The sequence below is a fragment of the Albidovulum inexpectatum genome (assembly GCF_002927635.1).
GTDB classification, from domain to species: domain Bacteria; phylum Pseudomonadota; class Alphaproteobacteria; order Rhodobacterales; family Rhodobacteraceae; genus Albidovulum; species Albidovulum inexpectatum.
On the sequence record NZ_PRDS01000001.1, the window covers coordinates 614,652 to 661,678 of the forward strand.

Annotated in this window: 47 protein-coding genes and 1 tRNA gene (1 of these 48 only partly in view); 30 read left to right on the forward strand and 18 right to left on the reverse strand. The window is 65.7% G+C overall.

The window, feature by feature from the left end; translation table 11 throughout:
* A protein-coding gene (locus tag LV82_RS03105) for a Tim44/TimA family putative adaptor protein (protein WP_104069200.1) crosses the window boundary here: on the forward strand, positions 1 to 165 show its final stretch. It extends 492 nt beyond the left edge of the window; only the last 165 of its 657 coding nucleotides appear in the window; the start codon falls outside the window, past its left edge; its stop codon occupies positions 163 to 165.
* Positions 166 to 226: 61 nt separating this feature from the next.
* Complete coding sequence (locus tag LV82_RS03110) at positions 227 to 850, forward strand: Smr/MutS family protein (protein WP_104069201.1); 624 nt, start codon at positions 227 to 229, stop codon at positions 848 to 850.
* Here LV82_RS03110 and LV82_RS03115 read toward each other — a convergent pair.
* From LV82_RS03115 to hslV, 4 genes are all read right to left on the reverse strand, one after another.
* Entirely contained in the window at positions 835 to 1,950 is a 1,116-nt protein-coding gene (locus tag LV82_RS03115) for an alpha/beta hydrolase (protein ID WP_104069202.1), read from the reverse strand. The genes LV82_RS03110 and LV82_RS03115 overlap by 16 nt on opposite strands.
* Positions 1,951 to 2,013: 63 nt before the next feature.
* Positions 2,014 to 3,312, reverse strand: a complete 1,299-nt coding sequence (gene hslU, locus LV82_RS03120; protein ID WP_104069203.1) for an ATP-dependent protease ATPase subunit HslU — start codon at positions 3,310 to 3,312, stop codon at positions 2,014 to 2,016.
* Positions 3,309 to 4,391, reverse strand: a complete 1,083-nt coding sequence (locus tag LV82_RS03125) for a hypothetical protein (RefSeq protein ID WP_104069204.1) — start codon at positions 4,389 to 4,391, stop codon at positions 3,309 to 3,311. The genes hslU and LV82_RS03125 overlap by 4 nt, the downstream gene beginning before the upstream one ends.
* A complete protein-coding gene (hslV, locus tag LV82_RS03130; RefSeq protein ID WP_104069205.1) occupies positions 4,384 to 4,941 on the reverse strand; it encodes an ATP-dependent protease subunit HslV in 558 nt (185 codons plus the stop codon). Before hslV ends, LV82_RS03125 begins: the two co-directional genes overlap by 8 nt.
* A 144-nt stretch (positions 4,942 to 5,085) precedes the next feature.
* Here hslV and mtnA point away from each other — a divergent pair, with 144 nt between their 5' ends.
* Entirely contained in the window at positions 5,086 to 6,165 is a 1,080-nt protein-coding gene (gene mtnA, locus LV82_RS03135; RefSeq protein ID WP_104069206.1) for an S-methyl-5-thioribose-1-phosphate isomerase, read from the forward strand.
* A 138-nt stretch (positions 6,166 to 6,303) separates the two neighbouring features.
* On the opposite strand, the gene trxA is transcribed toward mtnA, so the two are convergent.
* The 8 genes from trxA to regB form a co-directional block, all read right to left on the reverse strand.
* Positions 6,304 to 6,624, reverse strand: a complete 321-nt coding sequence (gene trxA / locus LV82_RS03140; protein ID WP_104069207.1) for a thioredoxin — start codon at positions 6,622 to 6,624, stop codon at positions 6,304 to 6,306.
* A gap of 57 nt (positions 6,625 to 6,681) precedes the next feature.
* Positions 6,682 to 10,089, reverse strand: a complete 3,408-nt coding sequence (gene addA, locus LV82_RS03145; RefSeq protein ID WP_104069208.1) for a double-strand break repair helicase AddA — start codon at positions 10,087 to 10,089, stop codon at positions 6,682 to 6,684.
* Positions 10,086 to 13,052 (reverse strand): double-strand break repair protein AddB, encoded by a 2,967-nt coding sequence (addB, locus tag LV82_RS03150; protein ID WP_104069209.1) that lies wholly within the window; start codon positions 13,050 to 13,052, stop codon positions 10,086 to 10,088. Before addB ends, addA begins: the two co-directional genes overlap by 4 nt.
* Positions 13,036 to 13,743 carry a nucleotidyltransferase family protein gene (locus LV82_RS03155; protein WP_104069210.1) on the reverse strand — a complete coding sequence of 236 codons (708 nt, stop codon included), beginning with the start codon at positions 13,741 to 13,743 and terminating at the stop codon, positions 13,036 to 13,038. Before LV82_RS03155 ends, addB begins: the two co-directional genes overlap by 17 nt.
* On the reverse strand, positions 13,719 to 14,735 hold the full coding sequence (locus tag LV82_RS03160; protein ID WP_104069211.1) for an aminoglycoside phosphotransferase family protein: 1,017 nt from the start codon (positions 14,733 to 14,735) through the stop codon (positions 13,719 to 13,721). The genes LV82_RS03155 and LV82_RS03160 overlap by 25 nt, the downstream gene beginning before the upstream one ends.
* Positions 14,732 to 15,274 (reverse strand): tRNA (adenosine(37)-N6)-threonylcarbamoyltransferase complex ATPase subunit type 1 TsaE, encoded by a 543-nt coding sequence (tsaE, locus tag LV82_RS15040; RefSeq protein WP_245873050.1) that lies wholly within the window; start codon positions 15,272 to 15,274, stop codon positions 14,732 to 14,734. Before tsaE ends, LV82_RS03160 begins: the two co-directional genes overlap by 4 nt.
* A gap of 45 nt (positions 15,275 to 15,319) precedes the next feature.
* Complete coding sequence (locus LV82_RS03170) at positions 15,320 to 16,894, reverse strand: PAS domain-containing protein (RefSeq protein WP_104069212.1); 1,575 nt, start codon at positions 16,892 to 16,894, stop codon at positions 15,320 to 15,322.
* Between the two features lie 126 nt (positions 16,895 to 17,020).
* Complete coding sequence (regB, locus tag LV82_RS03175; RefSeq protein ID WP_104069213.1) at positions 17,021 to 18,376, reverse strand: sensor histidine kinase RegB; 1,356 nt, start codon at positions 18,374 to 18,376, stop codon at positions 17,021 to 17,023.
* A gap of 133 nt (positions 18,377 to 18,509) precedes the next feature.
* Here regB and LV82_RS03180 point away from each other — a divergent pair, with 133 nt between their 5' ends.
* The 3 genes from LV82_RS03180 (at position 18,510) to LV82_RS03190 (ending at position 20,694) form a co-directional block, all read left to right on the forward strand.
* Positions 18,510 to 19,133, forward strand: coding sequence for an SCO family protein (locus LV82_RS03180; RefSeq protein WP_104069214.1), 624 nt, complete (start codon positions 18,510 to 18,512; stop codon positions 19,131 to 19,133).
* A gap of 65 nt (positions 19,134 to 19,198) precedes the next feature.
* Positions 19,199 to 19,274: transfer RNA gene (locus tag LV82_RS03185), tRNA-Arg, on the forward strand.
* A 319-nt stretch (positions 19,275 to 19,593) separates the two neighbouring features.
* Positions 19,594 to 20,694, forward strand: a complete 1,101-nt coding sequence (locus LV82_RS03190) for an AAA family ATPase (RefSeq protein ID WP_104069215.1) — start codon at positions 19,594 to 19,596, stop codon at positions 20,692 to 20,694.
* Between the two features lie 19 nt (positions 20,695 to 20,713).
* Here LV82_RS03190 and LV82_RS03195 read toward each other — a convergent pair whose 3' ends face one another.
* Both LV82_RS03195 and LV82_RS03200 read right to left on the reverse strand, forming a co-directional pair.
* Positions 20,714 to 22,561 carry a TniQ family protein gene (locus tag LV82_RS03195; RefSeq protein ID WP_104069216.1) on the reverse strand — a complete coding sequence of 616 codons (1,848 nt, stop codon included), beginning with the start codon at positions 22,559 to 22,561 and terminating at the stop codon, positions 20,714 to 20,716.
* A gap of 839 nt (positions 22,562 to 23,400) precedes the next feature.
* Positions 23,401 to 24,048, reverse strand: coding sequence for a TetR/AcrR family transcriptional regulator (locus tag LV82_RS03200; RefSeq protein WP_170063335.1), 648 nt, complete (start codon positions 24,046 to 24,048; stop codon positions 23,401 to 23,403).
* A gap of 113 nt (positions 24,049 to 24,161) precedes the next feature.
* On the opposite strand from LV82_RS03200, the gene LV82_RS03205 reads away from it, so the two are divergent.
* From LV82_RS03205 to LV82_RS03215, 3 genes are read left to right on the forward strand one after another with little or no spacing between them, the layout of a single operon-like run.
* The gene (locus LV82_RS03205; protein WP_104069218.1) at positions 24,162 to 24,677 is read left to right on the forward strand and encodes a hypothetical protein; all 516 of its coding nucleotides are present in this window, start codon (positions 24,162 to 24,164) and stop codon (positions 24,675 to 24,677) included.
* 23 nt (positions 24,678 to 24,700) lie between these two features.
* The gene (locus LV82_RS03210) at positions 24,701 to 25,168 is read left to right on the forward strand and encodes a DUF2798 domain-containing protein (protein ID WP_104069219.1); all 468 of its coding nucleotides are present in this window, start codon (positions 24,701 to 24,703) and stop codon (positions 25,166 to 25,168) included.
* 59 nt (positions 25,169 to 25,227) lie between these two features.
* Entirely contained in the window at positions 25,228 to 26,466 is a 1,239-nt protein-coding gene (locus LV82_RS03215; protein ID WP_104069220.1) for a YbfB/YjiJ family MFS transporter, read from the forward strand.
* Positions 26,467 to 26,496: 30 nt separating this feature from the next.
* Here the strand turns inward: LV82_RS03215 and LV82_RS03220 are convergent, their stop codons facing one another.
* Entirely contained in the window at positions 26,497 to 27,498 is a 1,002-nt protein-coding gene (locus LV82_RS03220; protein WP_104069221.1) for a LysR family transcriptional regulator, read from the reverse strand.
* 15 nt (positions 27,499 to 27,513) lie between these two features.
* Here LV82_RS03220 and LV82_RS03225 point away from each other — a divergent pair, with 15 nt between their 5' ends.
* Together LV82_RS03225 and LV82_RS03230 are read left to right on the forward strand one after the other, a co-directional pair.
* The gene (locus tag LV82_RS03225) at positions 27,514 to 28,263 is read left to right on the forward strand and encodes a glucose 1-dehydrogenase (RefSeq protein WP_104069222.1); all 750 of its coding nucleotides are present in this window, start codon (positions 27,514 to 27,516) and stop codon (positions 28,261 to 28,263) included.
* Positions 28,264 to 28,362: 99 nt separating this feature from the next.
* Positions 28,363 to 28,917 (forward strand): carboxymuconolactone decarboxylase family protein, encoded by a 555-nt coding sequence (locus LV82_RS03230; protein WP_104069323.1) that lies wholly within the window; start codon positions 28,363 to 28,365, stop codon positions 28,915 to 28,917.
* Between the two features lie 430 nt (positions 28,918 to 29,347).
* On the opposite strand, the gene LV82_RS03235 is transcribed toward LV82_RS03230, so the two are convergent.
* The 3 genes from LV82_RS03235 to LV82_RS03245 are packed head-to-tail and all read right to left on the reverse strand — an operon-like array spanning position 29,348 to position 31,481.
* Positions 29,348 to 29,731 carry a hypothetical protein gene (locus LV82_RS03235; RefSeq protein WP_104069223.1) on the reverse strand — a complete coding sequence of 128 codons (384 nt, stop codon included), beginning with the start codon at positions 29,729 to 29,731 and terminating at the stop codon, positions 29,348 to 29,350.
* The gene (locus tag LV82_RS03240; RefSeq protein ID WP_104069224.1) at positions 29,728 to 31,035 is read right to left on the reverse strand and encodes a recombinase family protein; all 1,308 of its coding nucleotides are present in this window, start codon (positions 31,033 to 31,035) and stop codon (positions 29,728 to 29,730) included. The genes LV82_RS03235 and LV82_RS03240 overlap by 4 nt, the downstream gene beginning before the upstream one ends.
* Positions 31,032 to 31,481 carry a DUF2924 domain-containing protein gene (locus LV82_RS03245; RefSeq protein ID WP_104069225.1) on the reverse strand — a complete coding sequence of 150 codons (450 nt, stop codon included), beginning with the start codon at positions 31,479 to 31,481 and terminating at the stop codon, positions 31,032 to 31,034. The genes LV82_RS03240 and LV82_RS03245 overlap by 4 nt, the downstream gene beginning before the upstream one ends.
* Before the next feature lie 381 nt (positions 31,482 to 31,862).
* On the opposite strand from LV82_RS03245, the gene LV82_RS03255 reads away from it, so the two are divergent.
* The 19 genes from LV82_RS03255 to LV82_RS03345 form a co-directional block, all read left to right on the forward strand.
* The gene (locus tag LV82_RS03255) at positions 31,863 to 34,115 is read left to right on the forward strand and encodes a hypothetical protein (RefSeq protein ID WP_104069227.1); all 2,253 of its coding nucleotides are present in this window, start codon (positions 31,863 to 31,865) and stop codon (positions 34,113 to 34,115) included.
* 79 nt (positions 34,116 to 34,194) lie between these two features.
* Positions 34,195 to 34,443: a hypothetical protein gene (locus LV82_RS03260; protein ID WP_104069228.1), complete on the forward strand. Its 249-nt coding sequence runs from the start codon at positions 34,195 to 34,197 to the stop codon at positions 34,441 to 34,443.
* A 98-nt stretch (positions 34,444 to 34,541) separates the two neighbouring features.
* Positions 34,542 to 35,249, forward strand: a complete 708-nt coding sequence (locus tag LV82_RS03265; protein ID WP_104069229.1) for an RNA polymerase sigma factor — start codon at positions 34,542 to 34,544, stop codon at positions 35,247 to 35,249.
* An 85-nt stretch (positions 35,250 to 35,334) separates the two neighbouring features.
* Complete coding sequence (locus tag LV82_RS03270) at positions 35,335 to 35,538, forward strand: hypothetical protein (RefSeq protein WP_104069230.1); 204 nt, start codon at positions 35,335 to 35,337, stop codon at positions 35,536 to 35,538.
* A 9-nt stretch (positions 35,539 to 35,547) separates the two neighbouring features.
* The gene (locus LV82_RS03275; RefSeq protein ID WP_104069231.1) at positions 35,548 to 35,910 is read left to right on the forward strand and encodes a hypothetical protein; all 363 of its coding nucleotides are present in this window, start codon (positions 35,548 to 35,550) and stop codon (positions 35,908 to 35,910) included.
* On the forward strand, positions 35,910 to 36,443 hold the full coding sequence (locus LV82_RS03280) for a hypothetical protein (RefSeq protein ID WP_245873051.1): 534 nt from the start codon (positions 35,910 to 35,912) through the stop codon (positions 36,441 to 36,443). The genes LV82_RS03275 and LV82_RS03280 overlap by 1 nt, the downstream gene beginning before the upstream one ends.
* Positions 36,443 to 36,718, forward strand: a complete 276-nt coding sequence (locus LV82_RS03285; RefSeq protein WP_104069233.1) for a hypothetical protein — start codon at positions 36,443 to 36,445, stop codon at positions 36,716 to 36,718. The genes LV82_RS03280 and LV82_RS03285 overlap by 1 nt, the downstream gene beginning before the upstream one ends.
* Positions 36,715 to 37,563 (forward strand): ATP-binding protein, encoded by an 849-nt coding sequence (locus tag LV82_RS03290; RefSeq protein WP_104069234.1) that lies wholly within the window; start codon positions 36,715 to 36,717, stop codon positions 37,561 to 37,563. Before LV82_RS03285 ends, LV82_RS03290 begins: the two co-directional genes overlap by 4 nt.
* 5 nt (positions 37,564 to 37,568) lie before the next feature.
* A complete protein-coding gene (locus LV82_RS03295) occupies positions 37,569 to 38,297 on the forward strand; it encodes a hypothetical protein (protein ID WP_104069324.1) in 729 nt (242 codons plus the stop codon).
* Positions 38,298 to 38,344: 47 nt separating this feature from the next.
* Positions 38,345 to 38,527: a hypothetical protein gene (locus tag LV82_RS03300; RefSeq protein ID WP_245873052.1), complete on the forward strand. Its 183-nt coding sequence runs from the start codon at positions 38,345 to 38,347 to the stop codon at positions 38,525 to 38,527.
* A gap of 164 nt (positions 38,528 to 38,691) precedes the next feature.
* On the forward strand, positions 38,692 to 38,892 hold the full coding sequence (locus LV82_RS15045; RefSeq protein WP_211289159.1) for a DUF6511 domain-containing protein: 201 nt from the start codon (positions 38,692 to 38,694) through the stop codon (positions 38,890 to 38,892).
* 10 nt (positions 38,893 to 38,902) lie between these two features.
* On the forward strand, positions 38,903 to 39,676 hold the full coding sequence (locus tag LV82_RS03310; protein ID WP_104069235.1) for a hypothetical protein: 774 nt from the start codon (positions 38,903 to 38,905) through the stop codon (positions 39,674 to 39,676).
* The gene (locus LV82_RS03315) at positions 39,673 to 40,956 is read left to right on the forward strand and encodes an ATP-dependent DNA helicase (RefSeq protein WP_104069236.1); all 1,284 of its coding nucleotides are present in this window, start codon (positions 39,673 to 39,675) and stop codon (positions 40,954 to 40,956) included. The genes LV82_RS03310 and LV82_RS03315 overlap by 4 nt, the downstream gene beginning before the upstream one ends.
* Positions 40,953 to 41,705, forward strand: coding sequence for a MerR family transcriptional regulator (locus tag LV82_RS03320; RefSeq protein WP_104069237.1), 753 nt, complete (start codon positions 40,953 to 40,955; stop codon positions 41,703 to 41,705). The genes LV82_RS03315 and LV82_RS03320 overlap by 4 nt, the downstream gene beginning before the upstream one ends.
* Complete coding sequence (locus LV82_RS03325; RefSeq protein WP_104069238.1) at positions 41,698 to 44,628, forward strand: DUF7146 domain-containing protein; 2,931 nt, start codon at positions 41,698 to 41,700, stop codon at positions 44,626 to 44,628. Before LV82_RS03320 ends, LV82_RS03325 begins: the two co-directional genes overlap by 8 nt.
* 108 nt (positions 44,629 to 44,736) lie before the next feature.
* Positions 44,737 to 45,258: a hypothetical protein gene (locus LV82_RS03330; protein ID WP_211289160.1), complete on the forward strand. Its 522-nt coding sequence runs from the start codon at positions 44,737 to 44,739 to the stop codon at positions 45,256 to 45,258.
* On the forward strand, positions 45,255 to 45,455 hold the full coding sequence (locus tag LV82_RS03335; RefSeq protein WP_071796301.1) for a hypothetical protein: 201 nt from the start codon (positions 45,255 to 45,257) through the stop codon (positions 45,453 to 45,455). The genes LV82_RS03330 and LV82_RS03335 overlap by 4 nt, the downstream gene beginning before the upstream one ends.
* A complete protein-coding gene (locus tag LV82_RS03340; RefSeq protein WP_104069239.1) occupies positions 45,448 to 45,828 on the forward strand; it encodes a DUF6362 family protein in 381 nt (126 codons plus the stop codon). Before LV82_RS03335 ends, LV82_RS03340 begins: the two co-directional genes overlap by 8 nt.
* A 414-nt stretch (positions 45,829 to 46,242) precedes the next feature.
* On the forward strand, positions 46,243 to 47,027 hold a 785-nt coding region (locus LV82_RS03345; protein WP_146065116.1), incomplete at its 3' end, for a ParB/Srx family N-terminal domain-containing protein.

Consider the following 47,027-nt stretch of genomic DNA (forward strand, 5'->3'; position numbering starts at 1 on the left):
ACCGTGCGCTTTACCGCCGAGCTGATCTCGGCCGCCCGCAATGCGGCGGGCGAAGTGATCGAGGGCGACCCGAAGAAGCCGCGCCGCCAGCGCGATGTCTGGACCTTCGCGCGCAAGATGGGATCGCCCGATCCCAACTGGCTGCTGGTCGCCACCGGCGAGTGATGCGGCGGCGGGCGGTTCCTGCATTCCGCGCGCTGGCCGCTTCGGTCCAGGGAGGCAGGGTATGAGCCGCCGCCGCGGATTGACGCCAGAGGAACGTGAATTGTGGTCGCGCGTGGCCGCAAGCACGCGTCCGATGCCGCGCAAGCCCGGCTCGAAACCGGCCCCCGAAGTCAAGCCGAAGCGTCCCGCCGCGCGGTTCGACACGCCGGATGCGACCCGTCCGGCAGTCGAATTGCCGCCCGACTTCCGCATCGGCGGGCGCGCAGCGGAAAAGGGATGGAACGCCGATCCCGCGCCGGCCCTGACAGATCACCTGGCCGCCCAGCCCGTGCGCATGGATCGCCGTCTGCATCGCCAGATGACGCGCGGCAAGTTGCGCCCCGAGGCACGCATCGACCTGCACGGCATGACGGTGGCCGAGGCCCAGGCGGAACTGACCCGCTTTGTGCTGAATGCCCACGGGGCGGGCCGGCGCATGGTCCTGGTGATCACCGGCAAGGGCAAGATGCGCGACGAAGGCGGCCCGATTCCGCAACGCCTGGGCATTCTGCGCCATCACCTGCCGATGTGGTTGCACCGCCCGCCGCTGGCTTCGGTCGTGTTGCAGGTCAGCACCGCCCATGCCCGTCATGGCGGGACCGGGGCGTTCTATGTCTATCTGCGCAGACCTCAGGGTGGCGACTGAGCCGCGATCGGCGTCAGGATCACCGCGGTGGCGTTCTGGACCGTCAGGACCACGCCCGGCAGAAGTCCCGTGCGGCCGGACCTTTCCCGCGCAAGGGCCGCATTTATGTCGCCGATCCGCGACAGGATGCCGATCAGCGCGGGCGATTCCCCCAGCGCGAAGTGGCCGAGGCCTCTGGAAAAGGCCGTGATGTCCAGGATGGTGACCTTCAGGTCGGCAAGCGCATCGACATCGGTCAGGTTGCCCAGACGCATCGACTCGCCCGTCAGGCGGGCCGACAGGGCCAGTGCCCGGTCGCGTTGCGATGTGAAGATCAGGAATGGCTGCGGCAGTTCTCCGATCCGCCGGGCCTGGGCGCGGAACAGATCGACATCCAGGTCGGGCGAGATCAGTACCACCCCGCCGATCCGGGCCATGAGTGCCCGCTTGTCCTGCAGCGCAATCTGGCGCAGCGTTTCCATGGTCAGCAGCGAACCCATGGAATGCGCAACGATCAGGATGCGGCCCGCGCCCGCCGCGGCGACCTGTTCGATCAGCTCTTCCAGCCCGTCGCGGGCGTAAAGCGCGCTGTCGCGGTCATAGGCATAGGCCAGCGGATAGCCGCGCGATGGCCATGCGTAATGCACCAGGACGCCGGGCGAGCCAAGATCATGCGCAAGCTGGGCCAGCCGATAGGCGCCCTCGGCAAAGGTCGTGTTGAAGCCGTGAACGAAGATGACCGCTTCGCGCTGTCCGCGCGGCCGCCTGGCCAGCCGCGCGGACAGATCGCGGCGAAAGGATGCGGCGGAGGCATAGGGGATTTCGGCGGTCGTGACGAATTCGCGCCGCGGATCGGGTCTGGCGCCGACCGGGGTCCAGCGGATTTCGCCCGGCTGACGTTCGGGCGGAACCGAGATGTCCAGCCGGACATACCGCGTCCTGGGGCTGCGCAGGCGCGAATAGGGTTCATTCGATTGTGGGTCCGGCGCGCGCGTCGTGCCGACGAGCACGGTTTCGACCTTGCCGATGCTGGCGGCCTGGGGGTCGATGACGATTCGCCCGCGCTGGGCGCAGCCCGACGCCACCAGCATCATCAGGATCAGGATCGTGATGCGCGCCATGGGCCCCGCCCCGGACAGGTTTCGCGACAGGATTACACCGCGAACCGTCCCTGCGCCAAGCCGTTACAGGACATAGCGGCTGAGATCGGCCGAACGCGACAGATCGCCGATGTTGCGTTCCACGAATTCGGCATCCACCGTCACGGAATCGCCCGACCGGTCCGGCGCGGAGTAGGAAAGTTCCTCGAAGACCCGTTCCATGATCGTGTAAAGCCGCCGCGCGCCGATATTCTCGATGCTGCGGTTGACCTCGGCGGCGATCCGGGCGATCGCGGCGATGCCGTCCGGGGCAAAGGTGACATTCACCTGCTCGGTCGCCATCAGCGCGGCATATTGCCGTGTCAGCGCATTGTCCGTTTCGGTCAGGATGCGCACGAAATCCTCTTCGGTCAGGGCGCGCAGTTCCACCCGGATCGGCAGACGGCCCTGCAGCTCGGGCAGAAGGTCCGAGGGCTTGGCGATGTGGAAGGCGCCCGAGGCGATGAACAGGATATGGTCGGTCCTGACCGGCCCGTATTTCGTCGAGACGGTCGTGCCCTCGATCAGCGGCAGCAGGTCGCGCTGCACACCCTCGCGGCTGACATCGGCGCCGCGCGTCTCTGCCCGGGCACAGACCTTGTCGATCTCGTCGATGAAGACGATCCCGTTTTCCTGCACGGCCTCCAGCGCGGCCTGCCGGACCTGTTCGTCGTCCAGCAGCTTGTCGGCCTCTTCCTCGATCAAGAGATCGTGGCTCTGGGCCACGGTCATCTTCTTGCGTACGCGGCGGCCGCCGAAGGCGCGGCCCAGGATGTCGCCCAGGTTCAGGACGCCCATTCCCGGCTGGCCGGGCAGTTCCAGCGGCATGGCGGGCGCGCTGTCGGCGACCTCGATCTCGATCACCGTGTCGTCCAGTTCGCCATTGCGCAGCCGCGATCTGAACATCTCGCGCGTCTGTTCGCGGGCGTCGGTTCCGGCCAGCGCCTCGATCACGCGATCCTCGGCGGCGCGATGGGCGCGGGCCTTGACCTGTTCGCGCATCCGCGCGCGCGTCTCGATCATCGCGGTTTCCATCAGGTCGCGGATGATCTGTTCGACATCGCGGCCGACATAGCCGACCTCGGTGAACTTGGTCGCCTCGACCTTGATGAAGGGCGCGCGGGCCAGCTTTGCCAGCCGCCGCGAGATCTCGGTCTTGCCGACGCCGGTCGGCCCGATCATCAGGATGTTCTTGGGATAGACCTCTTCGCGCAGTTCCGGCGGCAATTGCTTGCGCCGCCAGCGGTTGCGCAGCGCGACCGCCACGGCGCGCTTGGCATCCTTCTGGCCGATGATGAAACGGTCCAGCTCGCTGACGATTTCACGGGGGGTAAGGTCGGTCATGGGGTCTCCGCAAAGGGGGGCAGGCGGTCCTTGCCCGGAAAGTCGGGCAGCGCGCGCATCAGCGCGGCGCGCAGCTGCACCCACCACGTTCCAAGGACGGTAAAGAACAGGCCAAGCATGATCAGGACGACGGCGAATTCGGAGGCACTGCCCGTGCCATCGCCGGCCACCGTCCACCAAATCAATGCGCCGATATACACGATTCCCGCGGTCAGGATCGATCGGCGATCGACGATCAGCGCCACCATCGCGAAGAAGGCCAAGGCCAGCGCGGTGGCCAGCAGGCTGCCCGCGCCGCCGTCATAAAGCCCGCCCGCGATCGCATTGACCAGCGTGGTGCCGGCCAGAAGGTGCAGCCAGAAGGCGGTCGCCGAATGCCTGCCCTGGCGATAGGGGTCCTTCATGTCGAACCACATCGCGGCGGCAAAGGCGATGACACCGAAGATCACGGCCGCCAGCGTCATGTCGGCGCGCGGCAGCAATGCCCGGGCCCAGTCCGTGATCGAGGACGGATCGTTCACCGGTCCCGTCCCGATGGTCAGCGCACTGATCGCGCCAAAGCCCGCAAGGCCAAGAATGAACATCGCGAATGGCAGGCGGAATTGCGCGAACCACAGCCCCACGGCCCCGGCGGTCAGCGCCGAAGACAGGAAGGCCACCGCGCGCCAGCTCAGCCCCAGATCGGCCAGCACCATGAGAGACGAGACATGCACACCCGCGGCATAAGCCGTGACCAGCACCATCGAGGGCAGGTTCATGCGGCGCCGAAGCGTGAAATACCGTGCCATCCACCACGAGGCGGCGGCCAGAATCGCCGGGATCACGATCAGCATGATCCCGCCGCCGATCGCGATCAGCAATATCGCAATACCCGCCAGCAGGATCGTCAGGCCCAGCGCCACGAAGATCTCGGCAAAGCCGCGGAAGAATTCAAAGGGTTCGTCCTCGGCGGGCATGGCGGCGCGCTGGCCGTGACGGCGCGCCGCCAGTGCGGTCAGATGCGCGGCCTGCGCCTCGGTCAGGATGCCGGCGGCCACGGCGGCGCGCAGGTCTTCGGGGGCGATGTTCGGCTCAGCCATGGATGGTTTCCACCGTCAGGTTGCCGTTCGTGTAGACACAGATATCGGCCGCGATCGCCATTGCCTTGCGGGCGATCTCTTCGGCGTCCATGTCGGTTTCCATCAATCCGCGCGCCGCGGCCAGGGCGAAATTCCCGCCCGATCCGATCGCGGCCACGTCATGTTCGGGCTCCAGCACGTCGCCCGCCCCGGTCACGACCAGGAGCTCGCGCCCATCGGTCACGATCAGCATCGCCTCGAGCTTTTGAAGATACTTGTCGGTGCGCCAGTCCTTGGCCAGTTCCACGCAGGCCCGCGTCAACTGGCCGGGCGCGGCTTCCAGCTTCTTTTCCAGCCGCTCCAGCAGTGTGAAGGCATCGGCCGTCGATCCGGCAAATCCCACGACGACCTCGCGCCCGCCGGGGGTCAGGCGCCGCACCTTGCGCGCCGTGCCCTTGATGACGGTCTGGCCCAGGCTGACCTGCCCGTCGCCCGCGACGACGACCTTGCCGCCGCGCCTGACTGCCAGGATCGTCGTTCCGTGCCAGCCGGGAAAGCTGTCTTGCGCCATGCTCGTCCTCCGCGCCGATGTTCCGTCCCAGATATGGGGCCAAGCCTGCCGTTGCAAGAAGCGGGCCGCAAGACGGGGTGTCGGTTTCTCTTGTCCCGTGCCGCTGGGACGGTATCGTTTCGGGGGCAGAGCCGGGGGAACGCGATGAAGGTCAATGGCCGCCATTACCGCACGATCTGGACCGAGGACGACGCCGTCGTGATCCTGGACCAGACCCTGTTTCCCCATCGGTTCGAGACACGCCGGCTGACCACGGCCGAGGATGCCGCCGAGGCGATCCGCGTCATGCGCGTGCGCGGCGCGCCGCTGATCGGCGCGACGGCGGCCTATGGGCTGGCCCTTGCGCTGCGGGCCGATCCGTCGGACATGGGTCTTTTGGCCGCGCGCGAGATGCTGGCCGCGACGCGGCCGACGGCGATCAACCTTGTCTGGGCGCTCGACCGCGTGATCGCGCGCATCTCTCCGCTGCCCCTGGCCCGGCGCGCCAGCGCCGCGTGGGACGAGGCCGGGCGCATCTGCGACGAGGATGTCGCGATCAATGCCACGATCGGCGATCACGGTCTGGGCCTGATCCGGGCGGTCGCGGCCCGCAAGCGCGGTGCCCCGGTCAACATCCTGACCCATTGCAACGCGGGATGGCTGGCAACGGTCGACTGGGGCACGGCGACCGCGCCGATCTACAAGGCGCATGATGCCGGAATCCCGGTCCATGTCTGGGTCGACGAGACGCGACCGCGCAATCAGGGCGCCTTTCTGACCGCGTGGGAACTGGGCCAGCATGGCGTGCCGCATACGGTGATCGTGGACAATGCCGGCGGGCATCTGATGCAGCGCGGGCAGGTGGACATGGTCATCGTCGGGACCGACCGGACCACCGCGCAGGGGGATGTGTGCAACAAGATCGGAACCTATCTGAAGGCGCTGGCCGCAGCCGACAATGGCGTGCCCTTTTATGTAGCCCTGCCCACGCCGACGATCGACCATTCGGTGCGCGACGGGCTGGCAGAGATACCGATCGAGGAACGCTCGCCGGACGAGGTGCGGCGCATCGCCGGCCGCGCGGGCGATGACGTGATCGAGATCGAGCTGACCCCGCCCGGCACGCCCGCCGCCAACCCGGCCTTCGATGTGACGCCCGCGCGTCTCGTCTCGGCGCTGATCACCGAACGGGGGATCATGGCGCCTACGGCCGAGGCCATCGCGGCCCTGCGTATGGCCCCCTGAGAAGAAAGGCGCCCGCAACGGGCGCCCCTTGGAAGACTTGCCGAAAACTCCGGCATTGGAACGTGTCACGCGGGAATGGTTCCCAATTCGTGCAAACAGCCGTGCGGGTCGCGTGAACGCAGAAGAATGCGACGCGCTTCAAAGCGCCGAGTCGATCCAGCTTTTCAGCGCGGCCTTGGGCGCGGCGCCGACCTTGTTGGACACGACCTCGCCGTTCTTGAACAGGAACAGCGCCGGAATGCCGCGCACGCCCATCTGGGCCGGGGAGTTCGGGTTTTCGTCCACGTTGACCTTCACGATCTTGACGCGGCCGGCATATTCCTCGGACAGCTCTTCCAGGGCCGGGCCGATCTGCTTGCAGGGGCCGCACCATTCGGCCCAGAAATCCACCACGACGGGGATGTCGGACTTGCGGACTTCGGCGTCGAAAGTGGCGTCGGTGACGGGAACGGTAGCCATGTCAGCTCTCCTTGGGTCTTGGGTTGCGGGCGAAGGTAGGCGCGCGCCCGTGCGGCGTCAAGGGATGGGGGTGCCGGCCAGAGCCTGCCTCACGATATCGGGGTCAAGCGGCATCAGCTGCCCGGTTCGGGTCCACAGGATCGCGGTTTCGACCTGCCGGCCGGGCCAGATCCGTTCCAGCATTGCGGCATAGGCGCCCATCTGGCGCAGGATTCCCTGGGGGACCGTATCGGGCCGGTCGGGCACGACGGCGTTGGACTTGAAGTCCACGGCCAGGACCCGCTCGGGCATGACCAGCAGCCGGTCGATCGTTCCATGGAACAGGCGATTGCCGAATTGCGGAAGCCGCGCGCACAGTTCGACCTCGGCCAGTGCGTCGGACGACAACAGCGGCGCCATCTCGGGCAGGTCCAGGACGCGGCGCGCTTCGGCGAGGATCTCGGCCGTCTCTTCTTCGGTCAGATCCGGGCCAATCAGGGCCGCGGCGACATCGGGCCAGTCCGCCTCGGGCCAGTCGGGCAGATGCTCGAGCAGGCGATGCAGAGCGGTGCCGCGCCGCTTCGCCGTCTCCTCGTCCCGTCCGTCCTCGCCCGACAGCGCCTTGGCGCCTTCCAGCGCTGACGGTGATACCGGCTCCTCTGGCTGAACGGGCGCGGGGGCGGGAGTGCCGGCCCAGTCCGGCAGGGGCGCGCGGGTCGGGCCGTCGGCGGCTGATGCCGCGGGCATCGCGGGCACCGGCCAGCTGCCGTGTTCGTGACGCAGGACCGGGTCGGGCTCGCCCGCGCCGGGGCTTGCATCGGGGTCGGGCGGCGGCAGATCGGTTTCGGCCCGGGCGGCGCCGGCGCGTTCGACCCCATCTGCCACCAGCGAATACCAGCTGTCCGCGCCCTGCCCCACCTCGCCCGCGCCGCAGACGATCAGCCAGACCCGCGCGCGGGTCATGGCGACATAGAGCAGCCGCATCCTCTCTTCGCGCTGACGACGCAGGACCTCTTCGCGCGCGTCGATCAACGGTTGCGGGCTGTCCTGCGACCGAAGCTTCCACATCGGCAGGCCGTCCAGATCGAGGATCTGGTCCCTGACATCCTCGCGCGGTTTGGCGGTATCGGGCAGGATGACGATCGGGGCCTCCAGCCCCTTGGCGCCATGGACGGTCATCACCCGCAGCGCGCGCGATGCGGAATCGAGCTGGCGCTTGATCTCGACCTCGCCCGTCTGCATCCAGACCAGGAAACCCGTCAGGCTGGGCACCTCGGCCTGTTCATAGGCCAGCGCCTGCGACAGAAGCGCGTCGATCCCTTCCTCGGCCTCTGGTCCCAGCCGCGCGATCAGGCGGCGGCGGCCGTCATGGCGGGTCAGGATGCGTTCGAGGATCTCGAAGGGCCGCAGGAAGTCGGCCCGGTCGCGCAGGTCGCGCAGCATGGCGACGGTGCCGGGGAAGTCCTGCTGCCGGTCGCGCAGGGCCTGCCACAGATAGGCGCCCTTGCCGCGTTCATGGGCCAGATCGTAAAGCTGCGCCTCGGTCAGGCCCAGGAGCGGCGAGCGCAGCGCCTCGGCCAGCGACAGGTCATCTTCGGGCGTGGCCAGAAACCGCATGACCGCGAGCAGGTCGCGCACCGCCAGCTCGCCGCCGATGCGCAGCCGGTCGGCGCCGGCCACCGCAAGACCGCAGGCCTTGCAGGCGCGGATCAGTTCGTGGAACAGGTCCGAACGGCGCTGGACAAGGATCAGAAAGTCGCCCTCATGCACCGGGCGCGCGGTGCCGTCCTCCTGCGGGATCTGCGTGCCTGCATCGATCAGGCCGCGGATATGGGCCGCGATGCGACGGGCCAGCCGCACCGTGTGGTGATCCTGGGGCAGGATGTCGGTCGGGTCGAACCATTCCTTTTCCTCGGGCTTCTCGGCCGTCGGGATGGCCGGCCACAGGTCCACGCGGCCCGGCATGTCCGAGCGAAAGGCGATATGGCGGAACTCTCCGCCCAGACCCGCCCGCACGCGGTCGTCGAACGTGTTGTCCACGACATCCAGCACCGCGCGGGACGACCGGAAGGAATGCAGAAGTTCCATCTGGTGGAACGGCACCCGGGCGGCCGCGTGCTTGCGCGCGAAATGCTCGCGCATGCGGTCAAAGGCGGCCAGATCGGCGCCCTGGAAGGAATAGATCGATTGCTTCTTGTCCCCGACGACAAAGATCGTGCGTACGACGTCGCGCGCGCCCTGGCCGGCGGTGAATTCCTCGGCCAGCCTTTCGATGACCTGCCATTGCTCGGGACTTGTGTCCTGTGCCTCGTCCACCAGGATGTGGTCGATGCCGCCATCCAGCCGGAACAGGACCCAGGCGGCGACCGAGGGGTCGGACAGCAGCGCCGCGGCCCGCGCGATCAGGTCGTCGAAATCGACCCAGCCGGCCTGCGTCTTGCGCGCCTGGTAACGGTCGAGGAAAAGCCGCGCAAAGCGGTGCAGCGCCTCGGCGCGTTCCAGCGCCATCAGCCCCAGACGCAAGGGCCGGCCCCGTTCGATGCGCCGCATCAGATCCTCGAGCGGGCCCATCAGCCCCGCGGCCCCTTCCCGGACCGCCTTGGTGGGAAAGGCGCCGATCTTGGCGGTAAAGGGCTCCTTCGCGCCCTTGCCGGTCAGAAGGACCGTCTCCAGCACCGCCATGGCCTCGATGCCCGGCAAGGTGCCGATGATCGGGGCAAGCCGTTCGCCCGCCTTGCGGTCGTTCGTCCCGCTGGCAAGCAGCATGGGCACCAGTTGGCCAAGCAGTTCCGCTTCGCCGCCCAGGAACACGTCGCCTAGCAAGGCCTCGCGGTCCAAGTCCGGCGGCAGGCCCAACCGCGCCGCGATGCGGGCGCGGTCGGCCGGTTCGGCGAAAGCGGGCGCATTGCGGCAGATCTCGTCCAGAAGCGCGGCCGGATCGTCGCCCGAAAGATTGGCCGCGACGGCGTCGAAGACCTCCCGCTCGGGGCCCGAGGCGATCTCTTCCAGGATGTCCTGCCGGATCAGCCGGGCGCTGCGGTCGTCCAGTTCCCGGAAGGCGGGCGAGATCCCGGCCTCGATCGGAAAGCGCCGCAAGAGCGAGGCGCAGAAGGAATGGATGGTCTGGATCTTCAGCCCGCCCGGCGTTTCGATCGCGCGTGCGAACAGCCGGCGGGCACGGGCCAGCGTGTCGGCGTCGATCGCTTGCTCGACGCCCAGCGCGTGCAGCGCCTCGCGCAGCTTCTGTTCGGGCAGCATCGCCCATTCGCCCAGCCGCTTGAACAGGCGGTTCTGCATCTCGCTGGCGGCGGCCTTGGTATAGGTCAGGCACAGGATGCGGCCCGGATCGGTGCCATCGAGCAAGAGCCGCGCCACCCGGTCGGTCAGAACCCGGGTCTTGCCCGAACCCGCATTGGCCGACAGCCAGGTGGACTGGCCCGGCTGGGCCGCGCGGACCTGTGCCTCGGTCGCGTCGTCGCGTCTCATGTCTGGCCGGTCTCCTCTTGCGGTCCGACATCGATGGGGGTCGGCCGGTCGCTCATCTGCCATTCTCCGAAGCGCGCAAGGTGATCGTAGTCGCCCACGCGGCGCGACTCGAAGACGGCGCGGCGCGCGACATAGCCGGTTTCGCGCTGCATCCAGCGGCGGATCAGCTTGATCAGCCCCTGCCATTCCTCTTCGATCTGGCCGTCTTCCATCTCGGCCGGACTTTCGCGCCCTTCACCGCCGATCTGGATATAGGAAATGCCTTCGACCTTGCGCGGCCCAAGGGCTGAAAATCCCCCGCGTTCGACCATCGCTGCTTCGAGGATCAGCTGCTTTTCGAAGGCGCGCTGCTGGGCCGGGCTGGGCGGCTTGCCGGTCTTGTAGTCGTAGATATGGACCCGGCCATTCGCCAGAAGGTCGATCCGGTCGGGCCGCGCCCGAAGTGTGAAATCCAGGTCCGGCAGGGCGACGCTGCCCTCCTGCTCGATCAGGGCGGGGCTGCCCTTTCCGCGGCGCTCGATCTCCTCGGCGATGAAGGTGTCGGCCAGGCGTGCGATGCGTGCCCGCCAGATGCGCCGGGCGCTGGGCCACGGGACGCCCCGTTCCAGAACTTCGTCGGTCAGCCGCAGCAGGCGCGCGCGGGCCTCGTGGGGATCACCGCCGTCCCAGTCGCGGATGAAGCATTCGACCAGTTCGTGCAGAACCTCGCCACGCAGGCGGGCATCGGGTTCGGGCCGCAACGGGTCCAGCGGCCGCAGGCGCAGGATCTCGCGCGCATAGACGGCGTAAGGGTCGCGGATCAGCCGGGTGATCCCCGTCACGGGCAAGGTCCGCGGACGTGCCGAGACAGGCGGGCGGGGCGCGGGCCGCGGTTCGGGCGGCCGGCGCGGCGCATCCTCGATCGCCTGGGCAAGCCGCAGATATCGCGTGCCGCGTGCGCGCATCTCCTCCAATGCCGCGGGGCCGCCCTGATCGGGCAGGCCGCCCAGAAGGTTGGTCAGCCGCGCCAGCCAGCGCGACGGCACGGTTTCGGCTTCGGAATCCCGGATCGCGCGCGACAGGACCACGCGCGGCGCGCAGGCGGCGATCTGGAAATCATGCGCCGACAGCCCGACCTGCCGTTCGGGTGACAACAGCCCCACCCTGTGGCGCATCTGGCGCGACAACCAGGGGTCGGGAGCCGGAAGCGCGGGCCAGATCCCGTCGTTCAGCCCGCCAAGGATGACTAGTTCCGCCGACTGCGCGCGCGCCTCCAGCGTGCCCAGGATCTGGATGTGGGGATGCACGGCCTCGGCATGGCGCACGCTGCGGGGCCGCAACAGACCGGCCAGCAGATCGGCATAGTCGCCGGGGGACATGGCCGGGCCATGCGCGGCCTCGCGCATCAGGTCCTGCATCACGGTCTGTGCTTCGCGTCCGGCCTCGGTGCGCCACAATTCGCTGGCCTCGACGCTGCCGCCCGGGCCGGAGGCAAGGGCTTCGGTCACGGCAAGGTGGTCCGCGATCCACGCGTCAAGGGTGCGATGGCCGCTGCGGTCGAACCCTTCCAGAACCTTGCCCAGCCACGCGGCCCAGGCAGTTCGGTCGGGGTCCTCCTTGCGCTGCGCCCAGGCAAGCAGGGCCTGTGGGGTTGGAAAGGCCGGTCCGTAGCGGCGCAGATCCAGTTCCAGATCGCGCGAAAAGCGCAGATGGTCGCCCCGCCCCTGCCCGCCGGTCGCGGTCAAGGGATGCTTGAGCAGGACGACCAGCGTCTCGGCCGTCATCTGGCGCCCGAAAAGCTGCGCGGTGTGGCGCAGAAGGCGCCCGGGCGCGCTTTGCACCAAGGGTTGGCCAGCGCTGTCGTCGGGGCGGATGTCCCAGCGGTCCAGCGCCGCGCTGACCCGGCGCGCAAGGTTGCGGTCGGGCGTGATCAGGGCCGCGCGCTGCCCGTGCTCGGACGCTTCGCGCAGGATCAGGGCAATGGCCAGCGCCTCTTGCCGCTCGCCCTGCGCCTCGATCAGCGTCAATTCGCGCGTGGCCGGGTGAACGGGGCCCAGCGCGGGGGCTTCGGCCATCCAGCGGTCGGTCACCGGCGCGGGTCGCAATGCCAGCGAAATCAGACGGTTGCGCAGCGGGTCCGGCGGCGGCGTGTCGGTCCAGGGCCGGACAGCCCGGGGGGAAATTCCCAAAGCACGGGCCAGCGCCAGAAAGCGGTATTGCGGGTGGTCTTCATCCGGCATCGCGCCGGATTCCAGCGCGTCCCACGCATCGGGCGGCATGTCGAAATCGAAGCCCGGCAGGACGACCGCGCCCTGCGGCAACCGGGCCACCATCTGCATGAACAAGGCCGTGGCCCCGCGCGAGCCGGTGGACCCTGCCACGATCACCGGGTCCCGCGGCGGGTTCTCGGCCCAGCGCCGGGCAAGCGCGTCGGCCACGGCACGCTGCCGGCCTTCGGCATCAAGAGGCGTTTCGGGCGGGAACAATTGCCCGGCGATGCGCAGAAAGGTCAGGCTGCGCGCCCAGTGTTCGGCGTGATCCTGCACCAGATCGGGCGATTCCAGCGCGTCGGGCGTGACACCCTCGCCCTGCATTTCGGACATCAGAGCGGCAAGGCTGTCGGCCAGGTCGAAGACGGCCGCACCGGGGGCGAAATCGGGCTGGTGCTCGATGAGCGCCGCGATCAGCCGGGCAAGTTCCAGCCGGCGCCGAAGGGGTGGCATCGGGGCGGGCAGGCCCGGTACGGGCATCTGGGCCAGATCCGTGACCAGCCGCAGTCGCGGCAACAGCCTTGCCCCGCGCAGATCGAAGGCCCGGCGCACCGCGCGCATCATCCGCGCGCTGTTGAGATACAGCGTCACCCGCGCCATGGACTCGGGCGGGCGGTCGGCCATGCGCGTGATCAGGCCATCGACAAGCGCGGCCGCGAAATCCGCGCCCGGGGGGCAGGCAAACAGGCGTGGTGCTTCATTTGGTTGGAACATCGCCCTGCCCTTTCAGCATCGCTTCGGCAATCGGTATGCAATCGGGCCGGCCGACATCGCACCAGCCGCCACGGTGCAGGCAGCCAAAGACGGTGCCGCGCGCCAGCATGTCATCCCACAGCCGGTTCAGCGAGAAGACGTCTTCGGCAATGGCGGGCAGCGTCTCGGTGCGGATGATCTGTGCGCCGGTATAGACAAGGCCCGGGCCCCGGCGCAGCCGCCCGTCGGGGCCAAGGTCGAAATCCCCCTGCCCGGCGTGACCCAGCGCGTTGTCGCGCGGGATCAGCAGCAGCAGCGCCTCCATCCGGGCGGGGTCCCAGGCCGCGCGCAGCTGCGCCAGGGGGTTGGCGCCGGTCCAGACGGCATCGGTGTTCAGCGTGAAGACCGGCCCCGGCCCCAGCAGAGGCAGGGCCTGCCGCAGCCCGCCGCCGGTTTCCAGCAGCCTTTCGCTTTCGTCCGACAGCGCGATGTCCGCCCGCCCGGCCAGATGGGCGCGCAGCTGGTCGGCGCGGTAGTGCAGGTTGACGACGATCCGTCCGATCCCAGCGGCATCGACGAGCCCCAGCGCGTGATCGATCAGCGCCCGGCCCGCGACGGGGACCAGGGGTTTGGGCCGGTCGGCGGTCAACGGCCCCATCCGCGTGCCCAGGCCCGCGGCAAAGAGCATCACGGCGTGCGGGGTCTGGGGCATGTCGTTCTCAGCCTGTCAAGGCGGTCCATGGTGGGGGCGTTCAGGCCGGCCAGGACGGCGCGGTTCAGCGGTGCCAGCGCGGGATGGCGCAGATTGGCCTGCAGATGGGCCCAGACGCGCGGCATCATGTCCAGATACCGCGTCTTGCCATGGACCATCGCCAGCCGTGCAAAGACGCCCAGGATGCGCAGCGCCCGGGCCGCGCCAAGGCAGGCGATCTGGCGGTCGAGCGTGGACTCGTCCATGCCCGTCCGGCGGCACCAATGGCGCCGCAGGGCGGCACCGGTATCTTCGCCCACGTCGCGCCGGGCGTCCTGCAGCAGCGAAACGAGGTCATAGACGGGATGTGCGGCGACGGCGTCCTGAAAGTCCAGCAGACCGATCCGCGCAAGGCCCGCGCGACGGGGAAGCCACAGCAGGTTGTCGGCATTCACGTCGCGCAGGCTGACCACGCGGGTTTCGTCCAGAATCGTCGCGCAAAGCCGTGTGACGATGGCCGGAATATCCGCCACTGCCGATGGGTCACCGCCCAAGCCGCGAACATGATGATCGGCCAGGATCGCCACCAGATCGCCAAGCCCGCCGGCGTCCAGCGGCGCGACGAATTCGGGCACCGAGCGGGTGCCGAGGTCGAGCAGCAGGTCACAGGCCGAAAGGTAGATTTCGGTCTCGCGCGCGGGATCGGCATTGACGACCCGCGAAAGAAGGTCGTCGCCCAGATCCTCGACCAGCATCAGGCCAGCGGCGTGGTCTTCGGCCAGGATGTCGGGCGCGGAGTAGCCGTGGCCGCGCAGCCAGAGCGCCATGCGCGCGAACCGCGCCGTGCTTTCCCCCAGCTCGGGCGGGGCATCCATGAGGATCGCGCGGCGCGTGCCCAGGGTCAGCCGCTCATAGCGGCGCGACGAGGCATCACCCGCAAGCGGTGTGCGGCATGCGCCGGACCAGCCCGCGCGGTTCAGGAAATCCGCGATCAGCGGGGCACGTCGGGTCATGCCATGGGCCCCGGCTGCGCGAGTTGTCGAAGGATCGGGGCCCAGCGGCGATCCGTTGCCCGCAGGCTTGCCTTGCGACTATCGTTGTCCTGCGACGGCGCAAGGTCCAGCCACAGCGCATTCTCTGGTGCAAGATCCTCCAGCCGGTCGGGCCATTCGACAAGGCAGATGGCGGCCTCGAAGGCCTCTTCCAGGCCCAGCTCGACGATCTCGTCCGGGCCCGTCAGGCGATACAGATCGGCATGCCAGATCTCGACTTCGCCCGCGTCATAGACCTGGACGATCGTGTAGGTCGGCGAGGGAACGTCCTCGACACGGCCCAGTTCGGCAAGCCGCGCCTGGATCAGGCTGCGGCAGAAATGCGACTTGCCCGCGCCGATCGGACCGGACAGCAGGATCGTGTCGCCCGCGCGCAGATGCGGCGCGATGCGCCGCGCCAGATCAGCGGTCGCCTCGGCGTCTGCAAGCCTCAGCGTCAGCGACAGGTCGCTGGCATTGTCCCCGCTTGGGTCGTCCTTGGGCATGTCGGGCGCGCTCATGGCGTGACTTTTACCGCCCGCGCGGCCCGGCGCAAGGGCGCCCGTCTAAAGCGCGACCGGAACCGGCAGCGGCGCGCGGATCGGCGTCAGGTCGAAGAGCGCCGGTCGGACAGGGTCGAATTCGACCAGCGTCGCACCGCCGGCCAGCGGCGAGACGCGGCACGCGACGCGCTCGCCCGATGTCAGGACGATGTCGGCGTCCCAGTCGGTGCGTTCCTCGAGATTGGCGATATAGTCGCGGATCTCGCCAAAGATCGGCGAGGGGCGCGCGTGTTTCTGCCACAGGCGCAGGGAATCGGTGATCGTGACGGGCGATACCCGGTCGGTGGTCTGCGTCCCCCACAGCGCGTCATAGGCGGCATTCGACAACAGCATCGTCCCGGCCGGTGAAAAGACGGCGATCGCGCTGCGCAGGCTGTTGACGACGGACTGGCCCATCTCGATTTCGGCGCGGAAATGACGCGTCAGGGTCATCTCGGCGCTGATGTCCTCGAACAGAAAGGCGACCGCGCCATCCGGATGAGGCCGCCCGGTCACCCGCCAGGTCTCGCCCGAGGGCAGCGTCCAGGTTTCCTCGTGACAGCCCGACGCCGCGGCTTCGGCCAGTTCGGTCATGCGCGCACGCCAGTCGTGCCAGTCTCGCGGTTCGGGAACGACACGCGCCTCGCGCAGGCGGTCCCAGAAGGCGCCAAGCGTCGGCCGGGCCGAGAGGAAGTCCACCTCGACCGAGGTCAGATCGACGAGCGCGGGGTTGAACAGGGTCAGCCGCCGCTGACGATCGAAGATGGCAAGACCGATCGGCAGATCGGCAAAGGTCTTGGTCAGCGTCTGGATGAAATCGCGCAAGGATGTCTCGGCCCGAACCGCGGCGTCGGCCGGCAAGGCATAATGCACCTGCGACTCGCCGTCGGGTCGGGAATGGCATTCGAACCACCGTGCCGAACCCTGACCGGTGGGCTTCAGCATCCGCCGCCGCGGCTGGTCGGCGTCATGCGGACCGGGAAAGAGAACGGGGATGGGCCAGCTCAGCGACTCGGGAACGGTATTGCCCTGCTGGGCGGCAAGTTTCAGGTATGCGTCGTTTGCCCAGGTCACGGAACCATCGGGCGCGGTGCGCCAGATGGGGATCGGCGCCGACCCCATCATGCCGCGCAACAGGTCCAGCTCTTCCTCCTGGGCGCGCAGGCAAAGCGGGTCCGGCAAGACGGGCGAAAGCTTCGACGCATCCCACAGGCAAAGGCGCAGGCGGCCCGCCAGCCATTCCGCCCGCAGATGCAGGGCGCCATGCCGGTCGTGCAGCATGACCGATCCGGTCCGGGGCAGGGTTTCCAGCGCGTCGTCGAGGCCCGCGATCCGGTCGCGCAGGAACGCCAGAACCCGGTCCCTTTTGCTGCCCGGTCCGGGCAGCCCATCAACCAGCCGCCGCGCGGCGCGTGTCGCGTCGATCAGGTCATGTCCGTCGAAAAGAAGAATCTCGGCGGTCGGATCCCCGGTGACGGGACTGCCCAGGTCCGTATGGCGGCGATGTCCCGCGAGGCGCGACCAGATCAACAGCGCCGAAATGGCGGCGAATGTCGAGGAAGCCGCAATTCCGGCCAGCTGAATCCACGGTAGAGCCATGTCAAACCGTCCCTCTTGGCCACGGCGGGGTCATGGCCCGCCGCGCATTTCACCTTCCCATGGCGAATCACTTAGAAATTTAATGTGTCTTTAACGGCTCAACTTTAGGGCGAGCAAGCGGCAGATTCATTCCGCGATGGGTCTGTTTTCGCCAAGGGCACCCAGATCGGTGGCCTCGATGACGCGGCGTGGCCAGGTGACGGTCACGATTGCGCCGCTGCGATCGGGGCGCTCGCTTTCGGTCAGGAAGGGATCCGAGCCATTGGCGAAGCGCAGCCGCGCGCCGGTATGTTCCAGCAGTGTCTTGGCGATGAACAGGCCCAGCCCCATCCCTTCATAACCTGGGCGGTGTAGGCCGTCCTCGCGCCGCAGGCGCAGATCCGGCTCGCCGATCCGGTCAAGGATCTGGACGGGATAGCCCGCGCCATCGTCCGCAATGGTGACGGTAATCGTGTCGGATGACCAGGACGATTCGACCCATACCCGGTGGCGCGCGAAATCGACCGCGTTCTGGATCAGGTTGCGCAGGCCATGGATGATTTCCGGGCGGCGCAGGATCACCGGTTGGCGGCGCGCGCTTTCGCCGCTTTCGCCCAGGTCGAAGATGATCTCCTTGCCGCGATCGGCATGCGGTTCGGCCGCCTCGCGGATGACGGCCGACAGGGGCGCGCGGCGCAGATGCAGGTCATCCTTGCCCGCCCGGCCCATCGAACGAAGGATGTCGCGGCAGCGGTCGGCCTGTTGAGCGATCAGCGCGGCGTCCTGGGCCAGTTCCGGATCATCGGCCAGCTCGCGCGCCAGTTCGGTGCTGACCAGCTTGATCGTGGCCAGGGGCGTTCCCAGCTCATGCGCGGTCGCGGCGACCACGCCGCCCAGGTCGGTCAGCTTCTGTTCACGCGCAAGGGCCATCTGGGTGGCCAGAAGGGCCCGGTTCATCACCTGGATTTCCGACGCGACGCGCCGCGCATAAAGCGCCTGAAAGACGATGCCGATCACTAGGGCCAGCCAGAAGCCGAACTGAAAGAGCGGCGGAACCGCAAGCGGGGTGCCGTCCTGCAGCCGCAGTGGCAGGTGGACGAACGCAATGGCCGTGACCAGAAGGATTGCCGAGCCGCCGACGATCATCGCCGCCCGGCTGCCAAGCGCGGTCGCGGCGATCGTCGCCGGCGCAAGGATCAACAGCGCGAACGGGTTGGACAATCCTCCGGTCAGGCCCAGCAGGACGCCCAGCTGCACCGTGTCGAACAGAAGGGCGGCCATGGCTTCGCGTTCGCTCAGCCGCTTGTTGCGCGGGTAGAGATAGATCGTGGCAAGGTTGACGAATACCGCTGCGCCGACCACGGACAGGACGGCCGGCAAGTTCAGGCTGACGCCGTAGAAGCGCGCGGCCACGAGGATCGCAACGGATTGGCCGCAGATCGCCGCCCAGCGCAGCATCACCAGAGTGCGCAGGCGCACCCAGTCGCTGATCCGCGGTGTCATCTGGACCGGCTGTGCGAGAGATGGCTGTAGCTGCTTGTCCATGACGGTCCTGTTGTCGCATCCCCCGCAAGGATCATTGATACCGGCGCCGGGATGGGCGATCAATGCGCCCGGATCCAATGGATGAGTCGCCATGAAGAAAAACGTCATCATCGCGGTCGCGGCGGCTTCGGCCGTGGCGATCGGCCTGATCGCCACCTATGCGGTTTCGCGCAAGGGCGTGTCGGACCCCTTCGCCGAATGCCGGACCAGCCGCGTGGCGGGCGGGGTCGAGATCGGCGGCCCCTTCACGCTGACCGATGAGAACGGCCGCACCGTGACCGATGCCGACGTCCTGTCCAAACCCAGCCTGGTCTATTTCGGCTATACCTTCTGCCCCGACGTCTGTCCCACCGACACGGTGCGCAATGCCGAGGCCGTGGATGTGCTGGAAGAGATGGGATACGAGGTCACGCCGGTCTTCATCTCGGTCGATCCCTATCGCGACACGCCCAAAGTTCTGAAGGAATGGACCGATTACATCCATCCGCGCATGATCGGCCTGACCGGAACGCCCGAGCAGATCGCCGAAGTCGCGCGCGCCTACCGGACCTATTACAAGGTGCCCGAGGATCGGTCGGACGAATATTACCTGGTCGATCACATGACCCAGACCTATCTGATGCTGCCTGGCCATGGCTTCGTCGAGTTCTTCGACCGCGCTATCTCGGCCGAGGAAATGGCAAGCCGCGTCGCCTGCTTTCTTGAAAAGTCCTGACCGGGTCGTGGGCCTCGCGCTTGCCAAAAGGACGAGGCCTCTCTATCCGTTGTCCGACACCGTGCGGCCCCGTAGCTCAGAGGATAGAGCGACCGCCTCCTAAGCGGTAGGTCACAGGTTCGAATCCTGTCGGGGCCGCCACTTTCAAATAAGTGCCTGCCAAAGCAACCAGAATTATGCGCAAAAGAACGAATTAGTGCGCGCAAGGCGGTAGGCCAGATGATGCGGCAGCCTGCTTTCAACGAATAATATGACGTAAAAGCAATGGCTTGCTGGCATTCATCCTGCGCCCAACTTGCCCGCCATCCGCTCCCTGTCACCCCCTGATTTGACACATCGCCCCGGATCGCGTCACTGGAGGCAATCAGGTTCCGGAACCTTTCACACCCATCAGCCCGCCCGCCCCGGCGGTGTGGACACCCGCGCGGCAAGCCCTGTCGCGCCACGAAAGGATTCTGCGATGCCCCGTGCCACGACCACGATTCCATTCCATGCTCTGCGGTTCGAAGACGACCTGCCGACACTGCACGAAGTCGAGCGGCGCCTGAAAACATTCCTGCGCGCCCTCCGCAGGCAACGCCAGGCCGCCCAGACCGGTGACGATGAGGGCGATCGTGACAAGATGGATCAGTTCTTCGACTATCTGAATGAGGCCGAACGGCGGAAAATCCGGCGTCGCGCGCACCGCTACGTGCAGCGGCTGGACGCCCTGTCCGGCCTGTCTCATCTCAGCGAGGAGAACCGCGCCAAGCTGACACCCTTGCGGGGCGGGCTGCCGGTCACCCGCGTCACCACCGAACACGAGGCCGACGAGATCGCCGCCGCGCTGCATGCCGAGATGCCCTGGATGGCGCCCGCCACCGAAGCCGTCTGGCACGGGCTGCGGGCCTCGGCACGCGAGGGCCTGCCCGGTGTCCGGTTCACCCCTCTGGTCCTGATCGGCCCGCCCGGCATCGGAAAGAGCTTCTGGGCCCGGCGACTGGCCCATCATCTGGAGGTCCCTGCCGCCAAGATTGACGCAACGGGGGAGCCTGCCTCCTTCGCGCTCACCGGATCCCAGCGCGGCTGGGGCAGCGCTCATGCGGGCAAGCTGGTCAACACGGTCTTGAACCACCGGCATGCCGGACCGCTGGTGATCATCGACGAGATCGAGAAGGCCGACGAGGTCCACTCCAACAAAGGCGCGCGCCATACGCTGACGGATGCGCTCCTGCCGCTGCTGGAGCGGATGACGGCGGCGACCTGGGAATGCCCGTTCTTCCAGGTCAAGATGGACATGTCCTGGGTCAACTGGGTGATGACGGCGAACAGCCGGCAGGGCCTGCCGGACCCGTTTCAGAGCCGCTGCGTGGTGCTGGATCTGCCGGATCTGACCACGGGGCAGCTAAGGGATTTCGCCATGACCGAAGCCGCGCGGCGTGGCCTTCCCGCGCCTGCTGTCGAGGCACTCGCTGTACTCTTCGAGACCGGCGCATTGTCCCACTGCCGCCTGAATCTGCGCACGGTCGCCCGAATGCTCGACCGTGCCGAGATGCTCTCCAACCGTCCCATGTTGCATTGAGGACGCGTGGGATAGGCTGTCAGGCGCTCAAGTTTCGCATTGCCGGCGCGACATCTTCCAGACGGTAGATCGGGCCGAGATACTCTCCGCCGGGTCGAAACCGCGGGATGCCGGCCTTGCGCAGGCGCAGCGCCACCTCGCGGCTGCTTTCGCCCAGCGTGGTGGACAGCAGCTTGTGCGTCGTGAACCGCGCGTGGAACACCGTCGCGTCTTCCGGGGTGACGTAGCGGTCGTGCCGGCGAGTCTGCGGGTTGTATAGGACCGTCACACTGGCGTGACCGTGTTCGACAAGCCGTCGGAACGCGCCATTTTTGGCCAGCCCGACCTCTCTGGCGAAGTCCGACATGGTCTGATGCGCAGGTTTTGGGGGCCGAATGACCGCATCCACATCCTCCTTGCGCACGAAGATGGCGGCATAGCCTTCGAGATCTGACCGTCGGCCTGTTTCAATCTGGCCAGCGCGGATCGCCGCGATGACCACATCGATCCCCACCCGGGCGCGCAGCGCGGCCCGGTGGACATGCTCCCAATCGGTGTCCGTCTCCGCAATCGACTCCGCCCCGTGCGACAGATCGGCAAGCAGCCGCTCTGCATCCGCCGGATCCCAAGCGCGCCGCGTCGCCTTCGGCGGAAAGCGCGGGTTCAGTACGCCCGCCATGGCCAATGCCTCCAACTGCTGGTCTCCACAACCCAGACGCCGCGCCAGTTCTTTGGGTCCGACCAGCCGCCCGATCATTGCAAAAAGGGGTTCCAGCGCCTCTGCCGGAAAGGTCAGGCGCGCATCGGGGCGCGGGTCGTCGGCCTGCACCACGCCTTCGGCGACCAGAAGCCGCCGCATCAGGGCGGGCGAGACCCGGGCGTCCTCGGCCGCGGTTACGACGGAATGGCGCAGGCGCTTATCCAGGGAAACGCCAAGAACCTTCGTCCCGGCGGCCACCGGCCAGACATCTAGCACCACCTCGCGCAGCATGTCACGAAACGGGTCGTATCTGGGATCTTCCAGCGCGCTGTTGGAGAGCCAGTCATGCAGGCGCCCGAAGGCCTTGCGGGATTCGTCATTCGGTCCAGAGGCGCGGTCGGCCAGCTGGCGAAAGGCATCCCGGATGGCCTCCGGTCCCTGCTGCGCCACCTCGAACCCCACCGCGCGCGCCGGGCCGTCTGCGGAAAACCCAGCCGGTACGATCTGTCGGCGCATGACTTCACCCCCCAGCAGCTGGCAGATCTGTGCCGCGACGTCGATCGGGAACTGTGCCAGCCACGTTGAGTCCGTGCCCGAGGACAGACGTGTGTCGAGCCATTGGTCATATGCCGTGACCTCTGTTGTTTCCGCAGCCAAGCGCCTGTCCATCAGATCGGGCAAAAGCCGCCTCAACCGGGTGGAGAAGTCAAATCGGAAAGCTTGTCGTGTCTCCGTCCACAGCGGCGCAAGCGCCATCCGGTGCCGGATGCATACCGCCACATGCCGGAACTGCCAGTCTCCGCGGATGACCATCCCGTCCGTCGGTGCATGGTCCGGCAGGTCGGCGTCTTCGCGCAGGCATTCGGGGCAGCCGCGTATCGTCGGGTTCACGACCGCGCGCGAGACGATCTGTTCGTTCCGGAATTGCATGCGCACCCCGGCAACCGGCCGCGGTGACCAGGAAACAAGCTGCGTTGCCTCGTCAGGTGACAGTTCGAACAAGGCACCAACCTCGCTCACCGCATCCGGATCCAACGCAATCAAGGCCTTCTGCGACAGCCCGAGTTCCGAGGTGAACTCCCACAACCCCAGCCCCCGCATCGCCGCCGCACGCGACAGGTACGACAGAAGCGTCTCGCGATCCCGAGGCGTCGGGCGAACAGCTATGGCAGGCAGGCGTGTGGTCATTGCCCCAGCAACTTAGCCACTTGTTCTGCGGATCATAGGCCGGATGGGGCAGAATTCGCTCCGTGCCACGGTGAAAGATGTGGATTGGCATTGATCTTGTCCTGTCGCGGGAAGCCTTTTTCGGGCCAAAACGGTTGCGCGGTCGGCCGCGTGACACTTCCCTTTGCCCAACCTTTCGAATCCATCCCCCTCCGCCACTTGCCCCAGCGAAAGCATTCTCCACTTTTGGTCATCTCCGAAATTTCTTTTTGTTTTCGAGGGTTGTAGCAGTTTGGCTATTCACCTCGGAACGCAAGAAATCACCCAAACCCGTTCTCTCCGCCCCATATTCTCTGAACCTGATGACTGCGCCGATTTGGTGAAATTCTTGTAAGGCATTAAAATTACGTAAATTTTCATGATATGAGTCTGAACACTTCGACCCCAGTGGCACCCGGCGTGATGGAACAGAAATCGAACTTTCGCCACCGCTTGCAGCCGCTCTTGCGCCGGAACTGTCCGTCCCCGGTGGGACGACCGTTTCATGAAGTTGCCGTTCGCCGCACGCCAACTGAACTCACTCTATGCGGGACTTTCCTGCCGTTCGCCGCAGACGCTCAGTTTTTGCCGCACTTGCGAGGGTCTCGGCCCGTCGGGCGGAAACCAGACTTTCGCTGCGCTAAGTTCTGGGGCATGCTACATGGGCAATAGCTGCCGTTCGGCAGATGGCGGGGTGTGGAAACTTTGAGTGTCGCGCCAGCAAGTCTTTGTAGGATTGGCCTCTGAGTCGACACACGCAAGGTTCTTTGCCTCGTGCATTAGGTTTACAAATTATTTCCAGACAAGACCCGCATATGGTTTCACGCACCAATGATACGTAGCGAGCTGTCTTTTACGAGTCGCAGCGCGTCATTATCAAAGGTACCCCGTGCAAGGACCCGGTAGCCAACGGTAAGGGCGACCAGCGATTTTGCCGCACTTCCCGCATCGATTGATGCGTCAATTCGTTGTACTTTTTTGCCCTTCTCGATCACCCTGAGAAAGAAATCCTCTAAAGCGCTAAGCGCCCTATCCACGACGGCCTGTATATCCTCGCTATGATTGGGGAACTCCAATGCTGCGTGGATGATCAGGTTACCCTTCTGCTCGCGCTCGGTCACGCTTTGATGAACGACCGTGTCGAAAAGCGACAGGATCGCATCGATCGGATCGGGTTTGGCTTCGAGCTGCGCCAAAGTCTGTGCCTGACGTTCTTCAACAAAGCGGGTCAGGACGGATTTGAATAAATCGTGTTTGTTGCCAAATGTGGCGTAAAGGCTGCCACGGTTCACGCCCATGGCCTTTACAAGATCGGCAACCGACGTCGCCTCGTACCCCTTGACGGAAAAAACCTCGGCAGCCTTGTCGAGAGTGGCGTCAATTTCAAAACTCTTTTCCCAAGGCATCATCGTGGTCCTCTGTGCGCGCAAAAGCGGTTTGTGCAGCGTCTGCTCTGGCAATCTATCCATGGTTCTCGACCGCGGCGCAAGAGTGTTGACCAATCGTTCCAAACTGATTATGTGGTTTTGAACGATCATTCCATATCGAGTCGCACCCGCCGTTTGAGTTCGAGAGGTATCCAATGGACCAACTGTTAAAAGAGCTATCACTCATCGGCGGTGTCGCCGCTGTGACTCTCATTTCTTATCTTGTGATGCGACGGTCAGGCGCGTCGGGGGCTGCCAATGCCAACCGCTTGCTCAGCGGCCTGCTGGGTGCGTTCCTGTTGTTGGGTGGCGTCGCCAAATTCTTTCTGCCCTTCACCGACATGTTTGCGCAGCAAATTGCGCTGAGCCGGCTACCATTTCCGGCGCTATCCGCTTTTGCAGGTCAGGCCGGAGAGATTACCGCCGGGATCATTCTGCTTGGGTATTTTATCGGATGGCAGCGGTTGCAGGGGCCTATCAGCGATCTGATTTTCGCCCTCACAACACTGCTCGTCGTGATCATCATGCTGGTTGCCGTCTACGTGCATCTGCATCCAGACGTCCCAGCCGAAGTGCTTCCATTTCAATCCAAACCACCCGTTCTGACGGTCATCATCATGGCACTTGCGATTCTGAACGGATGGCTGCGCCGTAAAACACGTCTGTCCTGACACCCCAACTTGAAAGGGCCGCTATGCCTACTTCCCACCCCACCCATCGTTCAGTTCCGCAGAAAATCGCTATCGTCGCAGCCGTCATGGGCAGTGTTGCCGGGACGCTTACTGGTATCATGACCTGGGCCAATACTGGTTTTTCGGAAATCTTTTTGCCCAATTGGGGGATCTCCTTTCTGAAGGCTGTGTTCGTCCTGTTGCCTTTCGCGTTCTTGCTCATGGGGCTGTTTGACAAACTGTTGTCCCGGATCATGCCGGGGCTGGCCCCAATGAAACTGCGGATCGTGCTTGGGCTTATCATGGCGGTGATCATGCAGTCTCTTATGGCAGTGATCACCGCCGGAACCGAAGCAGGCTTCGGTGATATGACGGTTGTGAGAGAGCTTTGGCTTAATGCCTTTATCACGGCGTTTCCTGTTGGGCTCGTCCTGGCCTTGGTGCTGACGACAACTGTGCGCCCTTGGCTCATGGCCATGTTGCGCGCTTGATGCGTTAATACGGCCCGCCACTGACTTTGGTGGTGGGCTCTCTATTGTTAGGGGGCGCTATGCGCGCAACAACACCTTTAAGCACAAAGCCTGGGCTTCATTATGCCTGGGTCGTTGCTTTTGCCGGGGCTTCAGCAATGATCTGCGGCCTTGGTCTTGCGCGGTTTGCTTTCGGAATGATGTTGCCATCTATGTCAACATCGCTCGGCCTGTCATACGGGCAAGGCGGGGTTCTCGGCTTTGCCAATATGGTGGGCTATCTGGTTGCTGTTTTGCTGGCCCCAATCATCTTACCCCGGCTTGGCACCAGACTGACCGTTACATTCAGCCTGATCTTAATTGCCCTTTCCATGTTTGGGATGGCGCTGACCCAAAGCTTTGCGACACTCTGCGCCCTGTATATCATCACAGGAATTGGCAGCGGCGGCGTTGTGCTGCCCTCAATGAGCGTCATGTCGCATTGGTTTCTCCCATCGCACCGGGGACTTGCGGCGGGCCTTGTGATGTCTGGACCGGGTTTCGGCATCATCTTGAGCGGCTTTGTCGTTCCAAGGTTGGTGCCGACCGTCGGGCTACAATCATGGCAGGTTGGCTGGATCATCTTTGCTGCGATCTCTACGGCTATCGCGATGCTGGCTTTCGCTTTGCTACGCAACCACCCTGTCCAAAAAGCACAGGAACCTTTCGGGCGCGCCCAAGACCACAGCACCGCGCGCGATGCGTTGATTGGGCGGGCGAAGCTGAGCTTGCTGATGAGTATGGGCCTGATCTTTGCCATCTACGGCGCGGTTTACATGCTCTATGTCACCTTCATCGTAACAAGCATGGTCGACGCATACGGGCTTAATCCGACGGCGGCGGGTACAGCTTGGTCTTCTTTCGGGTTTCTGAGTATCTTTTCGGGCGTATTGTTCGGCGTCATCTCTGACAGGGTTGGACGACGGCGCGGGCTGGCGATGGCCTTTGCGGTGCTGGCTTTGTCATTTCTTCTGGTGGGCACCGGGACGGACGTAACAGCTCTCTATCTCTCAATCCTTCTGTTTGGGCTGGCGGCCTGGAGTATCCCTGTGATCATGGCTGCCTCGGCCGGAGATTTTTTCGGCACTGCTGGGGCAGCCAATGCGCTGGCGGCGCTGACATTTGCCTTTTCAGGCGGGCAAGCCGCAGGACCAGTTATCGCAGGTTTTTTTGCTGAGCGTAGTGGTGATTTCGGCGCAAGCTACGTCATTTCGGGCATCGCTGCCGCCTTGGCAATCGCTATGAGCCTGCGTTTGAAAACCCCTGACCGGGGAAGCTGATCAAAGCTTGTACAGGGCAAGCCTCCATACCTATTGGGTAAATCCTGCACCAAGTTCGCGCAGTATCCCGCGCAGCCATTGCTGGGCCGGGTGGTTTCCAAGGCGCTTGTGCCAAACCATGTGAACACTGCGCATGGCTTGAGGTGTTTCCAGCGGACAGGGAGAGACGAGTGTACCAACGTTTCGCTCAAACTCGCGCGCGACGCTGGCCGGACAGGTCAGGATAAGATCGGTCGTCTCCAAAATGAGCGGTGCCGGGCCATAGGTTGGCATCGTATAAACAACGCGGCGCGTGCGACCGCGATCCGCCATTGCATCGTCGATCCAGTTTCGACGTTTCCCTGTTGCGCTGACAAGCAGATGTTCCACGGATGCATATCGGTCCAATGTCGGTGGTTTTCCGACCATCGGGTGGCCTTTGCGCATCGTGCAGACCCATTTCTCTTCGAACAAGGGCTCAGATGCGAACCGTTCGGGCGGGTCCGGCCACGCCAGCAGCGCCAGATCGGCGCTCTGGTTATCCAGATATTCCCCGTAGTGAATGCTGGGGGATATGGCTTGCAATGAAACGCCCGGTGCCTCTTGTCGGACGCGGCTGAGCAATTTTGGGAAGAGGGTGATCGTCGCATAATCAGGCGTGGCAATCGTGAACAGCCGTGTTGCCGTCGCTGGATCAAACGATGCACCATCCAGCGCCATCTGAATTTCATTCAAGGCCGAGCTAATCGGCCCGCTGAGTTCAAGCGCCCAAGCGGTGGGGCGCATGCCCTCGGGCGTCCTGATGAACAACTCATCCCCCAGCCGATCGCGTAGGCGCGTCAGCGCGTTGGAAAATGCTGGTTGCGACAGGCCAATGGTGCGCGCAGCTCGGGTGACATTGCGCTCACGCATAAGCGCATCAAAGGCGACCAACAGGTTCAGATCCAGAGAACGTAAATTCATTTTGTGAATATAGAATGTTTTATCATTCAATTTCAATATGGAAGGCGCATGCCCCATATTCGGGTGGAGCGCAGCAAACTGCTGTACCATCTGAAAGGAAACGAAATGGGCAAGCTTACCGGAAAGACCGCCGTCATCACCGGCGGCAACAGCGGGATCGGTCTGAGCACCGCCAAGACATTCATCGATGAAGGCGCGCAAGTCGTGATCTTTGGTCGCGATCAGAAGTCACTGGATGATGCTGTAGAAACCTTAGGTGATAACGCCATCGGTGTGCAGGGCAATGTTACGCAAGATTCTGACCTAAAACGCCTTTTCGCCGCAACCAAAGACCGCTTTGGCAAGGTGGACATCCTGTTCGCCAATGCCGGTGTCGCGGATTTCGCGCCTGTGGCACAAGCGGGTGAGGACCACTTTGACAAAGTTTTCGATGTGAACGTAAAAGGCGTTTTTAAGACTGTTCAGCACAGTATTGACGCGCTGAATGACGGCGCGTCGGTGGTGCTGACCACATCAGTGTCGAATACCAAAGGTATGGCAGGTATGTCAGCCTATGCGGCAAGCAAAGCGGCAGTGCGGTCTTTTGCGCGCAGCTTCTCGGGTGAACTGGTGGCACGCGGTATCCGCGTCAACGCAATCTCGCCTGGCCCTGTAGCCACACCGATCTATGCCCGTGCAGGCATGTCAGAAGCCGAGATTGACGCAATGGGCGAAGGCATGGCCGATCAGATCCCGCTCAAACGCTTTGCCGAACCTCGCGAGATCGCGACCGCAGCCCTGTTTCTTGCGTCCAGCGACTCCTCCTACGTGGTCGGCACCGAGCTGGTCGTCGATGGCGGTTGGACGCAGGTCTGAAATCTCCCCGACTGGTGGCGGTGGCTTCAACATCCCCCGAAGCACCGTCACCATTTTTTACACCCTACCAAACCAGACAAACCTAAAAAGGAAACAATGATGACTGACTTTACACTTCACGACGAGAATACAGCCCCTGAAGGCAGCAAAGAATTGTTGGCGAAATCCAAAGCAGCCTACGGCATGATCCCCGGCTTGCACGCCGTCATGGCCGAAGCGCCGGGCCTGTTGGAGGCCTATCAGCAAGTCCATGAGCTGTTCGTGAACTCGAGCTTCGACAAGGACGAACTGACCGTCGTCTGGCAGACCATCAATGTTGAAAACGCCTGCCACTACTGTGTTCCTGCCCACACTGGCATCGCCAAGAGCATGGGTGTCGATGACGCGATCACAAATGCGCTACGCGACAAGACCGCACTGCCCAATGCACGGCTGGAAGCGCTGCGGGACTTCACGCTGGCTCTGGGGCGCGAGCGTGGAAATCTGGAGGACGCAACCGTGCAGACCTTCCTTGATGCAGGCTTTACCAAGCGCAACATCCTTGAGGTGATCCTGGGCTATAGCCAGAAGATCATGTCGAATTACACCAATCATATCGCAGATACGCCGGTCGATAAGCCATTCCAGAAATTCGCTTGGACACCCTCTGCATGAACCTTCCCGGGGTTGCGATGCACAGTTTTGCAGCCCCGGATTTCGATTTTGGTTGCTCCATCCGACTCTGATGATGTGACCGCTCACCTTGGCACATCGATGCCGTCGGGGAGCGGTCACATCATCAGAGCCTTGTTGCGCGGTAAAGTTATCAAGCAACGCGACTACAAAACTCCCCCATTCAAACATTTGTAGTAAATGAGCGAATTGCCCCCCCGGTCGCCGACTTGCGGTTAAAGCAAAACGCTGCGGTGCGCATTAAGGGCCGCTCTGGGGAAGCTGCAGCACGGCGTAGAGAGCCTTCGCCAACGGCGGTTTAGGGCCGGCCCTGCCGAAACCTTCGTTCTGCGACCGCGAAATGCCGTCTTGGCGGCACGAGGTAGTTTGGGCTCTCACCGGTCGATCGCCGCGTCGAGCACGAACGGCCGCTTCAGCCATTTTGCCCGAAGTGGTCTGGCTGGGCAGCCCAATCTGTCGGGAACGGCTCCAACACCCGCGCCAGCGTGACCTCCGGCCCCCGCTTTCCATCCAGGATCGCCTCGACGATGTCGGGCGCGAGCAGTGTCAGGCGCAGGACGCGGGTCATGTAGGAGGGCGCGATGCCCTCGCGCTCCGCCAGTTCGGCGATGGTGGCGTACTCGCCCGATTCCAGCATCTTCTTCCATCGGAACGCGCGGGCGAGCGCCTTGACCATCGTGTTGTCGGTTCGGCGTTGGACCGGCGCGCCCTCGGGCAACTGCACCTCCTTCCGCCCGCCGCGCTTCGTGACGCGGAATGGCACATGCAGGGTGATGGTCTCGGGCGTGGGTTTCATGCGGCTGCCTCCGTGTCACCTGCCAGCATCTCCCGCGCTAGGCAGCGCAGCCCATCGACGCGCAGCCGGATGTCGAGCCCCTCGGTGCCGATGTCGATCCGCTCGATGAGCAGCGCCGCGATGCGCGCCTGCTCGGCAGGGAAAAGCTCGTCCCACAATGGGTCAATCTGCTGGAGTGCGGAACGCGCGTCGTCCTCGGTGAGGTCGTCGGTGTGGGTGCGGGCGGCCTTCCACGTGCCCGCCACGATCTCGGGCTGGCGGAACACGGCGCGAAGCTGGTCGATGACGGCCGCCTCGATCTCCCCTGCTGGCACGCGGCCGACCGGACACGAACCAGCACCGTGCTTCAGCACGGTCTGACTCACATAGTAGCGGTAGAGTTTGCCGCCTTTGCGGGTGTGGGTCGGCGAGAAGGCCGCGCCGTCGGGGCCAAACAGCAGTCCCTTGAGCAACGCCGGTGTATCGGCGCGGGTGCGCGCGGCGCGCTTGCGCGGGCTTTCCCGAAGGATGGCGTGCACGCGGTCCCATGTTGCGCGGTCGATGATGGCATCGTGCTCTCCGGGGTAGCTTTTGCCCTTGTGGACCGCCTCGCCGATATAGGCGCGGTTGTTCAGCATCCGGTAGAGGAACTTCTTGTCGATCCGGTTGCCGCGCGGCGTGCGGATGCCTTTGGCCTCCAATTCCCGCGCCAGTTCCGTGCCTGATCCGATCTCGAGGAACCTGGCAAAGATCCAGCGGACGTGCTCGGCGCGTTCCTCGTCGATAACCAGCTTGCGGTTTTCCACCCGGTAGCCGTAGGGCGAAACACCACCCATCCACATGCCCTTCCGGCGAGAGGCGGCGACCTTGTCGCGGATCCGCTCGGCCGTCACCTCGCGTTCGAACTGGGCAAAGGACAGCAGGATGTTCAGCGTCAGCCGCCCCATCGACGTGGTGGTGTTGAAGGACTGGGTGACGGAGACGAAGGTCACGTCATTGCGGTCGAAGACCTCGACCAGCTTGGCGAAGTCCGCCAGCGAGCGGCTGAGGCGGTCGATCTTGTAAACCACCACCACATCGACCAGCCCGTCCTCGATGTCGGCAATCAGCCGCTGCAGGCCGGGCCTCTCCAGCGTGCCGCCCGAGACGCCGCCATCATCATACCGGTCGCGGACCAGCACCCAGCCCTCGGAGCGCTGGCTGGCGATATAGGCTTCGCAGGCCTCTCGCTGCGCGTCGAGCGAGTTGAACTCCTGCTCCAGCCCTTCTTCCGAGGACTTGCGAGTATAGATGGCGCAGCGGCGCTTGATCTTGACTTCGGTCATGCGCGCCTCCGCGATTTCAGGCCGAAGAACACCCAGCCGTTCCAGCGGGTGCCGGTGATGGCGCGGGCGATGGCCGACAGCGACTTGTAGGGCCGCCCCTGCCATTCGAAGCCGTCGGCGGTGACGGTAACGACATGCTCGACGCCCTGCCATTCGCGGATCAGGCGCGTGCCGGCGATGGGCATCGTGTCGGCGCGGACGCGGCTTTTCTTGCGATCGCCGCCGTCGAGGTCTTCTCCCAGCCGCTCCAGCCGCCGGATCGTTTCCAGCTTCAGCCCGCCATAGGCCAGCTCCTGGATGCGATAGGCCAGCCGGCTTTCGAGGTAGCGCCGGTTGAAGGGTGGCGGCTCGCTGTCGAACAGCTCGCGCCACTGCGCCTTCAGGTCCGGCGTCGAGGTGGTCTTCAGCGCGACCAGGCGCGCGGGGATGGTATCGGGCTTGTTCATGCATCTCTCCTGCGAGTTGGAGTTGCATGACGGCATTGGTCGGGCGGATAGTGTAGGCAACGTTCTCCAGTCTTGTCAGATACTTCGCCCACCTCCCGCATCTGCAACCGAACCAGCCCGAGCGCCAGAAGGCCGCACAGCTCGGTGCGGCGCTCTGCGGGCGTCATCTGGTCGGGCGGCAGGGGGTTGGGGCGTTTCATGGGATTGCGGCGTGCCTTTCCTGGTGCGTCACAGAGGAAAAGCCACCTCCCGAGCCTCAAAGGGACACCCACACCTGCGACAGGAACAGAGAAGGAACAAAAAAGACTTGCCCGCAGGCTGCGACTCCGCAATCTTCCCAAATTGTATCCCTACTGAGCAGCAATTGATTGAGGTGTGTTCATGCCGCGCAAGTCTCTTCCTTTGGGCCCCGAGACCCTTGGTCTGATCGAAGATGCGCGGATCGATCTACTGCGTGCTGCGCTCGCCGTTCGGGACGATGACAGCGAGCCAGAATTCGACCTGCCGGAGGATATGCCCGATCTTGAAGACGAGGACGCCGTTCACGCGTTTCGGGAGCAGGCGATCAAGATTCTCTCAGAATTTGACCCGGATGAACTTCGCCCGACCGAAACCCGATCACGCCGCATTCGCGCCCTCGCCAGCGGCAAGGGCGTCACGTCGCTGGAAACCATCGTGGCCCAAAAGCTGGATCACGAACGGGCGGCGGAATTCGAGGATCAGCCAGATCCGCTCTGCAGGAGCATCTGGGTGTTCCTCAATGCCCGCGAGACCTTCGAGGATGCGGAGAGCTTCCACTTCGCCCGACAGTTTCGCGACCACCGCAAGCTCTATGATGCCTTCGAGGTGGATCTCGAAAACGCGGCGCCGCTCAATGCGGCATCCATCGACGAGACGGCACTGTCGGACAGGATCAAGAAGGCCCTCGAGCTCAAGCCGGCGATCTCCTGCACCGTCCGTGCGCTCGACCTGCCAAAGACCGATGCTCACCCGGCGTCAATCATGCTGATCGTGCGCCATGGGGGGCCGCTCTCCAGCGTCTACAATCATCGCCACGACGGCCGGCGCGCGGCGATCTACTATCGCCCACCCAACGAGGCGACGCTGATCTACACGCCGTCGCTACAGCAGATCGAGGTCTGCGCGGACAGCCCGCTGGTTCGCCAGCAGGTCAGCGACACCTTCGCCGAGGTCGCGCTCAACCATGATATCTCGCAGAAGCCGCTGACCTGGAAGCGCTACAATCTCACCCGCTTCCGATCGTCGCTGGCGCTCGAACGGCCCGCCCTCGACGGGTACGACATCAGCAGCGCACGCGTCCTGGAAGCGGAGGTGCGCCTCGGTCATTGGCGGCGCAAGCTGCTGCTGAAAGTCACCATTGACGACGACATCGAGGAGGTCGCCGACCAGTATCTTGGCGCGCGCAACGTGTTCCGGCGCGCCGAGCGTTTCAGCCGGATTGGCATCGCGGTGGTCTACAGTCGGGCCGGGGACGCGACCGAGCGGACGCTCAACATCACGATCTCGGGCACGAAGAGCTGCAATCTCCAGAGCCACAAGGATCCGGAAGAGCGCAGCCTCGGGTTTATGTTGCTTCAGGAGTGGGGCATCCTCAGCGCCTTCCGACAGATCGACCCGACAGACCTGCGGGCGATGTTTGCCGAGTTGATCAAGCTGCACGACCGCGTCGAGGATGAGGTAACGGGACAGTACCTGCGCGAGCTCGGTCTCGATGCTCAACGGCTGATCGAAGGTGGGCTGCTCGAGCGGCGCGACCGCCAGGACGTCGTGCTGATCGAAGATTGCGACATCGATGGTGAGGGGGCGGTGAAACCGTCCGAGAAGCCAGGGATGGTCCGCGCCGAAGGGCCGTTCGGCGAGGAAGCCGGCGACGTGCCCGCCGACGATCTCGACAAGTATTCGATCAACGAGGAATGGCTTCACGAGACGATCCTGCGGTTGCTGAAACCGCTGCTGACGCGGCGCGGGGCGCAACAGAACCTCGACCCGGACCTGACCTTGCTTGGTGCGATGGAGATCGGCGGCGCTGAGGTTCCTCTGTATTTCGCGCGGCGGCTGAACGACCTGAAGACCGTCGAACGGCTGGACCTGGCGATGCGTGCGCGCAACCAGGCCGGCGTCGGCATCGTGCTGTCGGCCAGCGAGGACATGCCCTCCCATCTCGGGCCGAACGTCGTGGTGTCGTTGCTGTCGAACATTGCGCCGGCAGAGGAGGAATTCGCGGTCGTGCGCGACGGGCTCGAGCTGGCGTTCCGCAGCAATTTCGCGCTCGCGCGCGGCGGTGCGACACCACAAGTGCTCCGTTCCGGCAAGCAGTCGGCGACTGTGCACATCCCGGGGAAGGATCCGCTGAACCTAACGGGCGCGGAGCAGATCTCGATCTTCGAGCGCCTGGTGGCAGCCAGCAAAGCCGGCAGCCCGGACGTGCAGGTCAAGCAGTTGATGGACGGGCTTGGCTCACGCAGCCCCCAGCAGGCCTTCCGGTCGAAAACCTGGGAAAGTATCTTGAACGTCTACATCGCCAAGGGCGAGAAGCGCGGATACTGGCGCCTGGTCACTGAGCAGTCCCCATCAGTGAATGCTCCGGAGGGCAAGGTCGAAGAGCCCGTCTGACAACGGTCTAACATGCGATGGGGGACGGTCTGACAAACCGCTGATTATTGGAAAGGCTCCACAACAGAGGAGCATTTCCATGCCGACTCCCGACTTCCAGCGCGGATACGCGCACCCGACCGGCCGGGCTTGCCGCGCGGCTGGCGATTCCGATCACCCCGACACTGAATGGCGCTGCACGCGCTGCGACAAGCTGCTCGGCGTCCGCCGGGGCGGCCAGCTGCACCTGCGCTTTGCCCGTGGCCACGAATATTTCGTGAGCCTGCCCGCGGTCGCCACCTGCCGCGGCTGCGGCACGCTGAACAAGGCCCCGTCGTCCGCGATCTGACGCGGGCGCCCCCTCTCATCTTGCAACCGAAGAGACGCGCGACGTCCTGACCTGGCCACGAGAAGGCGCCCGACGCCTGGCCGAAAGGCAGACGTCCGATGTCCTTCGAATGGCACGAGATCCACGACAGCCTCGTGATGACGACCAACACCCTGCGTTTCCAGAAGTCCTTCCAGTCGCTCCGGCGCGGCAACCCGGCGCTTGCCGATTTCGTCGATCCAGCCGCGCTGCTCGATGTGCTGCACGGAGCGGTTGATCCGGCCGAGCGCAAGAACCGCATCCTGAGGGCTCTGACGAGTGCGGCCCAGGTCGATGATCCAGCATCCGAGTGCGCCCTGACACTGTTGCTGCTCGCGCTCTGGCCCGGCCTCGACGCGGTCCGGCGGCGGTTGTTGTGGCGCAAGACAGGGAGCCCGGATGACGTCTCGTCGGACGTGCTCGCGCGCGCCACGGAGACCCTGCGCGGTCTCGACTTGCGCCGGGTCAGCCGGATCGCCGCGACAGTGCTGAGGAATGTCGAGCGCGATGCCCTGCGCGCTCATTGCCGCGAGACCGCCCGGTGGAGATCCGTTGGAGACGTCGATCCCGACGCGGTCGGATCGACCTGCGGAGCCGAGGCGATTTTCCTTCGCCGGGACGTCGAACAGCTGATCGGCCGCGATGGCGACCTGGTCCTGCGGGTGGCGGTCGATGGCTTCACGCAAAGCGAGATCGCCGGAACGCTCGGCCTGTCCGAGGCGGCGGCGCGCAAACGCTATCAGCGCGCCAAACGGCGTCTGCGGGAGGCCTTCGATGAATTCGTCTGAGGCGATGTCCCGTTTCGCAGGCCCGGGTGGCTTTTCTCGATCGAATGGCCCGGAACCGTCTCGGGCCGCCACCAAGGATGACCCGATGAAGTTACACGATCAGGCTTTGACAGGCGAACTGGTCCGCATCCCGGGGCTCTTCCGCCGCTGGGAGTTGCCTGAGGTCCTGAAGAGCCACCGCACCTATCGCATCGAAAAGGCCGGCGCCCATCAGGACGGAACGCCCCTTGTCGCGATCTACGTGAATGCCCCGGACCCGGCCGGGACGCCTGCCGGGACCGATGCGTAGAGGCAGGACATGGAAGTGACACGCATGCTCCACACCACGTTCACGCCCGTGACCCGCGCCGCGCGCCCGCTCACGGATATCGAGTTCTGCGCCTGGGTGGGCCAGGCCGCGCCGGGGGACCGGCTGGAATACCACCGGGGCTTTCTCGGGATCGACGCGATGCCGGGCATGTCGACCCTGCCCGACAGGGATCGCCAGTGCCTCGCGGGGCTCGCTTCCGCCGCCTTCCAAGCCTGCGAGGCAGGCCTTGTGCATCTCGTGCAGCAGCGCCTCGGCCCCGACCGCTTCGCCTATCTCGCCATCGCCCGGCCGAAGGCACGGACGACGTCCATGCCGCTCGACCGGCTGCTCGCAGAGCCGGAGGCCGCCTGATGCGCCGCTTTCTCGATCAGTTTGCCAATCATGGAGATCCGTTCATGCCTTACCCCGACAATGGGCCCACAGCCGACGATCTCGTTCGTCTCGACGCGGCCGAGATCGCCCGGCTTCCCGTCGACCTTCTCGCCATCCTGCAGCGCGAGGTGGACGAGCGCCTGAAGCAGGCGAAGGCAGCCAAGGCCCGCCTGGATGGCGCTCTGACCATTCGCTACGCGACCCGCGCCGAGGAAGAGCGCCGGGCGCGGGGCAAGGACACCGGCGCGGTTCGCTTTGACGATGGCGACTTTACCGTGGTCGCGGACCTGCCCAAGCGGGTGGATTGGGATCAGGAGCAGCTCGCCGCGATGGTCGCGCGCATCCGCGCTGCGGGCGACGACCCCAGCCAGTATGTCGACGTCACCTACAAGGTGCCCGAGCGCAAATACGCCGCCTGGCCCGAGGCGATCCGCGCCGGGTTCGAGCCGGCCCGCACCATGCGGCCGGGCAAGCCCGCCTTCCACATCATCCCGCAATCGGAGAAGTCCTGATGCGACAGAACGATCTCAAACGCCTGCGCGAACACAGGTACGAACTGAGGGCTCTGCCCGACACCCTGACGCAGCCGGGCGTAACGCTCCACGCCACGCCGATCGCCGAAGCTACGCTCGACGATCTCGCCATCACCATCATGGACCTTGACGCCGAGGTGAACGCCCTGACCGAGCGGCTGCGGGCACTGCGCAGGCTCTACGAGCTTGCCCGCGAGGGTGGTGCGCGTGGGCGCGACCTGGCGCTGAAAGCAGCTGCGAGGGGGCTCAAATGACGCTCAGGATCATCACCGCCGAGGAGCGGCTGCGCGAGGCGCAAGGCAAGACTACCGTGGCGCTGTTTGGCCCGAGCGGCGTCGGCAAGACCACGCTCTTGACGACGCTTCCCGCCGAGGAGACCGTCTGCCTCGATCTCGAGGCCGGGCTCAAGTCGGTGCAGGACTGGCGCGGCGACAGCCTGCCGATCCGCCGCTATTCCGACGCCGTCGATATTGCCTGCCTGATCGGTGGCCCCAATCCGGCTGCGCAGCCTGACGAGCACTTCTCGGAGGCGCATCATGCGCATCTGCGGAACCACCATCCCGAACTCGCCGCGCGGCTCGATACCAAGCGCATCGTGTTCGTCGACAGCATTACCGACCTGACGCGGCAGGCGATGGCCTGGGCCCGGACCCGCCCAGAGGCGATCTCCGAGCGCACCGGCAAACCGGACACCCGCGGCGCCTACGGGCTCCTCGCCCGCGAGGTGATAGGGCTTCTGAAGCACCTTCAGCATGCGCCCGGCCGAACCGTGATCTTCGTCGGCATTCTGGAGCGGATCACCGACGAGATGAACCGGACAATCTGGCAGCCGCAGATGGAAGGCGGCAAGGCCGCGCGCGAACTGCCCGGCATCGTCGACCAGGTGATGACCCTCGGCCTCTTCACCCCCGAGACCGGCCCCGATGGCGCTACCGCCTGGCGGCACGACCCCGAGAAAGGCGAGACGCGCCGCCTCGTCTGCCGCTCCGGCAATCCCTGGGGCCTGCCCGCGAAGGATCGCTCGGGGCGACTCGACCTGACCGAGCCCGCCGATCTCGGCGCGCTCCTCTCCAAGATCAACGACACAGCGAAAGGATGAACGAGATGACCTTCGACATGAACGACGTGGCGCCGCAGCAGTCCGGCGACCTGATCCCCGACGGCACCTTTGCCAAGGTGACCATGTCTATCCGCAAGGGCGGCCGGGACGGGATGAGCGAGGTGGACCGTGGGCTGCTGAAGCCTTCCAACCAACCGGGCAGCGACGTGCTGATGCTCGATGCCGAGTTCACCGTGGTCGAGGGGCCGTATGCTCGGCGCAAGTTCTGGCAGAACTTCACCGTGCAGGGCGGCAAGCTTGACGAACAGGGCCAGTCGATCGGCTGGAAGATTTCCAAGTCGACATTTCGTGCCATGATCGACAGCGCGCTTGGGCTGAACCCCGAGGACATGAGCGAGGAGGCGAAGGCCAAGCGCGTGCTGCGCGGGCTCGCCGATCTCGACGGGATCACCTTCGTCGCGAAGATCCAGATCGAGCCGAACCGCAATCCCGCCTACAAGGACGCCAACAAGCTTGACCATGTCGTGCTGCCCACCGCGCCCGAGTGGCAGAAGGTGATGGCCGGCGAACCGGTTCCCGCGCAGCCCTCGAACAGGACCCGGCCGGCCGCCGCGTCCGCGCAGCCCGCAACTCCCGCCTGGGGGCAGTCGCAGCCCGCCGCGGCGCCGGCCGCGCCCGCGTGGTCCTCGCCGTCCGCCCAGCCCGCCGCCCAACCTGCCGCCGAGTCCGCCGCGCCGAAGACAGCCGGCGGCCCGGCCTGGCTCAACCCGTGAGTCCGGACGAATGGCAGGCGCATGTCACCACGGAGGCGGCCCTTGCAATGGGGCGCTGGCTCGAGGCGCGGGGGCGGCTCGACCGCCCCATCGCGAGCCTCACCCGGCGCGATCTGGAATGCATGGCGTCGAACGCCATCAGTCGCTTCATCGTGCTGGCCTCCGAGCGCCGAACCGCCGCGCCGGACGAGGAGGAGCGGAACGCGCTCGACCTGCTTCTGATGGGGTGACCCGCGCCGAACTCGGCAGCCGCGTGCCCTGCGCGCTCTGCGGCCGGGAGGCCCGGGGCTTTGGCTACTGCCACGGCCTGCGCCGGGACCGCCATCCGTACCACCGCTTCTGTTCCATGGCCTGCCTTACGGCGGGCTCGGCCAATGCAAGAAGGAACCACGGAATGATCGACAAGACCGACATGGAAACCCGCGCGATCCGCGATGCGCGCCGGGAACTGGCCGAGGCGCTGACGGAGATGGGGCTGATGGAGCCCTTCTTCGACCGATCCGCCGAGGACATCGACCGCCTGATCGAGGCCTGCGTCGACGGATTCCAGGCGTCGATGCAGCGCCAGTCCGACGCCGGCGACGTGCCGTTCTGAGGGGGTGCTGATGCTGGTCGACCTCAATCACCGCTCGGGCTTCGTCTACGGCCGCGCCGCGGACTCCCTGCCGCCGCTCGGGGCCCGGATCAACACGCTGCTCGACGACGCCCTCCTAGCCGACCGCGATGGGCAACGGCCCCGCGACTATCTCGGGGCCAGCCGGATCGGCGAGCCCTGCGCGCGTCGCCTCGTCTACGAGGTAACCCACACACCGCCCGACCGCGGCAAGGAACTCGAGGGGCGGAGCCTGCGCATCTTCGCCGCAGGCCATGTCTTCGAGGATCTCTCAATCCGCTGGCTGCGGCTGGCCGGGTTCGACCTGCGGACGCAGACGCGCGAGGGTGGCCAGTTCGGCTTCGAGACCGCCGGAGGAAAGATCCGGGGTCATGTCGATGGCATCATCGTCGACGGCCCGGAGGTGGGCCTCGCCTGGCCGGTGCTCTGGGAGCACAAGGCATTGAAGGCGTCGTCCTGGTCGGACACGGTCAAGAAGGGCGTCCGGCTCTCCAAGCCCGTCTATTTCGGGCAGATGCAGATCTACATGGCCTATATGGACCTCGGGTCGGCGCTCTTCACCGCGCTGAACAAGGACAGCTGCGAATTCTACCACGAGCACGTCCCCTTCGATCCGGCGACCGCGCAGGAGCTTTCCGACAAGGCGGTGGCCGTGCTGCGCGCTGCGGAAACGGGAGATCTGTTGCCGCGGATCGCGACAAGCCCCGACTTCTATCTCTGCCGGTTCTGCCCGTTCTCGGCACGCTGCTGGGAGGCCCAGTCATGACCATAAGGCTTTCCGAAATGCAAAGCCGCGCCATCGCGGCCATCCGCGAATGGTACGAGACCCGTCGCCACGAGCAGCAGGTGTTTCGGGTGTTCGGCTATGCCGGCACCGGCAAGACCACGACCACCGCGCAGGCGATCGAGGCGCTGGGGCTGGAGCCGATGACACCCGGCGCATCGGGCGGCGTGCTCTTCGGCGCCTTCACCGGCAAGGCCGCGCTCGTGATGACGCGCAAGGGCACGCCGGCACAGACCATCCACAGCCTGATCTACCGCGTCTCCGAGGCGACGCCCGAGGAGATCGAGCGGGTCCATGCGGATCTTGCAGATCTGATCTCGAAGCTCCCTGGGATGGGTCCGGCCGAACGCGACTTTGCAGCAACGCGGATCGCCCAACTCGAGATGCGGCTCGAGGACATCCACCAGCCCAAGTTCCTGATCAACGAGCAATCGATCCTGCGCGACGCCGACCTCCTCGTGCTCGATGAGGTGTCGATGGTGGGCGAGGATCTGGGGCGCGACCTTCTCGCCTTCGGCAAGCCGATCCTGGTGCTGGGCGATCCGGGCCAATTGCCCCCCGTGAAGGGCACGGGATTCTTCACCGAGGCGGCGCCCGACGTGATGCTGACCGAGGTGCACCGGCAGGCCCGGGACAGCGCGATCCTGCGGCTCGCGACGCTGGCGCGGGAGGGCGCGCCGATCCCGATGGGCGCGCATGACGACCACGTCTGGAAGATGCCACGCCAAGACGTCGGCCCGGAGCAGATGCTGCGCGGCGGCCAGGTGATCTGCGGCACCAACGCGACGCGGCGCTGGCTGAACACCGCCATGAAGTGCGCGGCCGGGTTCGAGGCCGACTACCCGACCGGCAGCGGCGAGAAGATCATCTGCCTCAAGAACCGTCACGATCTCGGACTGATCAACGGCATGTTCCTGACGTTGAGCGACGTGCGCCAGGACCCCGACGACGCCTTCGCCTTCAGCGCCGTGGTCGAGACAGAAGACGGCGAGACCATCGCCGGGCGGCAGAGCTTCTGGCGCGGCGAGTATGCGGACCACATCGCCTATGACCCCGAGCGCGGGCGGCGCGAATGGCAGATAAGGCGCGGCCTGATCGAGACCAGCTGGGGCTACGCCATCACCTGCCACAAGGCGCAGGGCAGCCAGTTCCCCACGGTCGTCGTCGTGGATGACGGGTTCGGCCACACGGCCGCCGATCGCAACCGGTGGCTCTACACCGCCATCACCCGCGCGGAATGGGGGCTCGTGATCCTGTCATGACCACCAGCATCAACAACACGATCGCGCCTGGCGCACGCATCCACCGCTGGACCGTGGTCGCGGCGGCCGAACCGCTCGCAACCCGGTCAGGGCGGACCCGCCCGAGGTGGGCGTGTCGCTGCGCTTGCGGAACGGAGAGGACGGTTCTGCAGCAGAGTCTTCAACGCGCGCTTCGCTCGGATACCGGTGGAAGCCGCTCCTGCGGGTGCCTGGCGATCGCGCGCGCGACGCGTCACGGCCATGCCGCCGAGTCCCGGCCGACCGGCGAATACATGGCGTGGCTGGCGGCGAAGAAGCGCTGCGGCAATCCGCGGAACGCCTCCTATGGCGCTTATGGCGGCCGTGGCATCCGGATGTGCCGCCGATGGGCCGAGAGCTTCGAAGCCTTCCTCGAGGATCTCGGGCCCAAACCGCACCCGGAATGGAGCCTCGAACGGATCTCTTCCGACGGCGGTTACGAGCCGGGAAACTGCCGCTGGGCGCCGCCGATCGTGCAGTCCCGCAACAGACGCAGCACACGCTGGTTCGTCTTCGAGGGACAGGTCTGCACCATCGGCGAAGTGGCTCGCTTCCTCGGGATCACCCGAGACCAGGCCCGCGCGCTCGAGCGGGAAGGACGGCTGTCGCTCCGCCCTGCCGAAGCCGGACCGTTGAGCGCGCACGATCTAGCGGCGGAGATCACGCTCGATCTCAACGCGGTCGCGCCGGCCGCCGACAGCGCATCGCGGGAGGGTGGATGCCATGCTTGACCTCAACGACACTCTCCCGCCCGAACCCGAGGCGCCGCGCTTTGATCTCGACCTGATCGTCGAGCGTCTGCGCGAGACGGCCGCGCATTGGGTGCCCGACCTCTTTCCGCGCGGCCGCCGCTCCGGCGACGAATGGCGGCTCGCCAATATCCGGGGCGACGCACCCCGGAACACCGGCTCCTGCGTCATCACCCTGCGCGGGCCCCATGCCGGCGACTGGATCGACTTCGACGGTAATGAGGGAGGCGGGCCGATCAGCGCCATCGAGGCGGCGACCGGGCTTGAAGGCCGTGCGCTGATCGCGCGGGCCGCAGAAGTCGCGGGCGTCTCCCCGGGCGCGCCAGTGCGGCAGACGCCAGCGACGCCGCCGCCACCCAAGCGGGACGCCAGCCTCGAGATTGTCCACATCCTGTCCTCAGCCGAACCGCTCGCCGGCACCCCGGCCGCGGGCTATCTCGCGGGCCGCGGTCTGGCCGTCCCGGCCGAGGCCGATCTGCTGTTTCACCCCGATCTGGCGCATTACGAAACGAAGACCGGCTACCCGGCACTCATCGGCCAGGTCCGGGACCGGAACGGCGACGTCATCGGGCTGCACCGGACATGGCTCGCGGCAGACCCTGACGGCGGTATCCGCAAGGCGCCGCTCGACAAGGCGAAGAAGATGCTCGGCCGCGTTGCCGGCGGGGCCGTGCGGCTCGCACCCATCGGCGACGGCGACAGGCTGGCGCTGTCGGAAGGAATCGAGACCGGCCTCGCGGCCATGACGGCCTGTCCCGACTTGCCGGTCTGGGCGACGCTCTCGACCTCAGGGCTCGAACAGGTCGAACTGCCCCCGGCCGCCCAGCGCATCGTGATCCTCGCCGACAACGACGCTTCGGGCGCCGGAATGCGCGCCGCCGATGCTGCCGCGCGCCGGCTGCGCGCGCAGGGGCGCGACGTCGCCATCGCCCTGCCGCCCGAGGAAGGACAGGACTTCAACGATCTGCTGCTGAGCGACGGTTCCGCCGGAGTGGCGCGCGTGATCGCCGCCGCGGAGAGCGTCGTCGAGGCCGAGACAGCGATGCAGATCGGGCAGCACCGGCCACTCAACTACCAAGGCTCGGGCGACAGGCTTCCGACACTCCGCGCCGACGAGGGCGATCTGGCGCGGGCGAACGAGCAGGTCTGGAGCCTGCTCATGGCCTCGAACCGCTGCCCCTGGCTCTTCCGCCTTGCAGGCCAGCCCACATGGGTCGTGCCCGACGACGAGGGCCGTCCCGTCGCCACGGCCCTCAATGAGGAGAAGCTGCGCCACATGCTGGCGCGGCTCGCCCGTTGGGTGCGCGTGAACGCCAAGGGCGAGCAGATCCCGGCGCCACCACCCTTGCCCGTGGTCAAGTCGGTCCTTGCCACGCCCGACCCGGCACTGCCCGTGCTGACCGGTATCGTGAACACACCGGTCTTCGGTAGAGGCGGCACGCTGATCACCATGCCGGGCTATCATCCCGATGCGCGGCTGCTCTACGTCCCGGCGCCGGGCTTTGCCGTGCCGGACATCCCCACCAGGCCGGCCCCGTCCGAGATCGCCGCGGCGCGCACGCTCATCTGCGAGGACCTGCTTGGCGACTTCCCCTTCACCGGTGAGGCTGAACGAGCCCATGCAGTGGCGCTCCTGCTGCTCGGTTTCCTGCGGGGCATGATCGACGGGCCGACCCCGCTGCACCTGATCGAGAAACCCACGCCCGGGACCGGCGCCACGCTTATGGTCGACGCGATCGCCACGATCCTCACGGGCACTGGCGCCAGCGTCATGACCGAAGGACGTGACGACGAGGAATGGCGCAAGCGCGTCACCGCCAAGCTGCGTCAGATCCCCGCGATAATCCTGATCGACAACCTGCGCGCCAAGCTTGACAGCTCGGCCGTGGCCGCAGCACTCACCGCGCCCTTCTGGGAAGACCGCATCCTCGGCGCATCGGAAATGGCGCGGCTGCCGATCCGCTGCCTCTGGATCGCGACCGGCAACAACCCCGAGTTCTCCAACGAGATGGCGCGACGCCTGGTGCGCATCCGACTCGATGCCAATGTCGAGCAACCATGGCAGCGCTCGGGCTTCCGTCACCCGGACCTGATGGTGTGGGTGCGGGCCAACCGCGCACGGCTGGTCGCGGCCTGCCTGACGCTCTGCCAGGCGTGGATCGCCGCCGGCAAACCGCGGGGTACGAGGACCATCGGCTCCTTCGAGAACTGGGCGCAGATCGTCGGCGGTGTCCTTGAGACCGCCGGCATCCCCGGCTTCCTCGGCAACCTCGACGAGATGATGGCGGCCTCCGACAGCGAGGGCGCGGGCTGGAGCGCCTTCATCGCCGCCTGGTGGGACAGGTTCGGCACGGCCGAGGTGGGCGTGGCCGACCTGTTCGACGTGGCCCTGTTCTGCGATCCGGCGCCCCCGATCACCGGCCACACGGACCGTGCACAGAAGACCAGCTTCGGGATCGCCATCAAGAAAATGCGAGACCGCGTGTTCCGGGTGGGCGACCTGACGGTCAGGCTGGTTCAGGCGGGCACGTTTCGGCGGGCGGTCAGGTGGCAGCTGAAGGTCGCGGAGCAACCGTCGCGTCCGCAGTCGGGCTCGCGAGGGACCGATACGTGTGAACCTCGGGGCGCGAGTGTGAACCTCCAGAACCGAGGCTCACACGATCAAGCCATTGATCTGGCTGGCAAATGTGAACCTTGTGAACCTTGTGAACCTCTCCCAACCCTTACGCACGCGCGCGCACACACGCGTGCGAAGAGGGATGCCGGAAAAGGTTCACAAGGTTCGCGAGGTTCACAAATCCCCGTGAATTCAGAGCCTTGGCAGTGTGAACCTCCGTGTGAACCTCCTGCGGCAGGTTCCCGAGGTTCACCCGTCCCGGACTGGCTGCGGGAGATCGATCCATGAACCGCGTAGACCTCCAACCCACCCAATCCGACGACGGCGGCCGGTACCGCCAAGCATCAACCGCCGTCGCCTTCCACCCGAGCAGCCAACCAGAAAAGGAGACCACCCATGGCTGATACGACTCTGCTCGGCACCGAGCCGGGCGCAACCCTGAATCCACCATCCCGCACCATCCTCGCCCTCGATCTCGGCACCACCACCGGCTGGGCACTACGCAGCCATGATGGTTTGATCACCACCGGCACGGCCAGCTTTCGCCCCGGCCGCTTCGATGGGGGCGGCATGCGGTATCTGCGTTTCACCAACTGGCTGAGCGAGATCGACCGGTTGTCCGGGCCGGTGGAGGCGATCTGGTTCGAGGAAGTCCGCCGCCACGCAGGCACCGACGCGAGCCACATCTACGGCGGGCTGATGGCCACGCTGACCGCATGGGCCGAGCTGCGCGGCGTGCCCTACGACGGCGTCCCGGTCGGCACGATCAAGCGTCATGCCGCGGGCAAGGGCAACGCCGACAAGGCCGCCATGGTCGCCGCCGTCCGCGCCCGCGGCTTCAGCCCGGCCGACGACAACGAGGCCGACGTCATCGCGATCCTGCTCTGGGCTATCGAGACGAAGGGAGGTGTCGCATGAGATGGCATCCTCACGGCTACGGCGGCCGACGCCGGGATCCCGAACAGGTCAAGCGCGAGGGCTGGCGGGAACAGGGCGTCCTCGCGGTCTCCGCCGATGACGACCGCCTCACCTGGCCCGAGCGTGAACTGGTCCGACAGCTCGGCGAGAAGCTCTACGGCCCGCGCCCTTCCGACAGGGAGGCGCGCCATGGCTGATCGCGAATGGACCGCCGACTGCGTCGCCGATCATTTCGAGGAGGCGTTCCGCACGCTGCGCAAGTTGCCGCCGGTGAAGGCGCAGGGCTACTTCAACACTTGGCCCGACATCGTGCGGACCAGCCGCGAGATCGCGGCGATGGAACCCCAGCCGATGCGGGTGTGGCCCTCGGCCGCCGCGATCACCCGGCTCGAGCAGACCTTCGACTGGGTGCTCTGGATCAGCGTGGAGGAGCGCAAGCTGGTCTGGTCGCGCGCGGCCCGTGTGCCGTGGAAGCAGATCAGCGGTGAGCTCGGTTGCGACCGCACGACCGCATGGCGGCGTTGGCAGCTGGCGTTGACCAAGATCGCCGCGCGCCTGAATGCGCAGTGACTCCAATGTGTTGCAACACTTTTTCCTTCGACATCTGCAACAGATCCATGCTATTCCGAAGGCAAGATGGGGAGAGTGCGCTGGAAAGCTCGCTCTCCCCTCTGCGTTGACGGGGGCCACCTGGACCCCGGTATCCAGCGAGGGTCCGGCCGGGGTCCAGCCCACGGCAGTTTCCGGTTCCTTCCTGGGCGTTTTCGTATGCTGGCGGGCTTGGCGCGCAATATCGCCAGCGACAGGGCCGATTTTTTGGGAAGCCACCCGGAATCCAGGTCCACCTCAAAGCGCCTGAAACATTAGCAAATTCAAACGCATGTCCGGAAACGCTGGGTGGATACCCTGCGGATGCCGGAGTCCGGCCGGACTCCGGTGGACTCCGCGCAGCCGGACTCCACCACCACTCACGGAACGCCACCCATGACGCTGAGCTTCGCTCCCGAGCGGATCGAAACCTGGCCGCTGACCAGGCTCCAGCCCTACGCGAAGAACGCGAAGGTGCACGGGGCCGACCAAGTCGCGAAGATCGCCGCCAGCATGGCCGAGTTCGGCTGGACCGTGCCTTGCCTCGTGGGCGACGACGGGGAGTTGATCGCCGGCCACGGCCGGGTACTGGCCGCGACGCAGCTCGGGCTGACCGAGGCACCGGTGATCGTGCTCGGTCATCTGACCGAGGCGCAGCGGCGGGCCTATCGTCTGGCCGACAACAAATTGACCGAACTTGGCGACTGGAACGAAGCCGTTCTTTCGGCGGAACTGCAGGATCTGCTGGCCGACGATTACGACCTGTCGCTGGTCGGCTTCTCCGATGGCGAACTCGACAAATTGCTGGCCTTCGTGCCGGAGGGGGACGGTGAAGAAGAAGTTGGCGCCGGGGGCTCCGTGCCGCCGGTGACCATCCCCGAGCCGCCGCGCAATCCGGTATCGCGCACCGGCGATCTGTGGATCCTCGGCGATCACCGGCTGCTCTGCGGGGACAGCACGAACCATGAGGACGTCCGCCGCCTGATGAACGGCGAGCGCGCGGTGCTGTTCGCCACCGACCCGCCGTATCTCGTCGACTACGACGGCTCGAACCATCCGACCCGGAACAAGGACTGGTCGCAATCCTACGGCGTCACCTGGGACGACAGTTCGCAGGGCGCGGAGCTCTACGACGACTTCATCGCCGCGGCTGTCGCCGAGGCGATCACCGAGGATGCCGC

Coding starts and splice junctions, on each gene's coding strand:
- LV82_RS03110 (WP_104069201.1), top strand. CDS start 227: ATGAGCCGCCGCCGCGGATTGACGCCAGAGGAACGTGAATTGTGGTCG.
- LV82_RS03115 (WP_104069202.1), bottom strand. CDS start 1,950: ATGGCGCGCATCACGATCCTGATCCTGATGATGCTGGTGGCGTCGGGC.
- hslU (WP_104069203.1), bottom strand. CDS start 3,312: ATGACCGACCTTACCCCCCGTGAAATCGTCAGCGAGCTGGACCGTTTC.
- LV82_RS03125 (WP_104069204.1), bottom strand. CDS start 4,391: ATGGCTGAGCCGAACATCGCCCCCGAAGACCTGCGCGCCGCCGTGGCC.
- hslV (WP_104069205.1), bottom strand. CDS start 4,941: ATGGCGCAAGACAGCTTTCCCGGCTGGCACGGAACGACGATCCTGGCA.
- mtnA (WP_104069206.1), top strand. CDS start 5,086: ATGAAGGTCAATGGCCGCCATTACCGCACGATCTGGACCGAGGACGAC.
- trxA (WP_104069207.1), bottom strand. CDS start 6,624: ATGGCTACCGTTCCCGTCACCGACGCCACTTTCGACGCCGAAGTCCGC.
- addA (WP_104069208.1), bottom strand. CDS start 10,089: ATGAGACGCGACGACGCGACCGAGGCACAGGTCCGCGCGGCCCAGCCG.
- addB (WP_104069209.1), bottom strand. CDS start 13,052: ATGTTCCAACCAAATGAAGCACCACGCCTGTTTGCCTGCCCCCCGGGC.
- LV82_RS03155 (WP_104069210.1), bottom strand. CDS start 13,743: ATGCCCCAGACCCCGCACGCCGTGATGCTCTTTGCCGCGGGCCTGGGC.
- LV82_RS03160 (WP_104069211.1), bottom strand. CDS start 14,735: ATGACCCGACGTGCCCCGCTGATCGCGGATTTCCTGAACCGCGCGGGC.
- tsaE (WP_245873050.1), bottom strand. CDS start 15,274: ATGAGCGCGCCCGACATGCCCAAGGACGACCCAAGCGGGGACAATGCC.
- LV82_RS03170 (WP_104069212.1), bottom strand. CDS start 16,894: ATGGCTCTACCGTGGATTCAGCTGGCCGGAATTGCGGCTTCCTCGACA.
- regB (WP_104069213.1), bottom strand. CDS start 18,376: ATGACACCGCGGATCAGCGACTGGGTGCGCCTGCGCACTCTGGTGATG.
- LV82_RS03180 (WP_104069214.1), top strand. CDS start 18,510: ATGAAGAAAAACGTCATCATCGCGGTCGCGGCGGCTTCGGCCGTGGCG.
- LV82_RS03190 (WP_104069215.1), top strand. CDS start 19,594: ATGCCCCGTGCCACGACCACGATTCCATTCCATGCTCTGCGGTTCGAA.
- LV82_RS03195 (WP_104069216.1), bottom strand. CDS start 22,561: ATGACCACACGCCTGCCTGCCATAGCTGTTCGCCCGACGCCTCGGGAT.
- LV82_RS03200 (WP_170063335.1), bottom strand. CDS start 24,048: ATGGATAGATTGCCAGAGCAGACGCTGCACAAACCGCTTTTGCGCGCA.
- LV82_RS03205 (WP_104069218.1), top strand. CDS start 24,162: ATGGACCAACTGTTAAAAGAGCTATCACTCATCGGCGGTGTCGCCGCT.
- LV82_RS03210 (WP_104069219.1), top strand. CDS start 24,701: ATGCCTACTTCCCACCCCACCCATCGTTCAGTTCCGCAGAAAATCGCT.
- LV82_RS03215 (WP_104069220.1), top strand. CDS start 25,228: ATGCGCGCAACAACACCTTTAAGCACAAAGCCTGGGCTTCATTATGCC.
- LV82_RS03220 (WP_104069221.1), bottom strand. CDS start 27,498: ATGGTACAGCAGTTTGCTGCGCTCCACCCGAATATGGGGCATGCGCCT.
- LV82_RS03225 (WP_104069222.1), top strand. CDS start 27,514: ATGGGCAAGCTTACCGGAAAGACCGCCGTCATCACCGGCGGCAACAGC.
- LV82_RS03230 (WP_104069323.1), top strand. CDS start 28,363: ATGACTGACTTTACACTTCACGACGAGAATACAGCCCCTGAAGGCAGC.
- LV82_RS03235 (WP_104069223.1), bottom strand. CDS start 29,731: ATGAAACCCACGCCCGAGACCATCACCCTGCATGTGCCATTCCGCGTC.
- LV82_RS03240 (WP_104069224.1), bottom strand. CDS start 31,035: ATGACCGAAGTCAAGATCAAGCGCCGCTGCGCCATCTATACTCGCAAG.
- LV82_RS03245 (WP_104069225.1), bottom strand. CDS start 31,481: ATGAACAAGCCCGATACCATCCCCGCGCGCCTGGTCGCGCTGAAGACC.
- LV82_RS03255 (WP_104069227.1), top strand. CDS start 31,863: ATGCCGCGCAAGTCTCTTCCTTTGGGCCCCGAGACCCTTGGTCTGATC.
- LV82_RS03260 (WP_104069228.1), top strand. CDS start 34,195: ATGCCGACTCCCGACTTCCAGCGCGGATACGCGCACCCGACCGGCCGG.
- LV82_RS03265 (WP_104069229.1), top strand. CDS start 34,542: ATGTCCTTCGAATGGCACGAGATCCACGACAGCCTCGTGATGACGACC.
- LV82_RS03270 (WP_104069230.1), top strand. CDS start 35,335: ATGAAGTTACACGATCAGGCTTTGACAGGCGAACTGGTCCGCATCCCG.
- LV82_RS03275 (WP_104069231.1), top strand. CDS start 35,548: ATGGAAGTGACACGCATGCTCCACACCACGTTCACGCCCGTGACCCGC.
- LV82_RS03280 (WP_245873051.1), top strand. CDS start 35,910: ATGCGCCGCTTTCTCGATCAGTTTGCCAATCATGGAGATCCGTTCATG.
- LV82_RS03285 (WP_104069233.1), top strand. CDS start 36,443: ATGCGACAGAACGATCTCAAACGCCTGCGCGAACACAGGTACGAACTG.
- LV82_RS03290 (WP_104069234.1), top strand. CDS start 36,715: ATGACGCTCAGGATCATCACCGCCGAGGAGCGGCTGCGCGAGGCGCAA.
- LV82_RS03295 (WP_104069324.1), top strand. CDS start 37,569: ATGACCTTCGACATGAACGACGTGGCGCCGCAGCAGTCCGGCGACCTG.
- LV82_RS03300 (WP_245873052.1), top strand. CDS start 38,345: ATGGGGCGCTGGCTCGAGGCGCGGGGGCGGCTCGACCGCCCCATCGCG.
- LV82_RS15045 (WP_211289159.1), top strand. CDS start 38,692: ATGATCGACAAGACCGACATGGAAACCCGCGCGATCCGCGATGCGCGC.
- LV82_RS03310 (WP_104069235.1), top strand. CDS start 38,903: ATGCTGGTCGACCTCAATCACCGCTCGGGCTTCGTCTACGGCCGCGCC.
- LV82_RS03315 (WP_104069236.1), top strand. CDS start 39,673: ATGACCATAAGGCTTTCCGAAATGCAAAGCCGCGCCATCGCGGCCATC.
- LV82_RS03320 (WP_104069237.1), top strand. CDS start 40,953: ATGACCACCAGCATCAACAACACGATCGCGCCTGGCGCACGCATCCAC.
- LV82_RS03325 (WP_104069238.1), top strand. CDS start 41,698: ATGCTTGACCTCAACGACACTCTCCCGCCCGAACCCGAGGCGCCGCGC.
- LV82_RS03330 (WP_211289160.1), top strand. CDS start 44,737: ATGGCTGATACGACTCTGCTCGGCACCGAGCCGGGCGCAACCCTGAAT.
- LV82_RS03335 (WP_071796301.1), top strand. CDS start 45,255: ATGAGATGGCATCCTCACGGCTACGGCGGCCGACGCCGGGATCCCGAA.
- LV82_RS03340 (WP_104069239.1), top strand. CDS start 45,448: ATGGCTGATCGCGAATGGACCGCCGACTGCGTCGCCGATCATTTCGAG.